Annotated in this window: 48 protein-coding genes; 20 read left to right on the forward strand and 28 right to left on the reverse strand. The window is 64.0% G+C overall.

Annotation, left to right across the window (positions count from 1 at the left end; genetic code table 11):
- Positions 1-402: 402 nt before the first annotated feature.
- Positions 403-819 carry an RNA polymerase-binding protein DksA gene (gene dksA / locus FJ419_RS15915; protein ID WP_095765270.1) on the reverse strand — a complete coding sequence of 139 codons (417 nt, stop codon included), beginning with the start codon at positions 817-819 and terminating at the stop codon, positions 403-405.
- A gap of 246 nt (positions 820-1,065) precedes the next feature.
- Between dksA and FJ419_RS15920 the strand changes: the two genes are divergently transcribed.
- The 4 genes from FJ419_RS15920 (at position 1,066) to FJ419_RS15935 (ending at position 4,838) form a co-directional block, all read left to right on the forward strand.
- Positions 1,066-1,569: a histidine phosphatase family protein gene (locus FJ419_RS15920; RefSeq protein ID WP_140694853.1), complete on the forward strand. Its 504-nt coding sequence runs from the start codon at positions 1,066-1,068 to the stop codon at positions 1,567-1,569.
- 63 nt (positions 1,570-1,632) lie between these two features.
- Complete coding sequence (locus tag FJ419_RS15925; RefSeq protein WP_140694856.1) at positions 1,633-3,105, forward strand: YcjX family protein; 1,473 nt, start codon at positions 1,633-1,635, stop codon at positions 3,103-3,105.
- Entirely contained in the window at positions 3,102-4,184 is a 1,083-nt protein-coding gene (locus FJ419_RS15930; protein ID WP_140694859.1) for a YcjF family protein, read from the forward strand. The genes FJ419_RS15925 and FJ419_RS15930 overlap by 4 nt, the downstream gene beginning before the upstream one ends.
- Positions 4,185-4,283: 99 nt before the next feature.
- On the forward strand, positions 4,284-4,838 hold the full coding sequence (locus FJ419_RS15935) for a hypothetical protein (protein WP_181170718.1): 555 nt from the start codon (positions 4,284-4,286) through the stop codon (positions 4,836-4,838).
- 48 nt (positions 4,839-4,886) lie between these two features.
- Here FJ419_RS15935 and FJ419_RS15940 read toward each other — a convergent pair whose 3' ends face one another.
- Genes FJ419_RS15940 through FJ419_RS15970 form a run of 7 tightly spaced genes read right to left on the reverse strand, consistent with a single transcriptional unit; the run spans position 4,887 to position 13,004 of the window.
- A complete protein-coding gene (locus FJ419_RS15940; protein ID WP_140694865.1) occupies positions 4,887-5,876 on the reverse strand; it encodes a dipeptide ABC transporter ATP-binding protein in 990 nt (329 codons plus the stop codon).
- An 8-nt stretch (positions 5,877-5,884) separates the two neighbouring features.
- On the reverse strand, positions 5,885-6,844 hold the full coding sequence (locus tag FJ419_RS15945; protein WP_140694868.1) for an ABC transporter ATP-binding protein: 960 nt from the start codon (positions 6,842-6,844) through the stop codon (positions 5,885-5,887).
- Entirely contained in the window at positions 6,841-7,812 is a 972-nt protein-coding gene (locus tag FJ419_RS15950) for an ABC transporter permease (protein ID WP_140694871.1), read from the reverse strand. The genes FJ419_RS15945 and FJ419_RS15950 overlap by 4 nt, the downstream gene beginning before the upstream one ends.
- On the reverse strand, positions 7,812-8,828 hold the full coding sequence (locus tag FJ419_RS15955; protein ID WP_140694874.1) for an ABC transporter permease: 1,017 nt from the start codon (positions 8,826-8,828) through the stop codon (positions 7,812-7,814). The genes FJ419_RS15950 and FJ419_RS15955 overlap by 1 nt, the downstream gene beginning before the upstream one ends.
- A gap of 39 nt (positions 8,829-8,867) precedes the next feature.
- Complete coding sequence (locus FJ419_RS15960) at positions 8,868-10,529, reverse strand: ABC transporter substrate-binding protein (RefSeq protein ID WP_140694877.1); 1,662 nt, start codon at positions 10,527-10,529, stop codon at positions 8,868-8,870.
- Positions 10,530-10,533: 4 nt separating this feature from the next.
- Positions 10,534-11,451, reverse strand: coding sequence for a proline iminopeptidase-family hydrolase (locus tag FJ419_RS15965; RefSeq protein ID WP_140694880.1), 918 nt, complete (start codon positions 11,449-11,451; stop codon positions 10,534-10,536).
- A 38-nt stretch (positions 11,452-11,489) separates the two neighbouring features.
- Complete coding sequence (locus FJ419_RS15970) at positions 11,490-13,004, reverse strand: leucyl aminopeptidase (protein WP_140694883.1); 1,515 nt, start codon at positions 13,002-13,004, stop codon at positions 11,490-11,492.
- 258 nt (positions 13,005-13,262) lie between these two features.
- Here FJ419_RS15970 and FJ419_RS15975 point away from each other — a divergent pair, with 258 nt between their 5' ends.
- Positions 13,263-14,159 carry a LysR substrate-binding domain-containing protein gene (locus tag FJ419_RS15975; protein ID WP_140694886.1) on the forward strand — a complete coding sequence of 299 codons (897 nt, stop codon included), beginning with the start codon at positions 13,263-13,265 and terminating at the stop codon, positions 14,157-14,159.
- An 84-nt stretch (positions 14,160-14,243) separates the two neighbouring features.
- Here the strand turns inward: FJ419_RS15975 and FJ419_RS15980 are convergent, their stop codons facing one another.
- Both FJ419_RS15980 and FJ419_RS15985 read right to left on the reverse strand, forming a co-directional pair.
- Positions 14,244-15,455 (reverse strand): MFS transporter, encoded by a 1,212-nt coding sequence (locus FJ419_RS15980; RefSeq protein ID WP_140694889.1) that lies wholly within the window; start codon positions 15,453-15,455, stop codon positions 14,244-14,246.
- A 60-nt stretch (positions 15,456-15,515) separates the two neighbouring features.
- A complete protein-coding gene (locus tag FJ419_RS15985; protein ID WP_140694892.1) occupies positions 15,516-16,499 on the reverse strand; it encodes an AraC family transcriptional regulator in 984 nt (327 codons plus the stop codon).
- Positions 16,500-16,639: 140 nt separating this feature from the next.
- Between FJ419_RS15985 and FJ419_RS15990 the strand changes: the two genes are divergently transcribed.
- Genes FJ419_RS15990 through FJ419_RS16000 form a run of 3 tightly spaced genes read left to right on the forward strand, consistent with a single transcriptional unit; the run spans position 16,640 to position 19,298 of the window.
- Positions 16,640-18,475, forward strand: coding sequence for a monovalent cation:proton antiporter-2 (CPA2) family protein (locus FJ419_RS15990; RefSeq protein ID WP_140694895.1), 1,836 nt, complete (start codon positions 16,640-16,642; stop codon positions 18,473-18,475).
- A 9-nt stretch (positions 18,476-18,484) separates the two neighbouring features.
- Positions 18,485-19,033: a DUF924 family protein gene (locus FJ419_RS15995; RefSeq protein ID WP_140694898.1), complete on the forward strand. Its 549-nt coding sequence runs from the start codon at positions 18,485-18,487 to the stop codon at positions 19,031-19,033.
- Positions 19,034-19,058: 25 nt separating this feature from the next.
- Positions 19,059-19,298: a hypothetical protein gene (locus tag FJ419_RS16000; protein ID WP_140694901.1), complete on the forward strand. Its 240-nt coding sequence runs from the start codon at positions 19,059-19,061 to the stop codon at positions 19,296-19,298.
- A 1-nt stretch (position 19,299) separates the two neighbouring features.
- Here FJ419_RS16000 and folK read toward each other — a convergent pair whose 3' ends face one another.
- The 3 genes from folK to folP are packed head-to-tail and all read right to left on the reverse strand — an operon-like array spanning position 19,300 to position 21,012.
- Positions 19,300-19,812: a 2-amino-4-hydroxy-6-hydroxymethyldihydropteridine diphosphokinase gene (gene folK / locus FJ419_RS16005; RefSeq protein WP_140694904.1), complete on the reverse strand. Its 513-nt coding sequence runs from the start codon at positions 19,810-19,812 to the stop codon at positions 19,300-19,302.
- Positions 19,796-20,155: a dihydroneopterin aldolase gene (gene folB / locus FJ419_RS16010; RefSeq protein ID WP_095765255.1), complete on the reverse strand. Its 360-nt coding sequence runs from the start codon at positions 20,153-20,155 to the stop codon at positions 19,796-19,798. The genes folK and folB overlap by 17 nt, the downstream gene beginning before the upstream one ends.
- Positions 20,156-20,157: 2 nt before the next feature.
- A complete protein-coding gene (folP, locus tag FJ419_RS16015; protein WP_140694907.1) occupies positions 20,158-21,012 on the reverse strand; it encodes a dihydropteroate synthase in 855 nt (284 codons plus the stop codon).
- Between the two features lie 84 nt (positions 21,013-21,096).
- On the opposite strand from folP, the gene FJ419_RS16020 reads away from it, so the two are divergent.
- The gene (locus FJ419_RS16020; protein WP_140694910.1) at positions 21,097-21,717 is read left to right on the forward strand and encodes a DUF922 domain-containing protein; all 621 of its coding nucleotides are present in this window, start codon (positions 21,097-21,099) and stop codon (positions 21,715-21,717) included.
- 210 nt (positions 21,718-21,927) lie between these two features.
- Entirely contained in the window at positions 21,928-23,412 is a 1,485-nt protein-coding gene (locus FJ419_RS16025) for an MDR family MFS transporter (RefSeq protein WP_140694912.1), read from the forward strand.
- Positions 23,413-23,630: 218 nt separating this feature from the next.
- Here the strand turns inward: FJ419_RS16025 and FJ419_RS16030 are convergent, their stop codons facing one another.
- From FJ419_RS16030 to FJ419_RS16040, 3 genes are all read right to left on the reverse strand, one after another.
- On the reverse strand, positions 23,631-24,662 hold the full coding sequence (locus FJ419_RS16030) for an NAD(P)/FAD-dependent oxidoreductase (RefSeq protein ID WP_140542793.1): 1,032 nt from the start codon (positions 24,660-24,662) through the stop codon (positions 23,631-23,633).
- 232 nt (positions 24,663-24,894) lie between these two features.
- Positions 24,895-25,215 carry a 2Fe-2S iron-sulfur cluster-binding protein gene (locus FJ419_RS16035; RefSeq protein WP_095765250.1) on the reverse strand — a complete coding sequence of 107 codons (321 nt, stop codon included), beginning with the start codon at positions 25,213-25,215 and terminating at the stop codon, positions 24,895-24,897.
- A 203-nt stretch (positions 25,216-25,418) separates the two neighbouring features.
- Positions 25,419-25,787 carry an Hpt domain-containing protein gene (locus FJ419_RS16040; RefSeq protein WP_140694915.1) on the reverse strand — a complete coding sequence of 123 codons (369 nt, stop codon included), beginning with the start codon at positions 25,785-25,787 and terminating at the stop codon, positions 25,419-25,421.
- Between the two features lie 301 nt (positions 25,788-26,088).
- Between FJ419_RS16040 and FJ419_RS16045 the strand changes: the two genes are divergently transcribed.
- Positions 26,089-32,202 (forward strand): kinesin, encoded by a 6,114-nt coding sequence (locus FJ419_RS16045; RefSeq protein ID WP_140694917.1) that lies wholly within the window; start codon positions 26,089-26,091, stop codon positions 32,200-32,202.
- Positions 32,203-32,270: 68 nt separating this feature from the next.
- On the opposite strand, the gene FJ419_RS16050 is transcribed toward FJ419_RS16045, so the two are convergent.
- The 5 genes from FJ419_RS16050 to FJ419_RS16070 are packed head-to-tail and all read right to left on the reverse strand — an operon-like array spanning position 32,271 to position 36,670.
- Entirely contained in the window at positions 32,271-32,588 is a 318-nt protein-coding gene (locus FJ419_RS16050; protein WP_140627668.1) for a hypothetical protein, read from the reverse strand.
- A gap of 5 nt (positions 32,589-32,593) precedes the next feature.
- Complete coding sequence (locus FJ419_RS16055) at positions 32,594-33,247, reverse strand: ABC-type transport auxiliary lipoprotein family protein (RefSeq protein ID WP_140694920.1); 654 nt, start codon at positions 33,245-33,247, stop codon at positions 32,594-32,596.
- Between the two features lie 36 nt (positions 33,248-33,283).
- Complete coding sequence (locus FJ419_RS16060; protein ID WP_140694923.1) at positions 33,284-34,657, reverse strand: MlaD family protein; 1,374 nt, start codon at positions 34,655-34,657, stop codon at positions 33,284-33,286.
- Positions 34,658-34,671: 14 nt separating this feature from the next.
- The gene (locus tag FJ419_RS16065; protein WP_140694926.1) at positions 34,672-35,484 is read right to left on the reverse strand and encodes an ABC transporter ATP-binding protein; all 813 of its coding nucleotides are present in this window, start codon (positions 35,482-35,484) and stop codon (positions 34,672-34,674) included.
- Between the two features lies 1 nt (position 35,485).
- Complete coding sequence (locus FJ419_RS16070; RefSeq protein ID WP_140694929.1) at positions 35,486-36,670, reverse strand: ABC transporter permease; 1,185 nt, start codon at positions 36,668-36,670, stop codon at positions 35,486-35,488.
- 77 nt (positions 36,671-36,747) lie between these two features.
- On the opposite strand from FJ419_RS16070, the gene dgcA reads away from it, so the two are divergent.
- Positions 36,748-37,731 (forward strand): N-acetyl-D-Glu racemase DgcA, encoded by a 984-nt coding sequence (gene dgcA, locus FJ419_RS16075; RefSeq protein WP_140694932.1) that lies wholly within the window; start codon positions 36,748-36,750, stop codon positions 37,729-37,731.
- Here the strand turns inward: dgcA and FJ419_RS16080 are convergent.
- Together FJ419_RS16080 and FJ419_RS16085 are read right to left on the reverse strand one after the other, a co-directional pair.
- The gene (locus FJ419_RS16080) at positions 37,702-38,916 is read right to left on the reverse strand and encodes an MFS transporter (protein ID WP_140694935.1); all 1,215 of its coding nucleotides are present in this window, start codon (positions 38,914-38,916) and stop codon (positions 37,702-37,704) included. The two genes, dgcA and FJ419_RS16080, sit on opposite strands and share 30 nt — an antisense overlap.
- A gap of 190 nt (positions 38,917-39,106) precedes the next feature.
- Positions 39,107-39,937, reverse strand: coding sequence for a UDP-2,3-diacylglucosamine diphosphatase (locus tag FJ419_RS16085; protein ID WP_140694938.1), 831 nt, complete (start codon positions 39,935-39,937; stop codon positions 39,107-39,109).
- A gap of 121 nt (positions 39,938-40,058) precedes the next feature.
- Here FJ419_RS16085 and FJ419_RS16090 point away from each other — a divergent pair, with 121 nt between their 5' ends.
- The 4 genes from FJ419_RS16090 to FJ419_RS16105 all read left to right on the forward strand — a co-directional run bounded on the left by FJ419_RS16090 (position 40,059) and on the right by FJ419_RS16105 (position 46,027).
- Positions 40,059-40,838 (forward strand): SDR family oxidoreductase, encoded by a 780-nt coding sequence (locus FJ419_RS16090; protein WP_140694941.1) that lies wholly within the window; start codon positions 40,059-40,061, stop codon positions 40,836-40,838.
- A 161-nt stretch (positions 40,839-40,999) separates the two neighbouring features.
- Complete coding sequence (locus tag FJ419_RS16095) at positions 41,000-43,324, forward strand: NADP-dependent malic enzyme (protein ID WP_140694944.1); 2,325 nt, start codon at positions 41,000-41,002, stop codon at positions 43,322-43,324.
- 291 nt (positions 43,325-43,615) lie between these two features.
- Entirely contained in the window at positions 43,616-44,596 is a 981-nt protein-coding gene (locus tag FJ419_RS16100; protein WP_140694947.1) for an MBL fold metallo-hydrolase, read from the forward strand.
- Positions 44,597-44,821: 225 nt separating this feature from the next.
- A complete protein-coding gene (locus tag FJ419_RS16105; RefSeq protein ID WP_246679229.1) occupies positions 44,822-46,027 on the forward strand; it encodes a DUF2865 domain-containing protein in 1,206 nt (401 codons plus the stop codon).
- On the opposite strand, the gene gltX is transcribed toward FJ419_RS16105, so the two are convergent.
- The gene (gltX, locus tag FJ419_RS16110; RefSeq protein ID WP_140694953.1) at positions 45,945-47,318 is read right to left on the reverse strand and encodes a glutamate--tRNA ligase; all 1,374 of its coding nucleotides are present in this window, start codon (positions 47,316-47,318) and stop codon (positions 45,945-45,947) included. The genes FJ419_RS16105 and gltX overlap by 83 nt on opposite strands.
- A gap of 710 nt (positions 47,319-48,028) precedes the next feature.
- Between gltX and FJ419_RS16115 the strand changes: the two genes are divergently transcribed.
- The 4 genes from FJ419_RS16115 (at position 48,029) to FJ419_RS16130 (ending at position 53,305) form a co-directional block, all read left to right on the forward strand.
- Positions 48,029-51,805, forward strand: a complete 3,777-nt coding sequence (locus tag FJ419_RS16115; protein WP_140694956.1) for a vitamin B12-dependent ribonucleotide reductase — start codon at positions 48,029-48,031, stop codon at positions 51,803-51,805.
- A gap of 28 nt (positions 51,806-51,833) precedes the next feature.
- Complete coding sequence (locus tag FJ419_RS16120) at positions 51,834-52,451, forward strand: hypothetical protein (RefSeq protein ID WP_140694959.1); 618 nt, start codon at positions 51,834-51,836, stop codon at positions 52,449-52,451.
- A gap of 9 nt (positions 52,452-52,460) precedes the next feature.
- Positions 52,461-52,862 (forward strand): hypothetical protein, encoded by a 402-nt coding sequence (locus FJ419_RS16125; protein WP_140694962.1) that lies wholly within the window; start codon positions 52,461-52,463, stop codon positions 52,860-52,862.
- A 71-nt stretch (positions 52,863-52,933) separates the two neighbouring features.
- On the forward strand, positions 52,934-53,305 hold the full coding sequence (locus FJ419_RS16130) for a VOC family protein (protein WP_140694965.1): 372 nt from the start codon (positions 52,934-52,936) through the stop codon (positions 53,303-53,305).
- A 400-nt stretch (positions 53,306-53,705) separates the two neighbouring features.
- Here FJ419_RS16130 and FJ419_RS16135 read toward each other — a convergent pair whose 3' ends face one another.
- From FJ419_RS16135 to FJ419_RS16150, 4 genes are all read right to left on the reverse strand, one after another.
- Positions 53,706-54,188, reverse strand: a complete 483-nt coding sequence (locus tag FJ419_RS16135) for a DUF2314 domain-containing protein (protein WP_140694968.1) — start codon at positions 54,186-54,188, stop codon at positions 53,706-53,708.
- Positions 54,189-54,518: 330 nt separating this feature from the next.
- Positions 54,519-55,658, reverse strand: coding sequence for a GH25 family lysozyme (locus tag FJ419_RS16140; protein WP_140694971.1), 1,140 nt, complete (start codon positions 55,656-55,658; stop codon positions 54,519-54,521).
- Between the two features lie 150 nt (positions 55,659-55,808).
- A complete protein-coding gene (locus FJ419_RS16145) occupies positions 55,809-56,594 on the reverse strand; it encodes a phosphodiester glycosidase family protein (protein WP_140694974.1) in 786 nt (261 codons plus the stop codon).
- Between the two features lie 48 nt (positions 56,595-56,642).
- A complete protein-coding gene (locus FJ419_RS16150; protein WP_140694977.1) occupies positions 56,643-57,515 on the reverse strand; it encodes an undecaprenyl-diphosphate phosphatase in 873 nt (290 codons plus the stop codon).
- Positions 57,516-57,671 lie beyond the last annotated feature (156 nt).

Raw genomic sequence — 57,671 nt, forward strand, 5'->3', positions numbered from 1 at the left:
ACGGAATGGATTCTATGGTCTGCGCGCGTCGCTTCGCTCCTTGCTCCGCCATAGAATGACGAGGTTGGGGCGGCTTCCGCCAATCTCCAGCGTTTGCGCTGGTTTCACGAAATGAACGGAAAATCCTGCACCAAGACAAAACGGCAGCCCTTCAAAATCCCTGTGTCGGGGAACTAGGGAAAGTGTGCGCGGTTAGGCTTGGCGGCTTCGCCGTAGCTTCCGTCTGGAATTGCGTAAAAACAAAGAGATAGAGCGGTTCGCCATTTCCGTGGAATGGTGAAAACCGTGAAGCGCTTTAACGGCAGCTTGCCGGCGGAGGCGAGCCTTCCGCGCCCTGAGCGCTGAAAACAAAAAATGGCCGGAATTCCGGCCATTTTCGATGTTCCTGCCTGTTGGATCGCGTCAGTCGTCGCGATAGACCTTCTCGCGGCGTTCATGGCGCTCTTGCGCCTCGATCGACAACGTCGCGATCGGACGCGCATCGAGCCGCTTCAGCGCGATCGGCTCCCCGGTCTCCTCGCAATAGCCATAGGTGCCTTCGTCGATGCGCTGGAGCGCGGAGTCGATTTTCGAGATGAGCTTGCGTTGGCGATCGCGGGCGCGCAATTCGATGGCACGGTCGGTTTCGGAGGAGGCGCGATCGGCTAGGTCGGGATGATTGGCGTTTTCCTGCTGCAGGATTTCTAGGGTTTCGCGCGCTTCGCGCAGAATGTCGTTCTTCCAGGTGATAAGCTTTTGACGGAAGTACGATTTTTGCCGTTCGTTCATGAACGGCTCGTCTTCGGAGGGTACGTAATTGGCGGTAACGATATCGTTCATTCGACTCACCCAACAACCCCAAAATTTGGCGCCTATATATTCGGGGAAAAGAGCCTGCACAAGCGCTATCGGCGACAGTTTCACGCAATTGTTAGTCTTGCATCGGCAACTCCGGCGGCGACGTTGTTCAACGGCAGAAAACGAATTCGCACATGATTCGTTGCAGTTGCCGGCCGACCATTGTGCATGACATCGTTCTGGTGACTAATCGCGCTTTGCCGGGAAGGTAGCGCCATGGGGGTCCGGTTGAGCAGACTTTATCTGTTGCGGCATGCCAAAGCCGGCTGGGCGCTGCCCGGCATGCGCGATTTCGATCGCCCGCTCGACGAATCGGGCATGGCCGATGCCGAAGCGATCGGAGAGACCATGCGGGCCCGCAACTATGTGCCGGACGTCACCCTTTGCTCCAGCGCCAAGCGGGCCAGGCAGACGCTGGAAGGCCTGGCGGGGCGCACCGACACCGGCCGGGTGCTGTTCTTCGATACGCTCTACAGCGAGGATGCGGCCGGCTATCTGGAGATCATCCGCAAAAATCGGGACGCCGGCCAGCTTCTGGTGATCGGCCACAACCCCATGACCGAAGATCTGGCCATGGCGGTGTCCGGAAATGGCGAGCAGGCGGCGCGCGGCATGATGAATCATGGTTTTCCGACCTCCGGCCTTGCCGTGGTGCGCTTTCCCGGCAACCTTGCCGAAGCGGCGCAGGGCAATGGCTATCTCGAAGCTTTTCTCACGCCGGCCGACCTCTGAGGCCATTTCAAACGCACGGCCCAGGGCCTATATCGGGCGCTGACGCGCAACCAGAGGCCTGATTTGGCATCATCGCTGACCAGTTTTACCGACGAGGCGAGGATTGCGCTCGACACGTTGTCGGGCCGCGCCGCCGGGCTCTTCTCTCCGTCAATGCGCCTTGGCGTCACCGGCCTGTCGCGCGCCGGCAAGACGGTGTTCATCTCAGCCCTCGTCCACAATCTCATCCATGGCGGTCGCTTGCCGCTGTTCGAGGCGCAGAAGTCCGGCCGCATCGGCCGCGCCTTCCTTGAGGAGCAGCCGGACGATGCCGTTCCGCGTTTCCAATATGAAGATCATGTCGCGGCTTTGGTGAACGAGCGCGTCTGGCCGGACTCCACGCGCGCCATCTCCGAACTCAGGCTCACCATCGAATATGAGTCGGCTTCCGGCTGGAATCGTCTGTTTTCCGCTGGAAAACTGTCGGTCGACATCGTCGATTATCCCGGCGAATGGCTGCTCGACCTGCCGCTGCTCGGCAAATCCTTCGCCGATTTTTCGCGCGAGGCGGTCGAGTTGGCCGCCCTGCCCGTCCGCTGCGACCTGTCGCAGGCCTGGCGTGAGTTGGCCTCCACCATCGATCCCGATGCCGACGCCGACGAGATGACCGCCCGGCGATTGGCCGAAAGCTTTGCCGCCTATCTCAAGGCGTGCAAGCTCGACGACCGCGCGCTGTCGACGCTGCCGCCAGGCCGTTTCCTGATGCCGGGCGATCTCGAAGGCTCGCCGGCGCTCACCTTCGCGCCGCTGCTGACGCCGTCGCAAGGCCGGCCGCGCTCCGGATCGCTGCGGGCGATGATGGAGCGCCGCTACGAGGCCTATAAGACGCATGTCGTCAAACCGTTCTTTCGCGAGCACGTCGCCCGCCTCGACCGGCAGATCGTGCTGATCGACGCCATGCAGGCGCTCAATGCCGGCCCGGCCGCCATGGCGGATCTGGAGCGCGCGGTGACCGAGATCCTGTCCTGCTTCCGGCCCGGACGGGGCAATTTCCTGACCGACTTCTTCTCGCGCCGCATCGACCGCATTCTGGTGGCCGCGACCAAGGCAGACCATTTGCACCACGAAAGCCATGACCGGCTGCAGGCGATCGTGCGCCGGCTGACCGACCGCGCCGTCGCGCGGGCGAATTTCAGCGGCGCCGCCGTCGATGTCGTCGCCATGGCCGCCGTTCGCTCGACCCGCGAAGGCACGGTGAAGCAGGGGCGAGAGACGCTCCCCGTCATCATCGGCATGCCGCTGAAAAGCGAGACGATCAACGGCGAGACATTCGACGGAAAGACCGAGACCGCCATCTTCCCAGGCGATTTGCCGGAAAAGGTGGATGCCGTGTTCGACGTTTCCGGATCCCCGGCGGACAGCGCCGAACCGGCGATCCGCTTCGTGCGTTTCCGCCCGCCGAAGCTCGAACGCACCGCCGAAGGCGTCACGCTGTCCTTGCCGCATATCCGGCTAGACCGCGCGCTGCAGTTCCTGATCGGAGATCATCTGGCATGACCGCGCCCCGCAAACCGGCGGCCTTCCGCATCGAGCCCGAGACCGAAGCGCCGCCGCAACCACAGCGAAATAGCGCCGCAGAGGAGCCGCCGGCGCGCAGGCCACGTGCCGCGAGGGGCGATTTAGCGGTCGTGATCCCTTCGGAAGTCGACATCTTCGACGAGCCGGATGTCGAGACCGCGGTCCCGCCGCCGGCGACAGCGCCGAGAAAGCGTTCGCTGCTTTCCCGGCTGTTCTTCGGCGCTCTCGGCGTGCTCGTCTCGCTGGCGGTCGGCCTTTGGGCCGACCAGCTGATCCGCGACCTATTCGCGCGCGCCGAATGGCTCGGCTGGCTGGCGGCCGGCATGGCGGCGATCGCGCTGCTCTCGCTGCTCGTCATCCTCATCCGCGAATTCCTCGCCATCGCCCGCCTTGCCGAAGTCGAAAAGATGCAGAAACGGGCCCTCGATGCCGTGGCGCGCGACGACCCCAAGGCGGCGCGCGCCTTGGTCGACGAGCTCTCGGCTTTCGTCGCCGCAAAACCCGAGACCGCCGCCGGCCGCCGTTCGCTGGCCGAATTGCGCGGCGAGATCATCGACGGCGCCAATCTGGTGCGGCTGGCCGAGACCGAGATCCTGTCGCCTCTCGATGCCCGCGCCAAAGCCATGATTCTGGAGGCGGCGAAGCGCGTGTCCCTCATAACGGCGGTCAGCCCGCGCGCGCTGGTCGACATCGCCTATGTCGTGTTCGAGGCCGGGCGGCTGATCCGGCGCCTCTCCGAACTCTATGGCGGCCGCCCAGGCACGCTCGGCTTCTTCCGGCTGGCGCGCGGCGTGCTCGCGCATCTGGCGGTGACCGGCTCGATCGCGGTGGGCGACAGTTTCGTGCAGCAGATCGTCGGCCATGGGCTTGCCGCAAAACTCTCGGCAAAACTCGGCGAAGGCGTCGTCAACGGCATGATGACAGCGCGCATCGGCATCGCCGCGATGGAAACCGCCCGCCCCCTGCCGTTCATCGCCGTGAAGCGCCCGGGCCTCGGCGATTTCCTCTCGGCGCTGACGTCGTTCGCGGCACGAAAGAACGGCCAGGACGACCGATAAGGTAAACGCGCGACCCACCGCGGGTGACGAAGCATTAACCAATCTTCTGCATGGTCGGTCCGGTTCCAAGAATAGACTCTTTCGTGCCGGGTGTCGTCGATGAGAAGCGTGATCCTGTCCTGCGTCCTACCTGCCGCCATTGCGATTGCCACGCCGCTCGGCCTCGTCGAAAAGGCCGTTGGCGCAGAGCCGGACAAGCAGTTTTTCCGCTCCGTCGAAGGCAGATGGGTCGGTCCCGGCGAGATCATCGCCGGCAAGTACAAAGGCACCAAATTCACCTGCGATTTCAATGGCTCGACGCCCGCCAGCAAGCTCGGCATGACGCTTGACGGCGGCTGCAGGGTCGGCGTGTTCACGCAAAAGATGTCGGCCAGCGTCGAGCGCAAGGGGCGCGATGGCTATCGGGGCAACTTCATGGGCGGCTCGACTGAAAGCGGCATGGACATTGTCGGCGGCAATGTCGTCGACGCCCAGAAGGTCGTCTTCACCATCAACCGCAAGCAGTTGAACGGTGTCATGCAGGCGCGTGTGCCCGACGGCAATTCGATGACCGTGACGGTGGCCGTGCGCGTCGACAATCAGCTGGTGCCGGTGATCGGCATGAGCCTGAAGCGGGTCGATTCGGTCGAAGTCGGCGCCATCGCCAAGAACTGATCCGGCGCGTTCCGGCAGCCCGCGCCCACGCTCGCGAAAATAGATAGATCAAGTCAAAGTCGGGAAGTGGCAGGCCACTTTGCGGCCTGGACGATATTCCTTCAGTTCCGGCCGCTCCGAGCGGCACCGGTCCGCCGCGATCGGACATCGCGGATGGAAGCGGCATCCGGACGGAGGCTTCAGCGGGCTCGGCACGTCGCCGGTGAGGATGATGCGCTTGCGCGCGCCCGCAGGCGTCGTCTCGACGATGGGAACCGCCGAGATCAGCGCCTGGCTGTAAGGATGGGCGGGTGTCGCAAAGACCTCCTCCGCCGGGCCCTCCTCGACGATCGAGCCGAGATACATGACGGCGATGCGCGTCGAGACCTGGCGCACTACGGAGAGATCGTGGGCGATGAAGACATAGGTGAGCTTCAGCTTCTCCTGCAGATCGGCGAGCAGGTTGACGATCTGGGCCTGCACCGACACGTCGAGCGCGGAGACCGGCTCGTCCAGCACGACAAGGTCGGGGTTCAACGCGATCGCCCGCGCGATGCCGACGCGCTGGCGCTGGCCGCCGGAGAATTCGTGCGGATAGCGCATCATATGGTCCGGCAACAGCCCGACCAGCTCGAACAGCTCCGCCACCCGCGCGGCGATCTCTTTGGCCGAAACCTTGCCGTGGATACGCAGCGGCTCGGCGACGAGATCGCCGACGCGCCGGCGCGGATTGAGCGAGGCCGAGGGATCCTGGAAGACCATTTGCAAGCGCCGCCTAAGCGGCCTGAGCTCGGACAGCGACTTCGAGGTGATGTCGTCGCCTTCGAACAAAAGCTTGCCGTCGGTGATGTCGTAGAGCCGCACCAGGCAGCGCGCCAGCGTGGACTTGCCGCATCCGGATTCGCCGACCAGGCCCACCGTCTCGCCGCGCCGCACGGTCAGCGAGACGTTGTCCACCGCGTGGACGGTCCGCCTGCCTTCGGCGGAAAACCGGGTGCCGATCGAAAAGCGTTTTGCCAACGAACGCGTCTCGAGGATCGGGCGATCTGTGTCTATCATCGGCTCGCTCATGCCTGCGCCACCCGAAAGCATGCGACGGCGTGCGCGCTCGCGCCGAGACCCGGCTTGCCGGCCTCGCAAGGCTCGTAGCGGACCGGGCAGCGCGGGCCGAAGGCGCAGCCTTGCGGCAGCCGCAGCAAGGAAGGCGGCGAACCGGGGATGGCCGGCAGGCGGCGCGGTTTCTGGCCAGTCAGCGGCGGGATCGAGCCAAGCAGCGCGCGCGTATAAGGGTGTCGCGGATCGGAAAACAGCTCCGTGCGGGTGCCGCGCTCCACCACACGGCCGGCATACATGACCATGACCCGGTCGGCGAGCTCGGAGACCACACCCATGTCATGCGTGATGAAGACCACCGCCGACTTGTGCTTCGCCCGCAATTTGCGCACGAGGTCGAGAATGCCGGCCTGCACGGTGACGTCGAGCGCGGTGGTCGGTTCGTCGGCCACCAGCAGCGCCGGATCGCAGGACAAGGCCATCGCGATCACCGCCCGCTGCCGCATGCCGCCGGAAAGCTGGTGCGGATAGCGCGACATCGCCTCGTGCGGGTTGGGAAAATTCACCTCCGCCAGCAACTGCTCGACGCGCTCCATCGCCTTGGACTTGCTTAACCCCCGATGCGCCCGAATCTGCTCGGCGATCTGCCAGCCGATCGTGTAGACCGGCGTCAGCGCCGTCATCGGGTCCTGGAAGATCATCGCGATCTCGTTGCCGCGCAGGCGCCTCAGCTCGCGCGGCGGCAGTCCCACCAGTTCGCGGCCCTTGTAGCGGATCGAACCTTCGATGGTGGCGTTCGGGTCGGTAATCAGCCCCATGACGGCGAGCAGCGAGACCGTCTTGCCGGAGCCGGATTCGCCAACGACGCCGAGGATCTCGCTTTCCTCCAGGTCAAAGGAAACGCCGTCGATGGCCCGTACCGGCCCGTCATGCGTGCGGAAGGACACTTTGAGATCGCGCACCGACAATATCATGATGCCCTCAGGCGCGGATCGAGAAGGATGTAGACGAAATCGACGACCGCATTGGCGATCACCACGAACATGGACGCATACATGACCGTCGCCATGATCATCGGCAAATCGAGATTCTGCAGCGCGTCATAGGTGAGCTTGCCGATGCCGTGCAGGCCGAACACGACCTCGGTCAGCAAAGCCGAGCCGCCCACCAGCGCGCCGAAGTCGAGACCGAACAGCGTGACGAAGGCGATCAGCGAGGTGCGCAGCGCATGGCGAAACAGGATGCGGGTCTCCGACAGGCCCTTGGCGCGGGCGGTGCGGATATAATCTTCCTGCATGGACTCGATGATGGCCGCGCGCAGCACGCGCCCGTAAATGCCGATATAGAGGATGGCGAGCGTGATCCATGGGATGACCAACGTCAGGAACCAACCTTTCGGATCGTCGGAAAAATTCTTGTAGCCGAGCGGCGGCACCCAGGAGAACGCCCAGCTGTCGTGATAGCGGCTTTGGGTGATCAGGTTCATCACCTCGCCCAGCCAGTAGACCGGCATTGAGATGCCGAGCAGGCCCAGCGCCATCAGGAGCTTGTCCAGCCAGCTGTCGCGGGTGGCCGCAGCGACGATGCCGATGACGATCGACACCACTACCCACAGGATCGCGGCTCCGAACACCAGCGAAAGCGTCACCGGGATCGAATCCAGCACGGCCGGCACCACCTTCCAGCCGCGATTGACGAAGGAGGTCAGGTCGCCGGTGACGAATATCTTCTCCATCATGCGCGTGTATTGCACGTAGAGCGGCTGGTCGAAGCCGAAGCTGTGGCGAACCGCGGCCAGCACTTCCGGAGAAGCGTTGCGGCCGGCGATGCGCGCGGCGGGATCGGCGCCGGGCGTGGCGAAGAAGATCAGGAAGACGATGACCGAGATGCCGAACATCACGAACAGCATCTGGCCGAAGCGGCGAAGGATGGCATAAAACATCAGTCGCGCCCCAACCGGACCTTGGAGCGCGGGTCGAGCGCATCGCGCAGGCCGTCGCCGAAGACGTTGAGCGCCATGACGGAAACGGCGATCGCCAGCCCAGGCACCAGCGCCACCAGGGGCCGCGTGTAGAGCAGCGCCTGTCCGTCCTGGATGATGGTGCCCCAGCTTGCGGCCGGCGGCTGCACGCCGATCGACAGGAACGACAGCGCCGATTCCGTCAGCATGTTCAGCGCCATCATCAGCGGCACGAAGACGATCAGCGTGGTGGTGATGTTGGGCAGGATGTCGCGCCACAGGATGCGCCAGCCCGGCACGCCGAGATTGATCGCGGCGAACACGAACTCGCTGTGGCGCAGCGCCAGAACCTGGCCGCGTATCGGGCGCGCGACATAGGGTATATAGACGATGCCTATGATGATGATCGGCAGCCATAGGCTGCCCGATTGGATCTCGATCGGTCCGATCGCGATGCCTTGCGCGATGGTGACGATGGAAAGCGAGATCGCCAGCAGATAGATCGGGAACGCCCAGAGCACGTCGAGCAAGCGCGACAGCACCGTGTCGGTGATGCCGCCGAAATAACCCGCGATCAGTCCCGCCATCGTGCCGACGATCAGCGTGAAGATGGTGGCTGCGCCCGAGATCAAAAGCGAGTTCAGCCCGCCATAGAGCAACCTTGCCATGACGTCGCGGCCCTGGCTGTCGGCGCCGAGGAAATAATTGCCGAGCTGCCATGTCGGACCGATCGGCGTGTAGCCAAGCCCCAGTCCCTCGGTCGACTGTTCCATCACCGGAACGTCGGCGCCGTCGATCTGGATGACGGCGTCGAGCGTCGAGGCGAACGGATCCGTGCCCGCCCATTTTGCGTAAAGCGGCGCGCTGAAACAGGCGAGAACGATGATGAGGAACACGGCCAGGGACGCCATGGCGGCCCTGTCCGTTGCCAGCTTCGCAAACGCGACGGCCCAGGGCCCTCGCGTCTTGCGCGGCATGGCGGCGACTTGGCTGGACACGATATGTGTTTCCGCGGTTCGTTACTGGACCCAGGCCCCTTACCGCACCCAGGATTGGGTGATAATCCAGTTGAACTGCGGGTTGAACTTGAAATTGCCGATGCGCTTGCTGACGAAATCAAGCCGCTTCGGCGTGAACAGCCCGACCGCCGGCGCCTTGTCGGTGACCTGCTTGTCGATTGCCGCCCACAATTTGTCGGCTGCCTTCTGGTCGGTCACGCCGAGGTCCAGCGCCTTCTGCATCTGGGCGTCGATATCCTTGTCGCAGAAGCCGGAAATGTTGATCGAGGCGTCCGAGCCTTCGCGATAGGAAGCGCAGCTGAACAGGATGTTCAGGAAGTCCGACGCCGCCGGATAGTCCTTGTACCACTGGGTGACGGACATCTGCACTTTGTTGTTGGTGTTCTGGATGTAGGTGAACTGCAGGTTGGACGAGATCGGCTTGACGTCGGCGACATAGCCGATGCTGGTCAGCACGCTCTGCAGATAGACGCCGATGGAACGCGAGATGGCGGTGTCCTCGACGATGATGGTCACCTTCTGGCCCTTGGTGCCCGATCCCTCGACGAGCTGCTTGGCCTTGTCGACATCCGGAGCCGACCATTTGGCGCCCGGGTTCTTGGTGAAGGGGCAATAGTCCTCGTGTCCTGGGAAGTCCGGGGGCAGGACCTGGCAGACCGGCGAAGCCAGCACCTTGCCGCCGAACAGCTTGACCAGCGTGTTGCGGTCGACCGCATAGGCGACGGCCTGGCGCGCCTTTTCGTTGTCGAATGGCGCCATGCGCGTGTTCAGCGGCGCGTACCACCACGCCGAAAGCGGCGAGATATGCAACTGGTCCATGGATTTGCTGCCGAGCTCGCCGAGGCGGTCGCTGGGCAGCGCGTCGAACATCCAGTCCGCTTCGCCGTTCTGGATCGCCGTCACGGCGGCCTCTTCCGACAGCCCGAAATCATACTGCACGACATCCGGATAGCCGTCCGGCTGGGCTTCCTCGCTCCACTGCTTGAAATTGGGGTTGCGGGAAACCGTCATGCCCTTGTTGGGATCGAAGGCCGAGATCATGTAGGGGCCGGTGCTGGGGATCGGCTTGGAGCCCATGTCCTCGGCCGGCGTGTCGGCCGGCATGATCACGGCATGCGGCAAGGCAAGCTTGTAGAGGATCTCGGCGTCCGGCCTGGTGAGATTGAGGGTGATCGTCCCGGCCGCCTCGTCGGCGACGACCCCGCCTTCCAGCGTGCAGCTCTTGGTGTCGGCCAGGCATTTGTCGGCGCCGACGATGCCGGCATAGAAGGTGCCCGAGGTCGGCCCGGAAATCTTGAAGATGCGCTGGAAGGAGGCGACGACGTCCTTCACGCCGAGGTCCTGGCCGCTGGAGAACTTGATGCCCTTGCGCAGCTTGAAGGTGAAGGTCTTGCCGTCATTGCTGACCTCGGGCAACGCCTCGGCGAGGTCGGGAACGATGGAAAAACCCTCGACGCCCTCGGCCTTGCGGAAGGCGACCAGGCCGTCATAGATCGGCTGGTACATCTGCCAGCCCTGGTCCGTGTAGTTGATGTGCGGATCGAGCGTTCCGGCCGCCGATCGGGCGAGAAGGCGAATGGTGCCGCCGCGGTGTTCCTTGAGATATTCGGCATGCGCCGGAGCGAGCCACGAGCCGGCCAGCAATGCCGCGGCCGACGCCGCCAAAAGCAGTTTCTTCATGTTGTCATTCCCCTTTTCTGTTGTCGTTGTCGTCCAGGAAGTCTCCCACCACACGCATGCAGAGCTCCTGCTCCTCGACATGCGGCATGTGGCTGGAATGCTCGAATATCTGCCAGCGCGATCCCTTGATGCCGTCCTTGAAGGGCTGCACGGTCGCGGGCGTGGCTTCGTCGTAACGGCCCGAGAGGAGGAGTGTCGGAACCTCGATGGCCGGCAGGCGGTCGATGACGCTCCAGCTCTTCAGCGTGCCGATGACGTGGAATTCGTTCGGCCCGTTCATCACATTGTAGACGGTCGGATTGCGTACGATCTGGGCGAAGGTTTCCGTCACCTCGGGCGGGAACGGCACGACCCGGCAGACATGCTGTTCGTAGAACCGCATCGTCGCTTCCTGGTAGGCCGGATCGTCCGTCGTGCCGGCCTGTTCGTGACGGGTCAACGTGTCCTGCACGTCCTGGGGCAGATCGGCGCGCAGCCGGTTGGCTTCCTCGACCCAGAGCTTCATGGACGCCGGCGAATTGGCGATGGTCAGCGACTTCAGGCCCTTCGGCCGGGTCACGCCATATTCGGCGCCCAGCATGCCGCCCCAGCTTTGACCCAGCACATGGAAGCCGCCGCGGATGCCGAGATGGTCGATGAGGTTTTCCAGCTCGTCGATGAAGAGTTGGGGCGTCCAGAAATCGGCGCCCTTTGCCGGCAGCAAGGTGGAATTGCCGCAACCCAACTGGTCGTAGTGGACGACGGCACGGCCGCCCCGGGCAAGAAGCTTATAGGCATCGACGTAATTATGGGCAGCACCCGGCCCGCCATGCAGGATCACGACCGGAGCCTTGCCGGCATCGAGCGCGCCGCTGATCCGGTACCAGGTTTCGTAGGCGCCGAAGCCGGCCCGCCCTTCCTTGCTGACGATCTCGGACGGCATCTCGGCTCCTTGTGTGGTTGAAGGCATCTTGATGTCGCCTAGCTCGCCGCCAGACCGGACTGCACCCACTCTTCCAGCATCTGCACGCCGAAGGCCGTGGCGCCCTCCCGGCCCAGCGGCCGGTCCTTGTCGGCCATTTCCTTGCCGGCTATGTCGAGATGCACCCAGGGGCGGTCTTCGGTGAAGTTGCGCAGGAAGGCCGCGGCATAGGGCGCGTCACCGTCTTCCATGTCCTTGGCGTGATGCCGGATATCGGCGAAGGGCGATTGCAGCCCCTCGTCATAGGCCCGGTCGAGCGGCAGCTGCCAGAACCGCTCGCCGACCTTTTCCCCGGCCGCGATCATGCGCGAGGCGATGGTGTCGTCGGTGCTGAAAAGGCCGGCGAAGACCGAGCCGAGGCCCCGCATCACCGAATAGGTCAGCGTGGCCAGGTCGACGATCACCGAAGGGTTGAAGCGCGAGGCGGCATAATAGAGGCAGTCGGCCAGGATCAGTCGGCCTTCCGCATCCGTGTCGAACACTTCCACGGTCTGGCCCGACGCCGTCGTGATGATGTCGCGCGGCTTGAGCGCGGTGCCGGACGGCATGTTCTCGGCAATGCCGAGCACGCCGACGGCATGCACCGGGCTGCCTTGGCGGGCGAGCGCGATCAGCAGGCCGACCACGGCGGCCGCGCCGCCCATATCGGCCTTCATGTCGAACATCTGCTCGCCGCGCTTTATGCACAGGCCGCCGGAATCGAAGCAGACGCCCTTGCCGACGAAAGCCAGCGGCTGCGCGGGAGCGCCCTTGCCGCGATAACGCAGGACCGCGATGCGCGGCGGTCGCGCCGAGCCGGAGCCGACGGCCAGGATCGCATTCATGCCGAGCTCCTTCAGCCGCGCCGTGTCCAGGATCTCGACATCGATGCCGGCCTCGCGCAGCGGCTCCAGATGGTCATGGAAATTGTCGGGGTGGAGATGGTTCGGCGGCAGGTTGACCAGGGTGCGCGCATATTCGACGCCGTCGGCGATGGCATTGACCCGCGCCAGCGCCGCCTTCAGCTCCGGGCCGGCCGCGCCGATCAATTGCACCCGCAAAGTGCGGTCGGCGCCGGCTCCCTGACGCCGGTTGCGCAGGTCGAAACGATAGCGCCGCAGCCGCATGCCGAGCGCGACTCGCGCCAGTGTTTCCGCTGCGGGCAGGTCGACACCGGCGAGCGGGTCCAGTATCAGGGTGGCCGCGCATTCGCCCTTGCCTTCCAGATGCGCCGCAAGCAAACCGCCGGCCCGCGCCAGGGAAAGCGTGGTTACAGCCTCGGCATTGCCCAAAGCCAGCACCACCACGCGCCGGGCCGACATGGCCTTGGGGGCGATGACATCGACACAGGCGCCGGACTCCTCAAGCGCGCCCGGCTCGGAACACGCGCGGGACAAGATCCCGTCCATTTCAGCGTCGAGTGCCCCTGCCCGCGGCCCAAAACCTGTTTGAGCGGTTTGCAGGATCACGACGACCGAGGCTTGCCCGGAAATCTCGTCAGCCGCTTCAAAGACCGGCACCGGCGACTGAGGCATAAAACTCGTTCTCCCATTTGCGGGGCGGCTCCGGCCAAGTCGGCTGCGTCACACGCAAAGCCTCTCTTGCCACCGGTGGAAACCGGTCAGGCCGGTTCGCGCCGTTGGGGAATGGTATCGGAGTACCCAAATAATTGTTTTATGACGGCGACTTGGTCGCTCTTGCCTTTTGGGTATCCCCGAACCGGCCGGGCGATCAAACGCCAATTTTGCCCAAGTCGATTGACAAAAACTCAACTGACATTTCATGATCGGCCAATGGCCCTGCCCTCACTCAACGGCATGCGCGCTTTCGAAGCCGCCGCGCGCCTCGGCAGCATCAAGGATGCAGCGGAAGAGCTGCATTTGACGCCCTCGGCCGTCAGCCGCCACATCCGCGCGCTCGAGAAGAACCTTGGCCAGGATCTGTTCGAGCGCGGCTTTCGCCAGATCACACCGACCATCAGGGGCTCATATTATGCGCGCGGCCTCTCCGAAGCATTCGAGGCTATCTGGCGCGCCACCGACGATGTCAGCTTCGTCCATGGTCACGGCAGGACGCAGCGGGTCAGGGTGCTCTGCGTGCCGGCGGTTTTGAACCTTTGGCTGGCGGACCGGCTGCCGAATTTCCGCAAGCTGCATCCGTCCGTGGACCTGGAGATCTCGACGTCGGGCAAGCGCGCCAACTTCGATTTGGCCATTGTCGATGAGTTCGTCTACAAGGCCGGCCCGGCCCTGACGCTGCTGATCCCGCTCGTTCTGACGCCGGTCTGCGCGCCGTCGCTGCTTGAGGGACCGGTGCCGCTCAGAACGCCCGCCGATCTGGTCAATCATCACCTGATCCACGAATGCGAGAGCATGCGCTGGCGGCGCTGGCTGGAACAGGAAGGCGTTCTGGACGCCACGCCGAAATCCAGCACGACGCTCGATGACTGCACCTTGATCATGCGCGAGGTGATAAACGGCGCGGGCATCGCTTTGGCCGACACCATGATGGCGCAGGACCTTCTGCAGCAAGGCAAGCTTGTCGCCCCGTTCAGCGCCCGCCACACCTATCCCGCCGGAATCTACCTGCACCAGCGCCGCAGCATCGGGAACAAGCCAGGCACCGGCCTGTTCCAGGATTGGCTGCTCGCCGAGATCGCCGACCATAAGCGCGCGATGGGTATCGCGTAGTGCATCTCCTCCGAAGCGCCGCGCAAGAAAAAGGCGGCGGCCGACTCGCCGGATATAGGCTGCCCAGGTCAGCCGGAGCAAGGTTCAGTCGCCGCGAGGCTGTAGAAGTGCCAGCGCGGCCGTCGCCACGGCAAGGACGGCGGTAAGGGTCAAGGGTCCCGAGGCACCATAGGTGTCCACGACATAGCCGCCGACAACCGCGCCGATGGTGATGGCAACCTGGAAGGAGACGACCATCAGGCTACCCGCCGCTTCCAGCGCATCAGGCGCCGCGCGGGACAGATTGGTCGGCAGCACGACCGGCGCCATGCCGAAGGCCAAGCCCCAAAGCGCGACGAATCCGAAGGCGACGGCGATGTGCACGCCCCAAAGCACCAATGCCAGCGCCGCAAACGCCATCAATGCGGCGTTGCCCGCGAGCGCCATGCGGATATTGGCATCGGCCATGCGGCCGCCGGCAATATTGCCGATCACAGCGGCGATGCCAAATCCGAGCAAGGCCAGGGCAATTGGCGCGGTCGCCAGGAGCGTCACATGTTCGAGGAAGGGGCGTACATAGACCGAGCCGGCAAAATGCCCTGTCATCAGCAAAAGAATGGCCAGCATGCCGAGTTGAATGCCACGCCGCCGTGTCAGCCGAAATACATCCGCAAGACTATTGCTGGCCGTGGCAGGCAGGGTCGGCAGGCTTACCAACTGCAGCAGCATGGCAATCACGGCCAGCCCCGCTGTCAAGGCCATGGCGCTGCGCCATCCCAGCCAGTCGCTGATCAACGCGCCGACCGATGGCGCGGCAATGGTGGCGAGCGAGACGCCGAGGGTGACGATAGCCATGCCCCGACCTGTCGCATTGGCGCCAACCAGCCTAGCCACGACGGCAACCGAGAGTGCCCAGAATGCGCTGAGAGCGATTCCGAGCCCGGCCCTGCCCAGCAGCAACAGCCAGAAATTGGGCGCCAGCGCGGCAAGGAGGTTGGAACCGACCGCCAAGGCGCTGAGGCCAACCAGCACCGTCTTGCGGTTCAATCGGCCGATGAGAACATTGCTCAACATGGCCGTCACCGCGCCGACCGAAGCCGTGGCGGTGACGACCTGTCCGGCGGTTCCTTCGCTGATGCCGAGGTCCCGCGCCATCGGCGTCAGCAGGCCTGCCGGCAGGAATTCGGCTGATACCAGGGCAAAGCTGGTGGCCGCCAATGAAATGACCGCAAACCAGGTGGCTGCGTTCCACGGGGCTGGCGCGGCGTCATCGAGGTCTATCGCCGCGTCTTCAAGCTGTAATGTTGTGTCTGTCACTGAAAGATCTCCAAAGTCTGGAGGTCTTCAATAGACGAGTCTTCTCGGATGATATGTACCTTAAAATCCGAAATTCATGTCCGTTCGTCCGGAAATTGTGCGGCGCACAACGCCTGGCGAGACATTGGTGATGCGTTTGAACGCGCGCGCAAAGGATGCTTCGCTATCATAGCCCAAACGGGTAGCGACCTCGGCAACCGACAGGCCATTTTGCCCCAGCAACTCGCGGGCAAGCTGCATACGCAGACGGGCGAGATAGTGTGCCGCACCCTCTCCTAATACAGCGCTGAAGCGCTCGGCGAAAATCGAGCGCGATTGGCCTGCCAGACCGGCAAGGCTTTCCAGGGTCCAGTTATGGCCGGGGTCTCGGTGCATGGCTGCCAGCGCGCGGCCGATATGAGGGTCGCGGATAGCGGCGAGCCAACCGGTGGTCGAAGCTCCAGTGCAATTGACCCAGCAGCGGATAAGCCGGGCCGTCAGCAAGTCGGCCATACGGGACAGAATCGTGGCGCTGCCCATCTGCGGTTGCGCGGCCTCGGCCGTCATAGCCGCCAGCAAAGGACCGACGACCGGATCGTTGCCGGCCACATCGCACCCTTTGATAATTGCTGGCATCAACGTGATCAGTGGATTGAGCGCACAGGCGCCCAGGGCCATGGAGCCGCAGAAAAGGGTGCTTGTCGCGCCCGTCCCTTCCCGCACCACCTCACAGACATTGCTCCCCAACTTGGTCACATGGCAACTCTCGAGCGAGTCGCCGACAACGTCCGGCCCACTGGCCAGCCGATGGGCGATGCCTTGCGGCAGCAGCACCAGATCGCCGTCGCGCAACTCCTGCCAGCCTTCCGCTTCGGTATAGATCCAGCATGGACCCTGGCCGACAAAGTGAAAGCGAAGCAGCTTCTGTTGCGGAAAGGCGATGCTCCATGGATGCCGGAGTTCGCAGCGGCCATAGTTGACCCCACTCAAGCGAAAGTCCTGTAGGACTTCGCTGAGCGCATCCATCGGGATATGCAGAGGCGGGCGGGACGAATAGTCAGGCATTCTGCTATCGTATATGCCGAACGTCCGGCAGGCAAGCGGAGGCCGCTTCAACGGCACCCTACTCTTCCAGCCAGTCTCCGCGCCCTTGCCTCTCGCTCCCGGGGCATGCAAGGAGTGGGTCGATCAACGGGACGACAGGCATGGCAGTTGAAGCGTCGAGCAGCGATCTGGTGCAGGTTGTGGCGCTGCTCGCCGCGGGCGTCGTCGCCGTGCCGATCTTCAAGCGCATGGGACTGGGCTCGATCCTCGGCTACCTCGCCGCCGGCGTGGTCATCGGTCCGTTCGGCCTGCGCATCTTTTCCGAATCGGAAGCGATCCTCCACGTCGCCGAGCTCGGCGTCGTCATGTTCCTGTTCATCATCGGGCTGGAGATGCAGCCGTCGCGGCTCTGGGGACTGCGCCGCGAGATCTTTGGACTCGGCGCGCTGCAGGTCGGCGTCTGCGCAGTCCTGCTCACTCTCGTCGGACTGGCCGGAGGCTTTCCCATCGCGCAGTCCTTCGTCGCCGGCGCCGGCTTCGTCCTGACATCGACGGCGATCGTCATGCAACTGCTCGAAGAGCGCGGCGAGATCGCCACGCCGAAAGGTCAGCGCATCGTCTCCATCTTGCTGCTCGAAGACCTGATGATCGTGCCGCTGCTCGCGCTGGTGGCGTTCCTTGCGCCCGGCGGCGCCGAGACCAGTTTTTCAGAGCGGCTGACCGAAGTCGGGATCGGCATCGCCGCGATCGTCGGGCTGGTCGTGGCCGGCCGCTACCTGCTCAATCCGCTCTTCCGCATCCTGGCCGACGCCCGCGCCCGCGAAGTCATGACCGCCGCGGCGCTGCTGGTGGTGCTGGGTTCGGCCCTGGCCATGCAGCTCTCCGGCCTGTCGATGGCAATGGGCGCTTTCCTCGCCGGCGTTCTCTTGTCGGAATCGACCTTCCGCCACCAGCTCGAAGCCGATATCGAGCCCTTCCGCGGCATCCTCCTCGGCCTGTTCTTCCTCGCCGTCGGCATGTCGCTCGACCTTGGCGTCGTCGCCCAGAACTGGCGGCTCATCGCCATCTATGTCGTCGCCTACATGGTCATGAAGGCATTCGGCATCTACGTCGTCGCGCGCATTCTGAAGAGCGGCCATCGCGAGGCGCTCGAACGCGCCGTCTTCATGGCGCAGGGCGGCGAGTTCGCCTTCGTGCTCTATTCGTCCGCTGCCGCGGTCGGCATCATCGACGGCCAGGCCAACGCCACGCTGACTGCCATCGTCATCATCTCAATGGTGCTGACGCCGCTCGCGATCGTGGCGCTCCGTTACCTCACCCCGCGCGACGAGCAGTCGCTCGACGGCGTCGACATTGCCGACGGCCTTACCGGCAGCGTGCTGATCATCGGCTTCGGCCGCTTCGGCCAGATCGCCAGCCAGCCGCTTTTGCTGCGCGGGATGGACGTCTCGATTATCGATAACGAGGTGGAGATGATCCAGGCGGCGGCCGATTTCGGCTTCAAGGTCTATTACGGCGACGGCACAAGGCTGGACATCCTGCATGCGGCCGGCGCCGGGCGCGCCCGCGCGGTGCTGATCTGCGTCGACAAGCCGGACGCCGCCGTGCGCATCGCCCAGCTTATCAAGGCCGAATTCCCGCTGGTCACCATCCTGGCGCGCGCCTTCGACCGCGGCACCGCGCTGCAACTCGTGCGCGCCGGCGTCGACTATCAGCTGCGCGAGACCTTCGAATCGGCGCTGGTCTTCGGCGGCTCCGCGCTGGAGGCGCTTGGCGTCGATCCCGAGGAGGTCGCCGAAGTCATGGAGGATGTGCGACGCCGCGACGAAGCGCGCTTCGAGACGCAATTGGCCGAGGGCGTGCGCGCCGGCCAGCGTTTCCTCAAGGGCAATATCGGCACGCCGATCCCGACGCCGCTGACGCAGCCACGCCGCGCCGGCCGCGCGCTGAACCAGGAAACCGCCGTCGTGCTGAACCAGGCAGAGACCAAGAACTGAGGGGCAAATATGGCAGAGCTTGATCCGCGAGCGCTTTCGGTCATCACATTCTGGCGCGACGCCGGCGAGGACGCCTGGTTCGAAAAGAGCGACGCTTTCGACGCCGATTTCCGCAGCCGCTTTCTCGAGCTGCATTACGCCGCGGCGCGGCGCGAATGCGACGATTGGAATGCGCATGCCGAAGGATCGCTGGCGTTGATGATCCTGCTCGATCAGTTCCCGCGCAACTGCTTCCGCGGTACCGGCCACATGTACGCGACCGATCCGCTCGCCAGATACTTCGCCGACAGGGCGATCGCCGCCGGTCAGGACCTCGAGCTGGAAGAACTGCTTCGCGTCTTCCTCTATCTGCCCTTCGAGCATTCCGAAGTGCTGGCGGACCAGGAAAGGTCGGTCGAGCTAACGGTCGCCAGGGCGCCTGACTATCTAAAATACGCCGATGAGCATCTGGAGATCATCCGGCGCTTCGGACGTTTTCCGCACCGAAACCGCATACTTGGCCGCGCAACGACCGCCGAGGAGCAGGCCTTTCTGGACGGCGGCGGGTTTTCGGGCTGATGACGGCCGCGCGGAGCGTTGCGAAATGATTGAGTTTGCAGGCAAAAGTTATGAAGCCACTATCGGCAGCGATCTCCAACGCGATGGGATGTATCTTGAGCTTGCTGACCAGGATCAACGCGTGGTGGGTGAGATTTTCTTCTCAGATGTCGATGGCAAGATGACGGTTACGCTATTTCAGCCCGAAGTGCCTTTGGAAATGATCGAATGGATGATTGCCACAGCCAGGGTTCGTCTTCCACCAGCAGACACAACTCCCGGCTGACCTAAGCGTGCCACCATTCCCGGCCCGAAGGCAGCCGCTCGATGCCGGACGTATCGACGGCTTTGAGCCGTTCCGACACGCTCCTGCTGCCGACCGAAAGCCCTGGCGCGATCTCGGCCAGCGGCGCCAGCACGAAGGCACGTTCCAGCATGCGCGGATGCGGCACTTCGAGCCCGGTCTCGTGGATCACCCGGTCGCCGAACACCAGGATGTCGATATCGATGAGGCGCGGCCCCCAGCGCTCCTCGCGCACGCGCTTCAGCCGCTTCTCGACATCGAGGCAAAGCTCAAGCAGCGCGCGTGGCGAAAGCGCCGTCTCGATCGCGGCGGCGGCATTGAGGAAATCGGGCTGGTCGAGCTTGCCCCACGGCGGTGTGCGGTAGAGCGACGAGACGGCGGTGACGCGCGTCGCGTCGTCGCCATCCAGCATGCGCAATGCCGCGCCCATGGACTTCCCCGGGTCGCCGAGATTGCCGCCGAGACTGAGGTAGACGGCGCTATTCTGGCCAGACAACGGTCACCTCGACATGATCGAGCACGCCCGGCACCGGGGCGTTCGGCTTGCGCACCGTGATCGCGGCTTTCCTGATCTGGGAGAACCGCGCCGTCAGCGCCTTCGCCACCTCCAGCGCCAGCGCCTCGATCAGGAAGCGGCGATGTCCGGTCACGATTTTTTCGATGACCGAGAAGGCGACACCGTAATTGACGGTGTCCTCGATGGAATCCTCGGTCAGCGGCCGGCTCGGCTCGACCGTCAGCTCGGCATCGACGTAGAAACGCTGGCCAAGCGTCTCCTCCTCGTCCAGCACGCCGTGGCGGGCGAAGAAGGCGCAGTTCTTCATGCGGATGAGGTACATGATCAGTGTCCGGGAGGAAGCTCGTTTTCGCGTTGAAGCATAGCATCGGTGACCGCCAGCGCATCCACGTTGATTGCGACATCGTGGACGCGAAACAGGTCGGCTCCCTTCAAGCGTAGGATGACACTGGTGGCCGCCGTGCCGGCAGCCCGTTCCGCGGGATCGCGCCCGGTGGCTGTGCCGATGAAGCGCTTGCGCGAGGTTCCGGCCATCAACGGGTAGCCGAGCGCCTGAAGCTCGGAAAACCGCGCCATCAGGTCGAGGTTTTCCTCCGCCGTTTCCTTGGCGAAGCCGAAGCCGGCATCGAGCACGATCTGGCTGTCGGCGACATTGCCGGCGCGCGCGATCTCCAGCGATTTGCGCAGGAACAGGAACTGGTCCTCGATCACGTCGGGCAGCTTCTGCCGTTCGCGCCCGGTATGCATGATGACGAGCCCGGCGCCTGTCTCGGCGGCGACGCGCGCGATGCCCGGCTCACGCTGCAACCCCCAGACGTCGTTGACGATATGGGCGCCGGCGGCGACGCCAAGCCGCGCGGTGTCCTCGCGATAGGTGTCGACCGAGATCAGCGCCTCGCCGGAAGCGGCGAGCGCCGCGATGACCGGCAGCACGCGCGCCTGCTCTTCTTCGGCTGTGATCGGGGCAAAACCCGGCCGCGTCGACTCCCCGCCGACATCGATGATCGCCGCGCCTTCCTTGACCATGCGGCGCGCCTGCTCCAGCGCCTTCTCGGGCGCGACGAACAGGCCGCCGTCCGAAAAGCTGTCGGGCGTCACGTTGAGGATGCCCGCGACGACCGCCTTCGGGCCGAGGTCGAGATAGCGTCCATGCGCCAGCTGCCATCGCCTTGTCGTCATTGTCCATCAACCATGCGTGATCCGCGCGAAATCAATTCCGTTGCGCTGGCGACGGCCCTAAAGCAAGGTGCGTGAAGAGGCAATATGATGAACCGATCGCTGCTCTGCGCCCTGATGCTCTCGATCACCGCCATGCCGGCAGGCGCGGCCAGTCTGGTCAAGACCTACAGCTATTTCAGCGTCGGCGGCCGCACGCTCGACGATATCCAGAACCAGCTGTCGAAAAACGGCCCCGAGGTGAAGAGCACCGGGTCGCGGCATCCCGGCGCCACCCAAATGGCCTTCGCCACCCGCATCAGCTACGCGCAGAGCGCCGGGTCCTGCCGTGTCGCCGACGCGGCCGTCACCGTGAAGGTCAAGGTGATCCTCCCCGAATGGCGGCGCCCGCGCAAAGCCGATCCCGGCGTCAGGCTGTTCTGGGACACGCTCTCTGCCGACATCAAGCGGCATGAGGAGCGCCATGTAGAGATCGCCAAGAACCACGCGCGCCTGCTGGAGGATGCGCTGAAGGCAATCCCGCCGCAAAAGACCTGCGAGCAGGCGAAGCTCAACGCCGCCGCGGTCCAGGTAGCCGAGCTCGCCATGCACGATCAGGACCAGGTCCGCTTCGACCGCGTCGAGAGCGTCAATTTCGAAAGCCGTATCCTTCGGCTGATGCGCTACCGGATGGAGCGTGTCGAAGCCGGCCAGTTGCCGCCGCCTTGACTTGAGAGCCGAGCCCTGTCCGGGGCCAATTTCATCCAAGCATGGTGCCAGACCGGAAAAACTTTCGAGTGATGGTCGAAATCGGCCTATATCGAACGACATAATGCGGGTTCGAAGCGCCAAAGCCTCGGGTCCACAATGAGAAATGACAGGTGCGACCGGCCAAAGCTGTCTTGGCGCACCAAGTACCAGCCTTTGAAAGAATGACGCATGGACCAGACCGTCGAGAACCGGACGATGGCGCCGAAAGCCGCGCCGATGATGAGCGAGAGCGAGAAGAATGCCATCATCGGCGGCGTGCTGTTGTCTATGCTGCTGGCGGCCCTTGATCAGACCATCGTAGCCCCTGCCCTGCCGACGATCGCCGGCGCGCTCGGCCATGCCGAATATCTGCCGTGGATCGTCACCGGCTATCTTCTGACCGCGACCGCAATGGCGCCGCTCTACGGCAAGATTTCCGATGTCTACGGACGTCGCCCCGTCATCTACGCCGCCATCCTCGTCTTCCTGCTCGGGTCGCTGGTCAGCGCGCTTGCTCCCAACATGCTGGTGCTGGTCATCGGCCGCGCCATCCAGGGCGCCGGCGGCGGCGGTCTCTTCGCGCTGGCCCAGACGGTCATCGGCGATCTCGTGCCGCCGCGCGAGCGCGCCCGCTATGCGGCCTGGATCGCAGGCACTTGGGCGGTCGCCAGCGTCGCCGGCCCGCTGCTCGGCGGCGTGTTTGCCGAGCATCTGCACTGGTCGCTGATCTTCTGGATCAACCTGCCGATCGGCTTCCTGGCCATGGCCATCATCAACAACCCGTTGAAGAAGCTGCCGGTCGCGGCCAAGAACCATCGCATCGACGGCTTGGGCGCCGTGCTGCTGGTTGTCGCCACGACGCTTCTGCTCCTGGCGCTCAGCTGGGGCGGCAGCGCCTATCCCTGGTTTTCCCGCGAAATCCTCGGACTGGTTGCCTGTTCGGTGGTGTTCTGGGCCTTCTTCGCGCTCAGGCTGCTCAAGGCGGCCGAGCCTTTGATCTCGCTGGAAGTCTTGAGCAACCCGATCGTGCTCGCCGGCACGCTATCGATGTTCCTGCTGCAGGCCGCTAATATCGGCGCCTCGGTATACCTGCCGGTCTATCTGCAATCGGTCGTCGGGCTTTCGGTCAGCGAATCCGGCACCGCGATGCTCGGCCTGCTGCTCGGCACGGTCGCCGGCGCGACCTTCAGCGGCCGCACGATCCCGCGCTTTGTCCATTACAAGCGCATCGCCATGATTGGCGTCAGCCTGGCCATCGTCTGCATTGGCGTGCTCAGTGCCATTGCGGAACACGCCTCGCTGCTCGAGGTGGAGATCCTGACCACTCTGATTGGCCTGGGCAGCGGAACGACATTCCCGGTTGCCACCGTCTCGGTCCAGAATGCCGTTGATCGCGCGCATCTCGGTGTCGCGACGGGCGTCCTGACCTTCCTGCGCACGCTGGGCGGCGCGCTCGGCGTGGCCATGCTCGGCGCCGTCGCGCTCGGCTACGGACTGCCATTGTCCTCAGAAGGCTCGCAGACGCATATCCATCCGGCATCGGCGTTGCCGTTCGTGATGATATTCGTCGCCGCCGGAGCAACGCTCGTCCTGGCGCTGATCACGCTGGCCCTGATGCCCGAAAAAGAACTGCGCGGCCACGACGAGCAAACCGCGCCCGCGCTTGCGGAGTAGATCGCTTGAAGGCGTGTTGAGATTCAGGTCAGGCCGAGTCGAGAAGGGCAGTTTCCGAGAACCGGAGCGGGGCGTACTTGAAGTACGTGAGCACCGGCCTACGCCGGCCGTAGCCTTATTTTAGCCGCCCCGCCATTCGTGAGTGCTTCGGCCGGCGAAGGCCGGAAGCGCAGGAAGCTGCCGTTCGCAGTCCGGCATCACCTGAATATCAATACGCCTTAATCATGCACGCCGAGCTTCTTCTGCAGGCTGGTCGACGAGGTCGTGTACTGAAAGACGATGCGCTCGCCCGGGCTGACGATCCGCTTGGCGGCCTGCGCCATCAGCGCCACCTCATGGAAGCCTGACAGGATCAGCTTGAGCTTGCCTGGATACCAGTTGATGTCGCCGACCGCAAAGATGCCCGGGATCGACGTCTGGAACTTCTCGGTATCCACCGGGATCAGGTTCTCATGCAGGTTAAGGCCCCATTCGGCGATCGGCCCGAGCTTCATGGTGAGGCCGAAGAATGGCAGCATGCGGGTGCACGGCACCTCGACGTCGCCATCCGGGCCGCCCTTGATGGTCGCCGACGACAGCTGACCGCCGCCGCCGGCAAGGCCGCTGACCTGGCCGACCAGGAATTCGAGCTGCTTCATCTCATGCATGGCATACATCTTGTTGACGCTGTCGGGCGCGGCCCGGAATTCCGGGCGGCGATGCACCAGCGTCACGCTCTTGGCGATCGGCTGCAGGTTGAGCGTCCAGTCGAGCGCGGAATCGCCGCCGCCGACGATGACGAGATCGTGGCCGCGAAATTCCTCCATGCGCCGGACCGAATAGAACACGCTCTTGCCTTCGTACTCCTCAATGCCCGGAATGGGCGGACGCTTGGGCTGGAACGAGCCGCCGCCTGCGGCGATCACCACCACCTTGGCTTCGAACAATTCACCTTCGTCGGTGGCGACGCGGAAACTGCCGTCCTCCAGCTTTTCAAGGCTCGACACCATGCGGTTGAAGGTGAAGTCCGGCTTGAACGGATGGATCTGCTCCATGAGCTTGTCGACGAGGCCTTGCGCGGAGATCGTCGGCCAGCCTGGAATGTCGTAGATCGGCTTTTCAGGATAGAGCTCGGCGCATTGGCCGCCGGGACGATCGAGAATGTCGATCAGATGGCATTTCATGTCGAGCAGGCCGAGCTCGAACACGGCGAACAGGCCGATCGGCCCTGCCCCGACAATGAGAACGTCCGTTTTGATGGTATCGGTCATGCGCTGCGCCCTGATTGGGAATGCGGCGAGACTGCATGAGCTATCGGCCGCTGCCAAGCTGCCGGCGCGAAAGAATATTGGGAAGCAGCCAAGATGTGTCGAGATTCAGGTCAGGCCGAGTCGAAAATGGCGGGTTCCGAGCACCGGAGCGGAGCGTACTAAAAGTACGTGAGCACCGGAAGCGCAGGAAATCGCCATTTGCAGGCCGGCCTCACCTGAATATCGACGCGTCTTAACCCTGGCGCGCGGGGACCCGAACCACCAGCCCGTCCAGCGCGTCGCGCACCTTGATCTGGCAGGAGAGGCGTGAGTTCGGCTGGACCTCGTAGGCGAAATCCAGCATGTCCTCCTCCATCGCCTCCGGCTCGCCGACCTCCGCTGTCCAGGCTTCGTCGACATAGACATGGCAGGTCGCGCAGGCACAGGCGCCGCCGCATTCGGCTTCGATGCCCGGAACCGCATTGCGGATCGCGTTTTCCATCACCGTCGAGCCGTTTTCGGCTTCCACGTCAAACCGGGTCCCGTCATGGGCGATGTAAGTCAGCTTGGTCATTAAGTCACCTGAGGAGTCGCAGCCGAGATAATCACTCTGCCGGACAAGTCAACTGCGGCGCGAAAGCGCCACGAAATGACGTTTTTCAGAAAGGTGGGATACTCAAGCAATTCCAGGAAAAGTGCGCAGCGGTTTTCCGTCCGGAATTGCGTAAAAATAAAGAGCTGGAGCGAGTCAGCGATTCCATGAAACGCTGAACCGCTCTAGCGGCTGATGCCGGCGATGAAGTCGCGCACTTCCTCGATCAGCGTGCTGAGCCGCTTAAGCGCCCGGACGTTTTCCGGCTGGGTTTCGATGATCGCCGCGCAGTCGGCCACCGCAAAGGCGCCGATGCCGCGCGCCGAGCCCTTCAGGCCATGCGCCAGAAGCACCCTTTGCCTGGCGTCGGCATCCGCGATCTGGTCGCGGACCGACAGCGACTGGTGCACGAACAGCGCCAGCACCTCGCGTTCGAGGTCGCGGTCGCCCATTGTCTGGCGTGCCAGATGGCCGAGATCCACCGGTCGGGCTCCAGCCGTTCCGGAGGCGTCGCCCCCCGGCATGGAAAACGCAATTCCACTTTCGCCACGCATACGCACTGCAACTCCATCAAGCGGGCAGACGGGCCCACGAAAATAGGCGCTCCCGGTCGCCAACGGGTTAACGACTGCAGAGGAAAAATGTTGTCACGGAGGCAGCCGGATCACGTCTCCGTTAACCTTATATTTAAAGTTTTACGTATCGCCCGGAATGCATGTTTTCTTTACCCCTGTGTGTCATTACGATACGAAGGTCCATTTTTCAGCCTCCTGCGCGGGATAGACAAGCCAGAATCGGGCCAGAATCAGGCCAAAATCATAAGTCCCGCGGCAGCTAGTACAGGGTAGCGAAGGCATGGCTAAGAAACCAACGACGACGAAGTCTCTCGAGAATGACGTGGCCGCGGAACTGGAAAAGGCGCTTGACCTTGACCTTAACGGCGACGAAGGCGGCCTCGACATGGCGGCGTCGATGGAGGATCTCGAAGCGCAGATTTCGGCGGCGGCCGACGAGCTAGCGCGCGAAGGGCGCAGCCAGAGGACGGAGCCCGCAAACAATCCCCAGCCTGCCAGCCCCCAGCCTCCCAGGACGCCCGCGGCCAAGCCGGCCGAGTTGCGCCCGGTCGAGTCGCGCAACGGGCAGCCGTCCGGCTTTACGCCTCCCGCCGGCTTCACGCCCGCCAATGACGACCGCCAGAAGGACTACAAGACGCTGCTGCACAGCCTCAATCGCCGTGCGTCCAGCACCGTCTACTGGGTGATCGCCTTTATCTCGCTGGCCTGGATCGCCGGCGCCGGCGGCCTGGCCAACCTGTTGTTCGGCCCCGGCATCTGGAACATCCGTACCTTCGACCAGTTCTTCGCCCGTCCTGAGCTCATCGGCCTGGCGGTTGCCGCGATCGTTCCGGTCATCCTGTTCTGGGCGTTCGCCGCCATGATCCGGCGCGCGCAGGAAATGCGCCTCGCCGCGCAATCTATGACCGAGGTCGCCTTCCGCCTGGCGGAGCCCGAAAACCTCGCCCAGGACCGTGTCATGATGATCGGCCAGGCCGTTCGCCGGGAGGTGGCGGCCATGGGCGAAGGCATCGAGCGCACCCTGGCCCGCGCGGTCGAGCTAGAAACGCTCGTCCACGGCGAAGTAAGCCAGCTCGAACGCTCCTATTCCGAGAACGAGGCCCGCATCCGTTCGCTGGTCGACGGTCTCGGCAGCGAGCGCGAGGCGGTCGTCACCCATGCCGAGCGGGTGCGCGCCTCCATCGCCAGCGCTCACGAGACGCTGCGCGACGAGATCGGCTCGGCCAGCGACATCATCCGCGACTCGATCCTCAACGCGTCGACCAAGCTGTCGATGACGATCAACAATTCCGGCGACACGCTGATCGACCGCATCAATGAAAGCTCGACGTCGATCTTCGATTCCGTGGAATCGCGCCTGGACAACATCACGGACCGTCTTTCGACCTCCGGCGAGGCCTTCGCGAGTCTCCTCGACACCCGTATCGCCAAGCTGACCGACACCACGGATGGCCTTACACGCTCGCTGACCGACCTGCTCGACGACCGCACCAACGGCATGGTCTCGCTGCTCGGCGGCGCGGCGCGCACCTTGAGTTCGGAGTTCGAGACGAGCCTCAGCGGCATCGAACGGACGCTGGCCGAGCGCGGTCAGGCGCTGATCAGCGAATTCCAGACCCGCGCCGAAGCGCTCGACACCGGCACGCAGAAACTCAACGCCGCCCTTGAGGCCCGCGCCCGCCAGATCAACGAGACGCTGGTCGAGCGCGCCCGCGAGATCGCGCACACCTTCGCCGACAGCAAGGACCAGCTGACGTCGATGATCGATCAGGGCAAGACGCAGATCGGCGCCGACATGGCGGACATCATCTCGTCGACCTCTTCCATGCTCGAAGCCCGCGCCACCGACTTCGCCGGGCGCATGGAAGCGGCCCGGCATGTCGTGTCGCGCTCATTCGATTCCGACATCCAGCGGCTGGCCGATGCCCGTGTCGGCATCGAGGAAGCCGTCGAGAACCACAGCCGCGCGCTTTCGGAGAGTCGCGAGCGCATGGCTGCCGCCATGCAGGAGGACCTGGCGAAATTCGCCGAAGGCCGCGTGGCAATCGATGCCGCCGTGACCAACCAGGTGCAGAAGCTGGCCGAAGGCCGCGGCCTGATCTCGCGCGCGCTGGAAGAAGACCTGCGCAAAGTCAACGAGTCGCGCGCCGCCATCGATGCGTCGCTGGGCAGCCATCTGGAGCAGCTCGAAGAAGGCCGCAATCGCCTGTCCCAGGTCTTGAACGAAGACTCCAGCAGGCTCGTCCAAGCCCGTACGATGATTGACGAAATGGTCGCCGGCCATGTCGGGAAGCTGGCCGAGGGCCGCAATATCCTGGCGCGCGCCCTGGAGGCCGATCTCAACAAGCTGCAGGACAGCCGCGCCTCCATCGACGGCCTTGTCGCCGGTCAGGTCGAGAAGATCGCCGAGGGCCGCGCCGTGCTCGCCAAGGCGCTCGAGACCGACATCATCGGCATCCGCGGCCTGATCGAGACCCACTCGACCAAGCTCGCCGAGGACCGCGGCGAGCTCAGCCGCGCCCTTGAAAGCGATCTGAGCGGCATCCGCGGCCTGATCGACAGCCACGCCGGCAAGCTCGCCGACGACCGCAGCCTGCTGTCGCAGACGCTGGAAGCCGACCTTGCCAAGCTCGCCGAAAGCCGAGCCTCGATCGACGGCCTTGTCGCCGGCCAGGTCGAGAAGCTCGCCGAAGGCCGCGACATCCTCAAGCGTGCCCTGGAAGCCGACATCAACGCCATCAAGGGAGCCATAGCGGGACATTCGGACAGGGTGCTGGAAGATCGCTCACAGCTTTCGAAAGCGCTTGAAACCGACCTGCAGGCCGTCAGCGGCGCCATCGCCGACCATCAAAACCGGCTCGTTCAGGACCGTTCCGTGCTGTCGAAATCGCTGGAGGACGATCTCGCCAAGCTGGCGGAGAGCCGCTCCAGCATTGACGGGCTGGTCGCCGGCCAGGTCGAGAAGCTCGCCGAAGGCCGCGACATCCTCAAGCGCGCGCTAGAAGCCGACCTCAACACCATCCAGGGCGCGATCGTCGATCATTCGCAGAAGATCACCGGTCACCGCGCCGAGCTTTCGCGTGCGCTGGAGACCGATATGGCTAATGCCAGCGGCCTCATGCAGACCCATGCCGACCAACTGTCGCAGAACCGTGCGACGCTGTCCAAGGCGCTCGAGGACGATCTTGCCAAGCTCGCCGAGAGCCGCGCCGGCATCGACGGCCTGGTGTCCGGCCAGGTCGAGAAGCTCGCGGAAGGCCGCGACATCCTCAAGCGTGCGTTGGAAGCCGACCTCGCCAAGCTCGCCGAAAGCCGTTCCTCGATCGACGGCCTGGTCGCCGGCCAGGTCGAGAAGCTCGCCGAAGGCCGCGATATCCTTAAGCGCGCCCTCGAAGCGGACCTCCAGAAGCTGACGGAAAGCCGCTCGGAGATCGACGACGTCATCGCCGGCCACGTCGGCAAGCTGTCCGAGGGCCGCAACATTCTGGCCAAGGCCCTCGAGGACGATCTCGTCAAGCTTGCCGATGCGCGCAAGGACGTCGACCGTTCGGTTTCCGGCCATATTGACCAGATCGCTGCCCGAAGCAGCGATATCTCGGCGGCGATTGCCGCCGATGTCGAGAAGATCGAGCAGGCCTTCAGCCGGCAGACCGGTGTCATCGAGGAGCGCGCCGGCACCATGGAGCGTGCGCTGTCGACCGGCGTCGACAATGTCCGCGGCGTGCTGGAAAAGACCGCGGTCTTCGTGGCGGGCGCGCTGCGCGACAAGGTCATGGAAATCACCAGCACCCTGCACGAGCAGGCCGGTGCGGCTTTCAGCGACGCCGACCGCAAGATCGCCGAACGCGCCGAGCAGACTTCCGCCGCGCTGCTTGCCAGGGCCGAGGACATTGCGCAGGCTTTCGAGGCCGCGGACCGCCGCCTGCACGAGCGCGCCCAGGATACGTCCAACATGCTGATGGCGCGCGCCGACGATGCCTCGAACTCGCTCATGGCCCGCGCCGAGGAAACCGCCGACAAGCTGGCCGCACGCGCCGGCGACATCGCCAACACCTTCGACGCGGCCGACCAGAAGCTGGTTGCCCGCGCCGTCGAGACGGCGCAGTCGCTGGCCGCCCGCGCCGGCGACATCCTGCGCAACTTCGAGGGCGCCGACGAGCGGCTTTCGATGCGCATCAGCGAATCGGCCGAAGCGCTGGCCGCCCGAGCCTCGGACCTCGGCCGCATCTTCGACAGCGCCGACCAGCATCTGATCTCGCGTATCGCCGAGGGCTCGGAAGCACTGTCGTCGCGGGCGTCCGAAATTGCCCGTATCTTCGACGACGCCGACAGCCGTCTGGTGTCGCGTATCGCCTCGAGCACCTCGACCATCGGCGAGCATGCCGACACGATCGTCGGCGCCTTCGCGGCGACCGAACAACGCGTCGCCGACCGTGCCCGCCAGACCGGGCAGGAGCTTGCCGTGCATGCCCGCGAGATCGAGCAGGCGCTGGCCGGAGCCGACGAGCGGTTGGCCGCAAGCGCCTCGGCCGCGGCCGCCCGTGTCGAGGACCAGGTGGCAAGCGTGGAAAACCGCTTCGCCTACACCGCCGAGACCATGGGCCAGAAGCTCAACGAGCAGGTCTCCAGCGCCGAGGCCCAGCTCATCTCGCGCGCCAATGTCATCGCCGAGACCTTCACTGCGGTCGGCCAACATATCGGCCAGAGCACCAACGAGGCCGCGCGCACGATCGGCGCCAACACTCGCGAGCTCAACACCATGCTCGCGGCGCGTTCGGCAGAGATGGCGAAAATCCTCGACGAGACGGCCAAGCCGCTGGTCGAGCGCTTCGCGCAGGGCGGCTCCGAGCTGCAGCGCAGCATGGAAGAGGTCACCGAACGGGCGGCCGAGAAGCTGCGCAGCGAGAACACGAACCTCGTCAATGCTCTCGCCAGCCGCACGGCCGAGACGCTGTCGGCCGTCGAAGGCGCCCGCTCGTCGCTTGCCGACAGCGTGGCCGATCTTATCGGCCGCATGACGACCTCCAGCGCGCAGCTCGGTCAGTTGATCGACCAGGCTGCCGTCAATCTCGGCCAGGTCGAGGAGCGGCTCTCCGGCAGCACACAGAGCTTCGCCACGACGACGGAGAAGGCCGCCCAGACTTTCGCCAGTTCGGCGCGTCTGGTCGATTCCAATACGACGCGGCTCACCGACCTGTCCTCGGCCACGCTGCGCGAGGTGGCCTCGATCGCGACCAAGTTCGACGAGCACAGCCGGTTGCTCTCCAGCGCCTCGAATTTGCTCAGCTCCGCGCAAAGCAATCTCGAGCACACGCTGGAGCGTCAGTCCTCGCTGGAAGACCTCGCCGTCGGCCTGGTCAAGAAGTCGGAAGACCTCGAGAAGGTGATGCGCTCCTTCGAAAACCTCGTCGGCCAGACGATGCAGACCGCGGAGGGCCGCACGATGGAATCGGCTGAAAAGATCCGCACCGCCATCGCCGACGTCGTCGATTCGGCGACACGCCGCTTCGCCGATGCGACCGAAGAGATGCGTCGCACCGCAGGCTCGATCAAGAGCGAGCTCGACCTTACCCGCGCCGAGCTGAAGAAGGGCGTGATCGAGATGCCGGAGGAGGCCAAGGAATCGACCTCGGCCATTCGTCGCGCTGTCGCAGAACAGATCAATGCGCTCAAGGAACTGTCGGATATCGTTGCGAAATCCGGCCGCAGCGGCAGCAGCGAACAGGGCGAGCCACGCGGTCTGCGCCCTGCTCCGCAGGCGCCGGCCCGGGCCGCCGAACCGCCGCTGCGCCGTCCCCCGGCGCCGCAGCCACAGCAGCAACCGCAACCGACGGCCCGCGCTCCGCAGGCGCCGCTCGCCGAGACCACGCTGCGCGGCACGCTCGACCTTGAACGCCCCGCCGAGGCGCCGCGCCGCGATCCGAACGGCAAGCCCCAGCAGGGCGGATGGGTACGCGACCTCCTGACCAATGCCTCGCGTGAGGAAGAGCTGCGGCCGGCGGCACCGGTGGAAGCGCCGCGCGCGACGCCTGCCCAGCGCTCGCCGCTGCATGTCATGGAGTCGCTCAACTCGCTCTCCGTCGACATCGCCCGCGCCATCGACCATGACGCCTCGATCGAGCTCTGGAACCGCTACCGGCGGGGCGAGCGCGACGTCTTCACCCGTCGCCTCTACACGCTGAAGGGCCAGCAGACCTTCGACGAGATCCGCCGCAAGTATCAGGCCGAGGCGGAATTCCGCGCCGCGGTCGACCGTTACTGCGAGGATTTCGAGAAGCTGCTCAAGGATGTCTCGCGCAACGACCGCGACAACATCATGGCGCAGACCTACCTGACGTCCGACACCGGCAAGGTCTACACCATGCTGGCCCATGCCAGCGGCCGGCTGCACTGAGCCAGTGCTTGATCAAAAGAAACGAAAAAGGCGGGCCGAAAGCCCGCCTTTTTCTATCTGACTCACGGTCAGAAACCGCCGTCGGGGTCCAAATCACGAATTGAGTTCGCGATAGGCAATCCAAGGCTTCGCTGATCAAGCCATAGTACTTTGCGTCCACTATTTTCGCGTTCTGATAGAAGGTCAGTATGTGCCATTTGCATCGCGAGCAATAGCGCCTGCACTTGGTCGATCCCGTAAGCTTTTCGAGAACGTGAACCTTCGGGCCACGCTATTTCATATCGGCACTGGAAATCTCGCCCCTGCTCGAACTCGGGCAAAAAGAAACGGCAGGTCACCTCCTTACCGTCGACCGAAAGCGTCCTTTGAACAAAACTGACGGCCATTTCCCTCAGATCACCGTATCCGTCCAGCGGACGATATCCTTCGCCGCCTGACCGAAGGCGCCGTCCAGCGCGCTGACGTAAGCCGCATTGCCGCTGCCAGAGACCGGGGCGCTCGCGGTGAAGCTCTTCGAGGCGCGCACCTCGCCGTTGCGGTCGTTCAGGATGCGCACGAACAGATCGACATCGGCATGCTCGCCGCCATTGACGCGCACCTCGAAGGAGCGCACCTCGACTATGATCTGGTAGTCGATCGCCAGCCCCTCGCCTGGCTTTCCGACGCCGGCAAAGCTGCCGGAGCGCTGGAAGGTTTCGGCCAGCCTCGCTTGCACGATCAATGGCAGCCGGTCCGCCCATTGCGCGCCCTTGAGGAACTGGATCGACCGGTCGGAAGGCCTTATGACGATGTTCTGGCTGTCCAGCGCCTTGAGCGCCGACGGCTGGGCGATCAGGATCTGGCGGCGGCTGTGGGCACGCACATCGAGCGACGGCGCGGACAGTTCGAATGTGTCGAGCGGCGCCGGCTTGCCGCCCAGGGCCGCGCAGCCGGCGACCGCAAGCACCAGCAACGCTGCGGCGGACGATCTCAAACTATCCGCAACCACCCCGATCGACTTCACGCGTGATCCCCGCTGTCCCCGGATCTTACGATCAACCCGCATTTGCGGTTCATTTCTTGACGGTCGCGGCGGCCGAAGTCAACGCCGTGCCCTTCCATCGAACTGCCGGACCTCGCCGGCGCCGCCGGACAGAATGCGCTGCGGGTTGCGGCTCAGATCGGTTACCGCTTCCTCGATACGATTGATCGAGCGCCGGCTGTCCTGCACCAGCCCCTCGACGTTCTGCAGGCCCTGGCCGGAGAAGCGCGACAGGTTGTCGACGATTGTGCCGAGGCGGGAGTTCAGCGTGTCGGCTACCTGCTTGAAGGATTTCAATGTCGCCCTGGCATCGGCCATGACACCGTTGGCCTCGCCGGAGCCAAGGAGATTGTCGACCTTTTTGAGGATGCCATCGACGCGCACCGAAGCGTCGTTGAGGCGCTGCGCGAGCTGGCGGGCGTCCTTGATGGTCTCGTTGATGTCGTCGGAACGGTTGGCGATCTTGTCGGTGACCTTGGCGATGTCGGACGCCGCCTTGTCGGCGTTGGCGCTGGCCTTCTGGATGTTGGCCAAAGCGGCCTTGACGTCGGCCGGATCGATGCCGTCGAGCACGCCGTTGACCTTGGCCAATGCACCTTGCGTCTGCTTGGCGAAGTCGTTGATCGAGCCGACCGCCGTGTTGACGTTATCGATGACGGTGTCGAACTGCTTCGAGGTCTCTTTCAGGTTCGTCGTCACCGTATCGACATTGGCCACGATGCTCTTGATCTGGTCCTTGTCGACGGAATTGAGCAGGCCTTCGGCGGCCTTCAGCGTGCTGTCGAGCCGGCCCGAGACATTCTTCAGCTGATCCGAAAGCGAGCTCACCGCCGACAGGAACTTGTCGATGCCGTCGGAATTCTTGGCCAGCGCGTCCGAGAAGGTCTCGACGTTCTTGACCGTCTGCGTCAGCGGACCGCGAACGTCCTTGGTGAAGCCTTCGAGCTCGCCAAGCACCTTGTCGGCGCGGGTGAAGATGTTCTGCGCCGTCTGCAAAAGGTTGGTGACCGCGGACGGATTGGCGACGATTTCGGCGACCTTGCCTTCCTTCTCCGCTTCGTCGAGCAGCCTGGTCTCCTTCGGATCGGCGCCCTTGAGCTCTATATTGGCCTGGCCGCTGAGGCCCGTCAGTCCGATATCGGCCTGCGTCGATTTGGTGATCGGCGTCCAACGGGCAATTTCGGCGTCGGCGATGGCGACGGTCGGATCGTCGCCGTCGATATAGACGTTCTTCACGTCACCCACCCTGACGCCGTTGAACAGCACCAGGCTGCCGCGGCTGAGGCCGGAAGCCGAGCCCGGGATGCGCACGCGCAGCATCGCCGTCTCGCCCCTATTGCCGATGGCGGCCGTCCAATAGACGAAGGCGAAGGCCGCCAGGATCGCGCCCAGCGTGAAGATGCCGACGATTACGTAGTTGGCTCTTGTTTCCATCGCCCCACTTATGGCTATGCGCGCGCCGCAAGATCAAGTTGCCGGGCGCGTTTTCCGCGGAAATAGGATTTCACCCACGGCTCGTCGCTCTTCAGCATGTCGTCGATCGTGCCTTCGACCAGCACCTTCTTCTTGCCGAGCACCGCCACGTGATCGCAAGCGGTAAACAGCGTGTCGAGATCGTGCGTGACCATGTAGACGGTCAGATCCATCGTGTCGCGCAGCTTGACGACAAGCTCGTCGAACTCGGCGGCGCTGATCGGGTCGAGCCCCGAGGTCGGCTCGTCGAGAAAGACGATGTCGGGATCGAGCGCCAGGGCGCGCGCCAGCGCCGCGCGCTTGATCATGCCGCCGGACAGTTCGGACGGGAATTTCAGCGCGGCGTCGGGCGGCAACCCGACCAGCTCGATCTTGAGCAATGCCAGCTCGTCCATCAGCGCCTTGGGCAGGTCGAGATATTCACGCATCGGCACCTGCACGTTTTCCATCACCGTCAGCGCTGAAAACAGCGCGCCATGCTGGAAGAGGACGCCAAGCCGCATGTCGATGCGCAGGCGATCGGCGTCGCTGGCCTTGTCGACGTCGACGCCGAACAGGCTGATCGTCCCCGATTGCTTCGGCATCAGTCCCAATATGGTGCGCAACAGCACCGACTTGCCGGCGCCCGAAGCGCCGACGAAGCCGAGGATTTCCCCGCGCTTGATATCGAGCGAGAGCTTGTCGAGGATCACCTTGTCGCCGATGGCGACGGTGACATCGCGAACCGAAAGCACGATCTCGTCGTCATTCGTGTCCTGCGCGGCCGTGGCGCCGTTGCCGTTCGCCATCTCAGAACCCGATCGCTGCGTAGAACATGGCGAAAAGCCCGTCGAGGATGATGACGACGAAGATCGACTTCACCACCGACGCGGTCACGTGCAGGCCCAGCGATTCGGCGCTGCCGCCGACCTTCATGCCCTCGACCGAAGCGATGATGCCGATGATCAGGGCCATGAACGGCGCCTTGATCAGGCCGGCAAAGATGGTGCTGAGGTCGATGGCGACGCGCAGCCTGTCGATGAACGCGGCCGGCGGGATGTCGGAATAGAGCCAGGCGGCGACGATGCCGCCGCCGAGCGCGGCAAAATTGGCGATGATCGTGAGGCATGGCAGCCCGATCACCAGCGCGACGAGCCGCGGAAAGACCAGCACGCCGATCGGATTGAGGCCGATCACCTTCAGCGCGTCGACCTCCTCGCGCATTTTCATCGAGCCGATCTCGGCGGTGATGGCGCTGCCCGAACGGCCGGCGAGCATGATCGCCGTCATCAGCACGCCGAGCTCGCGCAGGATCAGCACGCCGACGAGGTCGACGACGAAGATGTTGGCGCCGAAATAGCTGAGCTGGTAGGCGCCCTGCTGGGCGACGATGGCGCCGACAATGGCCGACATCAGCACCACCACCGGTATCGCGCCGACGCCCATGCGATCAATCTGGTTGAAGATCGCGGCCGGGTTGACCGCGTGGCCGCGGCCGAGCTTCATCTGCGCGCCGCGGATCGTGGCGCCGAGGATGTTCATCGAGGCGAAGAAATCGTCGCGCATCTCGTAGACCCGCCGGCCAACCAGCTCCAGCGCGCGTAAGATGATGTTGGGCGGCCCGGACGGACCCGATTCGGGCTCCCGGCGAACCGCATCGCCGACCGCGCCGAGCAGGATCGAAGCGATCTCGCTCTGTCCCTGCAAATGGACCTCGACGCCTTTCTTCTCGAAGGCGCTGGCCAACCGGTCGATAAGCCATGCGCCGGCGGTGTCCATCTTTTCAATGTGGGAAAGGTCGAGCATCAGCTGTTTTGCGCCGCTTCTCTGCTCGATCTTGCGCATGTCGGCATCGACCAGCGCCACGGTGCGCGTCGTCCACACGCCGGAAAAGGCGCAGCCCAGCACGCCGCCTTCCTCGCCCACGGCGATGCGAGGCCGGTGCTCGGCGTCCTTGGGCTCGCCGCTTGCGTCGCGTTTGCGGATGGTCAACATGGCGTCCTGTTTAGCGTGACCGGACTGGCGTGTCGATTTGCCGGCAGACCGGTGTCGCACAGCCGGAGAAGAAAATTATGGCGCGTGTCATTTCGGTCGAAATGGAGCGATTCCCGATCGCCGGCACCTTCACCATCTCACGCGGATCCAAAACCGAGGCCGAAGTCATCACCGTAACGATCGCTGACGGGGGACGTTCCGGGCGCGGCGAGTGCGTGCCCTACAGACGCTATGGCGAGACCATGGAGGGGGTGCGCGCGGCCATCGAGGCCATGCGCGATCCGATCGTCGCCGGCATCGACCGGATCGCCTTGCTCGCGGCCATGCCGGCCGGCGCCGCGCGAAACGCCATCGACTGCGCCCTTTGGGACCTGGAGGCCAAGCTGACCGGGACGCCGGTGGCGGCGGCAATTGCGGCCCTTCCGATGACGCCGCTGGAAACCGCCTACACGCTGTCGCTCGCCGAACCGGACGCCATGGCGGCGCAAGCGCGTGCCAATGCCGCGCGGCCCCTGCTCAAGGTCAAGATCGGCGGCGACGGCGACATGGCAAGGATCCGCGCGGTGACGGAAGCCGCTCCCGAAAGCCGCATCATCCTGGATGCCAACGAGGGCTGGACCGACGAAAATGTCGAGGCGAACCTTGGCTTCGCCGCGCGGCACGGCGTCGCGCTTGTCGAACAGCCGCTGCCGGCGGGCAAGGACGACATCCTGCGCCGGATCGCGCATCCGGTGCCGGTCTGCGCCGACGAAAGCGTGCATGCGGCAAGGGACCTCGATGCGCTGGTCGGGCTCTATGACGCCGTCAACATCAAGCTCGACAAATCCGGCGGCCTGACCGAGGCGTTGAACTTGCGCGACCGCGCGCGCGAACTCGGCTTCGGCATCATGGTGGGCTGCATGGTCGGCACCTCGCTCGCCATGGCCCCGGCGGTGCTGCTCGCGCAGGACGCCGACTTCGTCGATCTCGACGGTCCGCTGCTGCTGGCACGAGATCGCGAGCCCGGCCTCGTCTACCGGGGATCGCTGGTTTCACCTCCCGACAGGGTGCTTTGGGGCTGAACGGGAAGCTAGGCCTATCAGCACCATGCCGACGACCGCGATCGGGATCATCGCCCAGAAACCGTCGACGCCCAAACGGTCATAGAGCGGGCCTGAAGCGAGCGTCACCGCCGCCATGAAGAAGCCGTTGAAGAAATAGGCGATGCCTTGCGCGGCGCCCGTGCGCTCTTCGGAGACCGTTTCGCCGATCATCTTCTGCAGGCCGATCAACACCATCGCGACCGATACCGAATGCAGCGTCTGGACGCCGAAGAAGCCGACGACGCCCAGACCGAGCGGCCAGACCAGCGGAAAGGTGATCCAGCGCACGATCGAACCGATGCCGGCGATCACCATCACCCTGGCGACCGAGATGGAAGCAAAAATACGGTTGAAGAACACGAACATGCAGACTTCCGACACTACGCCCCAGGCCCATAGCAGGCCAACGACGGAATCGCCGATTCCGATCGATTTCCAGTAGATCGAGACGAAGCCGTAGAGGAAGGCATGGCTGGCGGTGATGATGCCGACGCCGAGCGTGAAAGAGAGGAAGTAGGCATTGAACAGGCTCGGCGCCTTATGCTGGATCTCGGTCGCCGACAGCGGCGAGGCCTTGCGCGGCCGTCCCATGCGCGGCGACAGCAGCGCCGCGACCAGGGCCGCGCCGAGCGCAATGAAGATGATGACCGGGACCGTCTGCGGCCCGGTGGCCGCCAGGATGAACCCGCCCACGACATTGGCGCACAGATAGGAGATCGAGCCCCATTTGCGCATGGCCGTGTAGTTCGAGCCGAAACGGCGCACGCCCGAAAGCGCCAGCGAATCGGCCATCGGCGAATGCGGCGTCCAGACGATCGTCAAAAGCAGCGACACGGCGAGCACGACGGCATAGGTAGCCGGCAGGAAATAGCCGGCAGAGATGACCATGGAGGCTGCAACCACCGCGATATAGACATCGGCGCGATCCCGGGCCCGGTCGGCAAGCGCGGTCAGCATCGGCGTCGTCAACACGCGCAGGAACATCGGCGCCGCCAGGATGACCGCAATCTGCTCGGCATGAAAACCTTTCGCCTGCAGCCAGAGCGGAAAGTAAGGCAGATGCGTGCCTTGCGAGACGAACAAGGTCGCGAAGATCAGGCTCATGCGCAGTTCGAAATGACTCGGCTTAACAAGCTGTTCGGGCGATAGCGGCGGCAGCGACATGAATCGATCCAATTTCGCTGCATTCGACTCCCATGCAACGTGTCTCGATCCCTAACATGCAGCAAAGCGTGACGGAACCGGCTGGACCAATCGATCGAGGGCTAAGCTGTTGACGGAAGGGCCTGGGGAAGCGAGCGCGGCCAGCTTGAGTGCGAAGACAATAGGCTGAACCGGGAAAAGGCAGCTGCGCTCAAGCCGCCTGAGCCGCCCTGCCTTTGAGGTCGATGATATCGACCGGCACCAGCGCTTCATTGCCGGCTGACGCCTCGGGCAGCACATGCGCCCAGGTCAGGATTTCCATGCGGCCGTCGAAATGCTCGACCACCGCCGTGCAGCTTTCCACCCAGTCGCCGGTGTTGATGTACTGCACATCGCCATAGTTCTCGATTGCGGCGTGATGGATGTGGCCGCAGATCACGCCGTCGACATGCGAGCGCCGCGCCTCTTCCGAAAGCACGGTCTGGAACGAGCCGATGAAGTTCACCGCCTTCTTCACCTTGACCTTCGCCCATGACGAGAACGACCAGTAAGGCAGGCCGAGCAGGTGGCGCAGCTTGGTCACCGCGCGGTTGATCAGCATCGCCGAGTCATAGGCATAGTCGCCGAGATAGGCCAGCCAGCGCTGGTTGTGCACCACCGTGTCGAACTGGTCGCCATGGATGACCAGCAGCCGCCGGCCGTCGGCGGTCTCGTGGATGGCGCGGTCGGCGACGACGATGCCGCCGAAATGCACGCCTTGGAACTGGCGAGCGAATTCGTCGTGATTGCCGGCGATGTAGGTGATCGAGGCGCCCTTGCGCGCCTTGCGCAGCAGCTTCTGCACCACGTCGTTGTGGCTCTGCGGCCAATGCCAGTTGCGCCGCAGCCGCCAGCCGTCGACGATATCGCCGACCAGATAGATGATCTCGGCGTCGTGATGACGCAGGAAGTCGATCAGGAAATCGGCCTTGGCCGCTTTCGAGCCGAGATGCACGTCGGAAATGAACAGGGCGCGGAAAGTGCGGGGCTCTGGGTCGGACATCACGATTTTACCCTTTGCTTTCGCGTGCCTATGCCCCGATTCATGCAACAACCGTATGACGGTTGCGGTTGGTCCAGCCCAGGCGCTAGCTTGCGCGCAACACAATCAGGAGAAAACCGTCATGGATCTCGGCATTCGCGGCAAGAAAGCCATCGTCTGCGCCTCGAGCAAGGGACTGGGGCGAGGCTGCGCCATGGCGCTTGCCGAAGCCGGCGTCGACCTCGTCGTCAACGGCCGCAACGCCGAACTCGTGGCCAAGACCGCCAAGGAGATCCGCGATCTATTCGGCGTCGATGTCATCGAAGTTGCCGGCGACGTGTCGAAGCCCGAGGTGCAGAAAGCGATGCTCGCCGCCTGCCCCGATCCCGACATTCTGGTCAACAACAATGGCGGCCCGCCGCTGCGCGATTTTCGCGAGCTCGACCGCACCAAGATCCTTGAGGGCGTGACGCAGAACATGGTCACGCCGATCGAGCTTATCCAGGCGGTTATCGACGGTATGGCAAAGCGCGGCTTCGGCCGCATCGTCAACATCACCTCGCTGTCGGTCTATGTGCCGATCCCCGGTCTCGACCTGTCGTCCGGCGCGCGCGCCGGCCTGACCTCGTTCCTCGCCGGCGTGGCGCGCACGGTCATGGACCGCAACGTCACCATCAACAGCCTGCTGCCCGGCAAGCTCGACACCGACCGGCTGCGCGGCCCGCACGAGGCCGGCACTCCGGAAGACCCGGCCGCGGCCGCCGCGCGCAAGGCCCGCATCAGCGCCGACGTGCCGGCAAAACGTCTCGGCACGCCGGAGGAATTCGGCCAGATATGCGCCTTCCTGTGCTCGGTCCATGCCGGCTACCTCACCGGCCAGAACATCCCGGTCGACGGCGGCCTCTACGTCAGCGCGTTCTGACCGCCGCCGATCCAAAGGCTTAAGGCTCGCAGCCCAACCATCTGGGATCGATTGATTATTTCCGCTCCGGCATTGTGAAGGCCGCAGTCCGCTATTTGCCGTCGCGAAAACTCTCCGGCACATGCTAAAAGGCTCCAAATCAGGAACAGAGGGAGGACCGGATGGACGGCGAGAACAAGAAAACGGCCCGGTCGGACCTCGACGAGGCCGCCCTCTTCTTCCACAAGCACCCGACACCGGGAAAGCTCGAGATCCAGGCGACGAAGCCGCTCGGCAACCAGCGCGACCTGGCGCTTGCCTATTCGCCGGGCGTGGCGGCGCCCTGCCTCGAGATCCGCGACGATCCCGCCACCGCCGCCGACTACACCGCCCGCGCCAACCTCGTCGGCGTCGTCTCCAACGGCTCCGCCGTGCTTGGGCTCGGCAATATCGGCCCGCTCGCCTCCAAGCCGGTCATGGAAGGCAAGGCGGTGCTGTTCAAGAAGTTCGCCGGCATCGACGTCTTCGACATCGAGATCGACGCGCCGGAGATCGAGCGGATGGTCGAGACGGTGGCAGCGCTCGAGCCGACCTTCGGCGGCATCAACCTCGAGGACATCAAGGCGCCTGAATGTTTCGAGGTCGAGGAGCGGCTGAAAGCCCGCATGGGTATTCCGGTTTTCCACGACGACCAGCATGGCACCGCGATCATCGTCGCAGCCGCGGTGCTCAACGGGCTGGAACTGGCCGGCAAAGCGATTTCCGACATCAAGATCGTCACGTCCGGCGCGGGCGCGGCGGCGCTCGCCTGCCTCAACCTTTTGGTCTCGCTCGGCGCCAAGGTGGAAAACATCTGGGTCACCGACCGTTTCGGCGTCGCCCATAAGGGTCGCGTCGAAGAGATGGATCGCTGGAAAGATCCCTATGTGAAGGATACCGAGGCGCGCACGCTGGCCGACGTCATCTCCGGCGCCGACGTCTTTCTCGGCCTTTCCGCCGCCGGGGTGCTGAAGCCGGAGTTGCTACAGCACATGGCGCCGAAACCGCTGATCCTGGCTCTGGCCAATCCCAATCCCGAGATCATGCCGGAAGTTGCGCGCGCCGCGCGGCCGGACGCCATGATCTGCACCGGGCGCTCGGACTTTCCCAATCAAGTCAACAACGTGCTGTGCTTTCCTTACATCTTCCGCGGCGCGCTGGATTGCGGCGCCAGCGCCATCAACGAGGAGATGAAGATGGCGGCCGTGCGGGCGATCGCCGCCCTTGCCCGCGAGGAGCCTTCGGATGTCGCGGCGCGCGCCTATTCCAGCGAGACGCCGATTTTCGGCCCCGATTTCCTGATCCCCTCGCCCTTCGATCCGCGCCTTATCCTGCGCATCGCGCCGGCGGTGGCGAAGGCTGCCTGCGACACCGGCGTCGCGACGCGGCCGATCGCCGATTTCACCGCCTATATCGACAAGCTCAACCGCTTCGTCTTCCGCTCCGGCCTGGTAATGAAGCCGGTGTTCTCCTCCGCCAAAACCTCGAGCGCCAAGCGCGTCATCTATGCCGACGGCGAGGACGAGCGCGTGCTGCGCGCCGCGCAAGTGGTATTGGAGGAAGGGATCGCCGAACCGACCCTGATCGGCCGCCCGCATGTGGTCGAGGTCAGGCTGAAGCGTTACGGCCTGCGCATCCGTCCGGGCGTCGATTTCGCCCTGATCAATCCGGAGGACGATCCGCGTTACCGCCACTATGTCGACCTCTTGATCGAACTGGCCGGCCGGCGCGGCATAACGACCGAGGCCGCGCGCACCATGGTGCGCACCGACAACACGGTGATTGCGGCCCTGGCGCTGAAGCGTGGCGACGCGGACGCCATGGTCTGCGGCCTCGAAGGTCGCTTCGAACGGCATCTGCGCAATGTCGCGCTGATCATCGGGCCCCGCGCCGGCATCAAGGACCGGGACCTGTCGACGCTATCGATGCTGATCTCCCAGCGCGGCATCATCTTCCTCACCGACACGCATGTCTCGGTCGATCCGACGGCGGAGGAGATCGCCGAGATGACGGTGCTGGCGGCGGAGGAAATCCAGCGCTTCGGCATCGAGCCGAAGGCAGCACTTCTGTCGCATTCGGATTTCGGCTCGCGCGATTCCCCGAGCGCGCTGAAGATGCGCCGCGCGGCGGAAATCCTCGGCCGCATCGCGCCCGGCTTGCAGTGCGACGGCGAGATGCATGCCGATACCGCGCTGTCGGAGCATCTGCGCCAGCGCGTCTATCCGCATTCGCGGCTGAAGGGCGAAGCCAATCTTCTGGTCTTCCCGAACCTCGATTCGGCCAACATCACGCTGACGGCTTTGCGCGCCATGATGGATGCGCTGCATGTCGGGCCGATCCTGCTCGGCACCGACAAGCCCGCGCATATATTGACGCCGTCCGTAACCTCGCGCGGCGTCGTCAACATGACCGCGCTTGCGGTGGTCGAGGCAGCGCACAAGGCGCAGGCGCTCGTCGACTTGAATTGAGGCGGCGCGACAAAGCGCAATTGTGTCGGGGCCGCGCCATCAACCGGCCGCATCCTACCGCTGTGCCACTAATGCTCTGAATTTACTTCCGCTTTCGGCGGCATGGCGGATTTGGCCGGACTTGCTACTGGCGCGACCCGATCGCCAATGACCCGACCCCGACATTGGCAGCTTGTTCTTGAGCCCATTTGGAGCGCCGTTTCCGCTCGCTAATGTGGTAGACTCTATCCTCGGCCTGAGGACGCATAGCTCGGAAGAGAGTCTCATGCGGCCGAACGGGGGAAACCGCCCATGCCCACTTTGCAGCCCGTGGATCGGTTGGAATTTCAGATCCTGATCGACAATCTGACCGATAGCTTGTCCACGGCCCCGCCGTATGTCACGCTTGAGTGGACGGCACTTATGCGGGCGGGCATGCGACAATTGTCCGGCCGCTGCCAATGTTGTGCGAATCACGGCTTGGCAGTCGTCGTCAAAGCGTTTCGCGGCGCGGCGAGCCGCGTTGTTCTGTTCGATGCCGGTCCGGTGGAGTTCGCGGTCGAATACAATGGGGCCCGGCTGGGCATCGACTTCGCCAGCATAGATGCTGTGGTGCTCTCGCACGGGCACTGGGACCACGCCGGCGGGCTGCCGATTGCGTTTGACCTCATCACCAAAGCAAACGGCGGCCGCGCGATTCCCTGCTATTTGCACCCCGGCATGTTCCGCCAGCGCGCCTTGCCGCTCACGGGCGGCGGATTACTTCCCATCCGCGAGATCCCCTCGCCGGACGATCTCGCTGCGAAGGGAGCCGTCCCGGTCGTCACGACCGAGGCGCAAGTCCTGCTCGACGATATGTTTCTAGTAAGTGGCGAGATTCCCCGCATGACGAGCTACGAGAAGGGGTTCCCCGGCCACAAGCGGCTGAGCGAGGACGGCCAATCTTGGGAAGATGATCCGCTCATCATGGACGAGCGCTTTCTGGCCGTTCACGTGGGCGGCAAAGGCATTGTCGTACTCACGGCCTGCTCGCACGCAGGTATTATCAACGTTCTCAAACATGCGCAGTCCAGTTTCCCGGCGATCCCACTCTATGCTGTTGCTGGCGGCTTCCACTTGGCGGGCGGCAACGAGAAGATCATTGCCGAATCCGTGCGCGACATCGGAACGTTCGGTCTTACCTTGATCGCGCCGGGCCATTGCACGGGCTGGCGGGCGGTGAATGCCCTCGCGAACGCCTATGGTGACAGCACCGTGGCACCCTTGGCCGTCGGAAAGATATTCGCAATCTGACGCGCGAGCATTCCAAATGTGAGGCCTCGACTTCAGCTCCTGGCCCCTCGCGTCATTTCAGACTGCGCTGCAGAATTTGGTTGCTATCGGTGCATAGCGGACTCTGCCAAGCCGTCCGCCCGGTAGATTTATGGGTTCACGGCATAGCGAACAGTTAACCACGAACGCGATAGTCTTCCGGCCACGGGCAATCGGGATTCCAGGCGGATGAAGGGGCTGAAGCTGATGCATCTTGCGACGCTGCTTGCAGCGCTTGCAGGTTCAGCTGTCGCCGTCGCTGAAACCCAGGCCGCCTCTCGCATATGCCGGCACCTCGAAGCTGAACTCGCCACCGCCCGCGGTGGCGGCGGAGGCCCCGGCATCGTGCGCAAATATGATGATGCCATCCAGCGCCAGAGTGAGCAGCTTGCCAAGGCCCGCGGCCGGGCAAGCGACGCCGGTTGCGGCTTCACGCTGTTTTCGCGCAATGTCAGCCAATGCGCCGCAATCAACGCCGCGATAGAGCGCATGAATGCCAATCTCGACACCTTGCAGGCCAAGCGCGAGCGGCTGGCCGCCGGCGGCACGCGGCGCGACCGCAGCCGCATCCTGGCGGCGCTCGATGCCAATGGCTGCCGCGACGACGAGATCGCGCCGCGCCGCGCGCCGCTTCGGGAGGCGGCCCGCGACAATGGCGGCGGCAATCTGTTCGAGCAGCTTTTCGGCCGCCAGGACCAGCAGCTCGAAACACCCGACGCCCCCGATATGCCGGGCTCGACGGAGGTGCCGCGCGATGATCCGAGCGTGCGCAACATCCGCCGCGTCATCAACCAGCCGGACGGCATGGACCTGCCCCGGCTGGGCGGCGAGTTCCACACGATATGCGTGCGCAGCTGCGACGGCTATTTCTTCCCGATGTCGAATGCCGCTTCCATCGGCGACTTCGAGCGCGACCAGAAGAATTGCGAATCGAGCTGCCCAGGTACCGAGATGCAGGTCTTCTATTCGCGTGGAATCGACGACGACTCTGGCTCGATGACCTCGTCGGCGACAGGTCAACCCTATAGCGAACTATCGACCGCCTATCTCTACAAACAGGCCAATTACTCGCGCCCGCCTACCTGCGGCTGCAACGCGCAGGCCGGCAACTTCACGATCATCGGCGGCAACCCGCCTGATCCCGAACAATCGCAGCCGAACGGCGAGGCAGCGCCCTTCGTTCCGAAGCCGGCGGTCAAACCCGATCCGGGCGCCGATCCGGAAACACTCGCCAATGCCGAAGGCGGGCTTGACCAGGACGCGATCAGGCGGCTGACCACCAGGGTGCCGGTGTCGCCGGTCTCGGCGCTGCCGCCCGATCAGCGCAAGGTCAGGGTCGTCGGGCCAGCGTTCCTTCCCGACCCATCAGCGGCAATAGATCTGAAAGCTCCGGCCCCGAAGTCCGCCCGGTAAGGGCCAGCCTCAGCGGCATGAACAACGGCTTGCCCTTGCGGCCGGTGGCGTCCTTGATCTTGCCGGTCCAGTCCTTCCACACCGTGCCGTTCCACGGCTCCTCGGGGAGAACGTCGAACGCCTGATTGAGGAAGTCACGGTCCTCGCCGGAAAATTCCGCCGGTTCCTGCGGACCCTCGCTCAGGATACGCCACCACGCGACCGCATCCGACAGGCGGTCGAGATTGCCGCGCACCGCAAGCCAGAACGGCTCGGCCTTGTCGCCGGAAATGCCCAGCACCATCAGCCGGTCGCGCGCTTCCTCGAACGACATGCGATGCATGAGCGTACGGTTGAGCACGAAGAGCTCATCCGGGTCGAATTTGGACGCTGACTTGGACGTCGCCGCCGGGTCGAAATGGCCGGCAAGCTCGTTGAGATCATGCGCGGCGGTGACATTTTCCGACGTGCCGACAAGCACCGCCAGCGACGCGACGGCCATCGGCTCGATGCCGTCCTCGCGCAGGCTTTCGATCGACAGCGCGCCGGTGCGCTTCGACAACCCCTCGCCCGACACGGTCGTGAGCAAATTGTGGTGGCCGAAGACCGGCGGTTCGGCGCCCAGTGCCTTGAAGATGGCGATCTGCACGCCGGTGTTGGTGACATGGTCGTCGCCGCGGATGACATGGCTGACACCCATCTCGATGTCGTCGACCACCGAGGGCAGCGTGTAGAGATAGGTGCCGTCCTCGCGCACCAGGACAGGATCCGACAGCGAGGCGAGGTCGACCGTCTCCTCGCCGCGCACCAGGTCGTTCCAGCGCATCTCGGTGCGCTCGGGCTGCAGCGGGTCGTTGGTGTAGTTGGGCAGCAGGAAACGCCAATGCGGCCGGCGGCCATCCGATTGGTATTCGGCCACCTGCTCAGGCGTCAGCATCAGCGCCTCGCGGCCATAGACCGGCGGCAGGCCGCGCGTGCGGCGCACCTTGCGGCGCAGATCAAGCTCCTCCGGCGTCTCGTAGCAGGCATAAAGCACCCGCGCCGCCTTCAGCCGCTCGACCGCCGCGTCATAAATCTCGAAGCGGCGCGACTGGTATTCGGTGACATCCGGGAAGATGCCCAGCCAATGCAGGTCGTAAAGAATGGAATCGGCATATTCCTGCGTCGAGCGGGCAATGTCGGTGTCGTCGAAGCGCTGGATGAAACGGCCCTTGTTGTTCATGGCGAAAAGCCAGTTGAACAGCGCGGTGCGCGCATTGCCGATATGGATGCGGCCGGTCGGCGATGGGGCAAAACGTACGGTAACTGTCATGAGCGGGGCGTAGCGGATGCTTTTGGTGTTGACAAGGCGCGCCCCCGCGCGAACGCAACAGATAGTGCAAGCAAGCTAAAATGAAAAGCCATCGGCCCGACACGGCTTCCCGCCTGGCCGGTCACCGCGTCAAGCGCCTGCAAAGCCGGGCTTCGCATGTCCCCGTTATCCACATATGTGACACACAAGATGTTGGGGTCATAAAAGCTACGCAAACGAATCCTTGACGGGTCGGAACGAGTCGCTTTTTATAGGCCATGCGCTCCTGTAGCGGGCGCGACCGGAGAGTTCTGAGGCCGGTCTTTTTTCCCGGATTTTGTGCGTTTTGCCCGGATTTCCGCCTGTTCACGAGGCCGGCGGAAGCGTTGGGATCGTTAGGGCTTGGGTGGGCGAAAGGGAGAATTGTCGGCCTGGAAAAAATGATCTGTTAACACTATATTTAGTGTTTGCAGGCAGGCTCGACGCTAGATAGTGTGAACCTCCCTCCACGGAGGGAATCGACAAAAGTTTCAGTTCGAGGGACCCGCGGGTCGGCCGGCAACCTGGGTAAGCGCCTGGAAAGGCGTTTGCTTGTCTGCATGGCGGCGCGCGCGACGAGAGAGTGTCGGCGTCGCCCGCGATGCCGGCAAACGGCGGACTGCGCTTTTCGCCATGTGGGGCAGCAATCCCTTGGGAAAGGCGCTATATATTGACACAAAGGAACGGGACCAATGCGCATCGAGCGTCGCTTCACCAAGCCAGATCAGTCCGCCTATGCGGAGATCGAATTCCGCAAGGCTTTGTCGGAGATCAAGAATCCCGACGGCTCGGTGGTGTTCCGCCTCGACAATATCGATGTGCCGGCGCAGTTCAGCCAGGTTGCGGCCGACATCCTGGCCCAAAAGTATTTCCGCAAGGCCGGCGTGCCGGCGCGCCTGAAGAAGGTCGAGGAGAACGACGTTCCCTCCTTCCTGTGGCGTTCGGTCGCCGACGAGGCCGAGCTCGCCAAGCTGCCCGAGGCCGAGCGCTATGGTTCGGAAACCGACGCCCGCCAGGTTTTCGATCGCCTCGCCGGCACATGGACCTACTGGGGATACAAAGGCGGCTACTTCAAGTCCGAGGAAGACGCGCGCGCCTTCCGCGACGAGCTCGCCTATATGCTCGCCACCCAGCGCGTCGCGCCGAACTCGCCGCAATGGTTCAACACCGGCCTGCACTGGGCCTATGGCATTGACGGCCCGAGCCAGGGCCACTTCTATGTCGACCCCTTTACCGGCAAGCTGACCAAGTCGAAGTCCTCCTACGAGCACCCGCAGCCGCATGCCTGCTTCATCCAGGGCGTGCAGGACGACCTCGTCAACGAGGGCGGCATCATGGACCTGTGGGTGCGCGAGGCGCGCCTGTTCAAATACGGCTCCGGCACCGGCTCGAACTTCTCGATGCTGCGCGGTGAGGGCGAAAAGCTTTCCGGCGGCGGCCGCTCGTCCGGCCTGATGAGCTTCCTCAAGATCGGCGACCGCGCGGCGGGCGCCATCAAGTCGGGCGGCACGACGCGCCGCGCGGCAAAAATGGTCATCGTCGACGCCGACCACCCGGATATCGAGGATTTCATCGACTGGAAGGTCAATGAGGAGCAGAAGGTCGCCTCGCTGGTGACCGGCTCCAAGATCGTCAAGAAGCATCTCGAAGCCATCATGAAGGCCTGCGTCAATTGCGAAGGCCATGACGACGCCTGCTTCGATCCGGCGCTGAATACCGCGCTGAAGCGCGAGATCAAGGCGGCCAAGAAAGATGCCGTTCCGGAGAACTACATCTACCGCGTCATCCAGTTCGCCCGCCAGGGCTACACCTCGATGTCGTTCAAGACCTACGACACCGACTGGGATTCGGACGCCTATCTCACCGTCTCCGGCCAGAATTCCAACAATTCTGTGTCGCTGAAGGACAACTTCCTGCGCGCCGTCGAGGCCGATGGCGACTGGCAACTCACCGCCCGCAAGGACGGCAAGGTGCTGAAGACGCTGAAGGCGCGCGACCTATGGGAAAAGATCGGCTACGCCGCCTGGGCTTCCGCCGATCCGGGCCTGCATTTCAACACGACGATGAACGACTGGCACACCTGCGCCTCCGCCGGTGCGATCCGGGCTTCCAACCCGTGCTCGGAATACATGTTCCTCGACGACACGGCCTGCAACCTCGCCTCGATCAACCTCCTGCCCTACCGCAAGGCAGACGGCACGATCGACATCGCCGCTTACGAGCACACCGTTCGCCTATGGACCGTCGTGCTCGAAATCTCGGTGATGATGGCGCAGTTCCCGTCCAAGGAGATCGCCAAGCTCTCCTACGACTACCGCACGCTCGGCCTCGGCTACGCCAATATCGGCGGCCTGCTGATGACCTCGGGCATTCCCTACGATTCCGACGAGGGCCGCGCCATCTGCGCCGCGCTCACCGCCATCATGACCGGCGTCGCCTACTCGACCTCGGCCGAAATGGCCGCCGAGCTCGGCGCCTTCCCGGACTATGACCGCAACGCCCAGAACATGCTGCGCGTCATGCGCAATCACCGCCGCGCCGCTTACGGCGACAAGGACGGCTACGAGAAGCTCGCCGTCAACCCGGTGCCGCTGGTCGCCTCCGACCTGAAGCAGCAGGCGCTGGCCGAGCATGCCCGCGCCGCCTGGGACCGCGCCATCGAGCTCGGCGAGGAGCATGGCTACCGCAACGCGCAGGCAACCGTGATTGCGCCGACCGGCACGATCGGCCTGGTCATGGATTGCGACACAACCGGCATCGAGCCCGACTTCGCGCTGGTGAAGTTCAAGAAGCTCGCCGGCGGCGGCTATTTCAAGATCATCAACCGTGCCGTGCCGGAAGCGCTGCGCACGCTGGGCTATTCCGAGAGCCAGATCGCCGAGATCGAGGCCTATGCGGTCGGCCACGGCAACCTCAACCAGGCGCCCGGCATCAACCCCTCTTCGCTGAAGGCCAAGGGTTTTAGCGATGAGAAGATCGCGGCGCTGAACGCGGCGCTGAAGTCGGCCTTCGACATCAAGTTCGTGTTCAACCAGTGGACGCTCGGCGCCGACTGGGTGAAGGAGACGCTCGGCTTCACCGACGAGCAGCTCGGCGACATCTCCTTCGAGATGCTGCCGGCTCTCGGCTTCTCGAAGAAGGACATCGACGCCGCCAACATCCATGTCTGCGGTGCGATGACTTTGGAAGGCGCGCCTTTCCTCAAGGCCGAGCACCTGCCGGTGTTCGACTGCGCCAGCCCCTGCGGCAAGATCGGCAAGCGCTCGCTCTCGATCAACAGCCACATCCTGATGATGGCGGCAGCGCAGCCCTTTATCTCGGGCGCCATCTCCAAGACCATCAACATGCCGAACGAGGCGACGGTCGAGGACGCCAAGAACGCCTACATGCTGTCCTGGAAGCTGGCGCTGAAGGCCAACGCGCTTTATCGCGACGGCTCGAAACTGTCGCAGCCGCTCAATGCCTCGCTGCTCGTCGATGACGACGAGGAGGAGGACGAGGCGGTCGAGCAGCTGATCGCCGCCCCCGCCGCGCAGCGCGCCGTGCAGGTGACGGAAAAGATCGTCGAGCGCGTGATCGAGCGGCTTTACCGCGACCGCGAGAAACTGCCGAACCGCCGCAAGGGCTACACCCAGAAGGCCGTCGTCGGCGGCCACAAGGTGTATCTCAGGACGGGCGAATTCGACGACGGCCGCCTGGGCGAGATCTTCATCGACATGCACAAGGAGGGCGCCGCCTTCCGCGCGATGATGAACAACTTCGCCATCGCGATCTCGCTCGGCCTGCAATATGGCGTGCCGCTCGATGAATATGTCGAGGCCTTCACCTTCACCAAATTCGAGCCGGCCGGCATGGTGCAGGGCAACGACGCGATCAAGAACGCGACGTCGATCCTCGACTATGTGTTCCGTGAGCTCGCGGTCTCCTATCTCGGCCGCCACGACCTCGCCCATGTCGACCAGTCGGACTTCGACAAGACCGCGCTCGGCCGCGGCATCACCGAAGGCAAGGCGACGCCCTTCTCCAAGGGCCTCTATCGCGGCGCCTCGCCGGTGAAGCTGGTGTCCGCTGCGGGTTCTGACCCGAAGGGTTTCGGCGGCTCGGGGCCGTCGACCGCCCCAGCCCGCGCGGCGCCCACCGCCTTCTCGGGCTCCAACGTGCTGGCGCTGAAGCCGGCAAGCGACGAGGCCATCGCCTACAAGCGCGACTATGAGGAGCGCGCCAGGGAACTGGCCGAGGATATGGTCGAAGAAGAAGCCGAAGCCGCCGGCGGCGCCGAGGCGCTGTTCACCGACGCCGCCGCCAACGAGGCGGCTGAAGCGAAGAAGCTCGCCGCGACAAGGCGCCAGCAGTCGCTGCTCCAGGGCTACACCGGCAACGAATGCTCCGAGTGCCACAACTTCACCATGGTGCGGAACGGCACCTGCGAGAAATGCGACACGTGTGGAAGCACGAGCGGGTGCAGCTGATCAGAGCTTGGTCGACGGATAGTCGCCGATGGACAAGCTTGCTCATCCATTCCGAGTAATTCATGGGGGCGGGCAGGTGCCCGCCCGATGGCTTGATATTCCTTCGGCCGTCATCGGGCGCTCGCCTTATCGGCGAGACGAGAATGTCGTCTATCGCATTGCTCAGCATGACGCTCGCAAAGCCCTAGAACTGGGTCGTAAGCAGCCACTTCTTGATCTTTGGAGCGTCGTTCTTGGCGAAATACCGCCTGTGAATAACGCGTTGGCAAAATGGGGAAAGGTCGCGGAGGCGCAAAAGCTGTCGTCCTTGTCGAGCGCACACGCCTGTTTTCGTGGTATCAAGCGCCCAGCGGGAGACGATGGCACTGGCTTCGATTTTTACGCATTCGTATCCAAGCCTGCCATATTCTTCGTCTATGATCCGGATATGGGCTGCGTGATCAAGCTGGCGCATGTACCGGATGACCTAGTACATGTAACATACGTGCGGCTTGACTATCCTAGTGGCCGTCCGGCAGGAAAACATTCGAAGGTAGCTAACGGCGCTATCGGTATCGTCACTCATTGGGAATTCGTGGAAACCCACAATGACGCATCAACCTTGCCGATAGATTTCGCGGAGCGCTATCGACGACGAGTGTGGTGAACAGACACGATGGGAAACGTTCGCGGAATTAAGTCTACCGACAGCTATCGGCCCTGCGCGATCTACTATGAGCAATCCGATAGTCTTGAGTATGTACGGCGCGATGTTCCGGCTGTCTATCGGCGCATCGATGACTTTCTGACGCTGATCCTAGCCATGGATGGTCGAGCCCCCATTGGGTTCAAACTCAAGGGCTTTAAGCATTTTTACCTGCGCCATCTGAAGCAGAATTATCATTCTGAAAGACAGGAGTTCTTGGGTCTCGTCCAGATTGTCGAAGAGGCCCTTTGTGCCTTCGGCAATAAAGTTTTTGATGACGAAACACGTGTTGCTTATCAGAGGGCGATTGATATCGCCCAAACCGATAACGTTGAAGTTAGAGATTTTCCTCCAATTGCGGCACATGGCTGAACTGGCTATTGACGACATGTGATTGAAAGCAACTGCGCCCGCGACGGCGACCATCTACTGGCATTGGCGTTATGATCGACCACATCACCATCGAAGTGAGCGATCTCGCCAAGAGCAAGCTCTTCTACGAAACGGCTTTTGCGCCGTTGGGCTATCGCCTCTCCTTCGGCAAGGAAGGCGTGTTCTGGGCGTTCGATGTCGGCAACAGCTGCCTGTTCGAGATCCAGCGGACGGGCGAGAAGCCGCCGCTCACCCATCTGCATGTTGCGTTCCGGGTGAAGAGCAAGGCGGAGGTCGATGCGTTCTATCGCGCGGCGCTCGAAGCGGGCGCCGCCGACAATGGGGCGCCCGGACCGCGTCCGGATTATGCGGAGCATTACTACGCCTGCTTCGTGCTCGACCCCGATGGCTACAACGTCGAGGCGATGATCAACGAGGGGTAGGTGACGGCAAACCCTCCGCTTCGTCATTCCAGGGCGGAGCAAGGAGCGAAGCGACGCGCGCAGACCCTGGAATCCATTCCGTTACATCGACGCGTTGCAACGGTCCAGAATTCTGCTCCGTTTGCACGCTTCACCGTGGTCACGGAATGGATCCTCGGGTCAAGCCCGAGGATGACGACCGCGCGAGGCCGAGGCATGAGCGCCCTCTCCTTCTCCCCTTGTGGGAGAAGGTGGATCGGCGCGACAGCGCCGAGACGGATGAGGGGTGTTCCAGCGGAGTGAGAGGCTGGCGATCTTGCTGCGGCGCCCCCAACCGGCAAGGTTTCCATCAAGCTGGAACACCCCTCATCCGGCCGCTTCGCGGCCGCCTTCTCCCCCAGGGGGAGAAGGAGAAGAGCGCTCAATCCTTGAACGCGATCCCGTATTTCGCCGCCTGTTCCTTCGGCATATCCGCCAGCGCCTGGCGCACCGTGTAGCCGCCATAGACGTCGCCGCCGTTGCGGATCATCCAGTCCTCGACGTCGGCCTCGGCCACCGTCATGCGATCGCCCATCTTGTACTGGTTGCCATTGACCGGCTTGTCGGCCAGCAGGCCGACGAAGCGGCCGTCGCTGAAAGCCACAAGCTGCATCCAGATATGCTCGGTGGCGCCGTTCTGGGTCAGCGGAAATTTCACGGTGTAGGTGCCGGGCGTGCGTGCGGCTATCAGTTCATGGAAGCGCGGCAGCGTCGAATGGCCCTTGGCCTTGGCGCCCTGCATCGCCTCGTCGGTGGTGGAATAGGCGACCACATTGTCCTTAGGCTCGCTGCCCCGCATGTGCGAATTGAAAAATCCGTAGCCGACGGCGGCTACCAAAGCGGCAGTAACAATCAGTTTGCGCATCGAAACCTTCTCCGAAATGCGATCACGGACACGTTACCGCAAGCCCGTTGCCGCACCTCTAAGAGACAGGGTGAGCGCATGGTTAGCGAAATGCCGAAATTGCCATCGACCTCACCGGCCGACGCCCGCGCGTGAGGCGCCGGTGCTTCCCCTCCTCCCCTTATGGGAGAATGCGGGTCGGCGCGCAGCGCCGAGACGGATGAGGGGTGTTCCAGCGGAGTGAGATGCTGGCGATCATCAGTCGTTTGCGAAGGTCTGCGTTCCCTGGAGCACCCCTCATCCGGCCGCTTCGCGGCCACCTTCTCCCACAGGGGGAGAAGGAAAAAGCGCCTAATCCGCGTCGGCCACCATCTGCCCGCCGCCCAGCCAGGCGCGCCATTGGCGCTCGTCGCCATGGAAGACGTTGAGGTCGATGCGGCCGCTGACGCCATGCGACAGGCCGGAGCCGGAATACTGCCAGAACAGCCACCTGCGGTCCGGATAGACCTTTGACGGGTGCGCCGCCACCGCGCGCAGCCAGAATGGGTAGTCCTGGAAGGCGCCGCGCAGATTGTCGCGATAGAAGTCGGGGCTGGTGTAGATGATCGGCCGCTGGCCATAGTGGCGCTCCAGCTTGTCCATGAACACCTGCATTTTCTCCAGCACCTTTTCACGCGAAGGCCGCCGCTTGCAGGAGGACTCGCCGTTCCACTCGACGTCGATGACCGGCGGCAGCGCGCCGTCGACCTTCGGCACGTTGCGGATGAACCAGTCGGCCTGCTCGCCGGCGGTGCGGCACCAGTAGAAGAAATGATAGGCGCCGCGCTTCAGCCCGGCGGCATCGGCGTTGCGCCAGTTCTTCATGAACATCGGGTCGAGATGGTCGCCGCCATCGGTCGCCTTGATATAGGCGAAGTTGGCGCCTTGGGCGCGCAGCTTCTGCCAGTTGATGTTGCCCTGCCAGCGCGAGACGTCGACGCCATGCACGGCCAGGTGGCGCGGCGAGGAGCGGCCGAAATTGATCGGCTTGGCGTCGCGGAACGCATAGCGGGTGACCGGACCGGCGAGCATGGCGGGCGCGGCACGCGACAGCCGCTTCGTCGGAGAGACGAGCGCTGCCTCCTGCACCGGCGGCTCGACGCTGTCCGGGAGGTCCGTCGCCGGGAAGTTCACCGTCTCCTCCTCGGCAAGGCCGAAGGGGCGCGAATTTTCGTCGCCGGGGCGCGAGTTCTCGTCGTCAGGGCTCGCGTTACTTTCGTCAAGCAACGGCGCCGGCGGCTTGATGCGCGCGGCGCCCGACATCGACGCGGTCTCGACGGTTCTTTCGGTGGCGGCTGTCCTCGCGCCCTTCGACACCGGCGCGCTTGGCCGCACGACCGAGCTCGTCGTCTCGTTGGACGGCATCTGCAAGGCATCGACGCCGGACGTAGACGAGCAGCCGGCGAGGCAAAGCGATGCGAGCACGAAACTGACGACGCCAAAAATCCGCATCTTGACCTGTACGCAAAACAAAACAGACCGAAGGCAGGGACAGCGCCGCCGGAAACGCCATTCCTAATGAGAAATTACCAACAAAGTTTGAATCAAAATTTACTTTTGGCGCGAGCGGATGATTCGGGATGGTGCCGAAGCGGTTCTTGGCTAGCGCCTGAACACGCCGATCATCGGCCCCAGATTCCAGAAATCGTCGTTGCGGCCGATCGCGGGTGCATAGAGGCTCGAGATCGAGCCATCGAGGAAGAGCGCGTTCGGGCAGCCGAGCCGGTCGCGGAACAGCCGCGCGAATTCGTGGAAAGTCACGACATCGTTCGAGATCGCGAAGACCGCGACCCCGTCGGCGCGCACGCCGACGCCATCGCGGATCTTGCGCGAGGTGCCGTCGTAACGGAATTTCGGATGCAGCTTGCCGTCGATGACCAGCATCGGCCCGGACTGCGTGGCATAGTCGACGCGCGGCGGGCGCTTCAGATAATCCTTGGTCGCACGAACGCCGGCCCTGCCGGCGCTGAGATAGAAGATGCCGTTGGGCTGCATGGAGAAATTGCCGGTGCCCGATCCCGACTTCGCCGGCGTGAACTGCTCGCCGCGCTCGACATAGAGGCCGACCGGCGCGAGGTTCGGATGATACATGCCGGCATTGATGCCGAAGAGCATGGTGCGCCCCGCAGCCTGCTGCGCGCTACGCAGATTGTGCAGCGATCGGTAGAGATCGCCATCTTTGTTCTTCCAGAACAGCTCGATGGAAAAATGCTTCGGATCGGCCTCGCAGACCAGATAGGTCGCGTTCTCAAAAACCTGGTCGCGGCACGGCGGCAGCGCCGCCAGCCATTGGCTTAGGCCCATGCCGGCGCCAATAGCCGCCGGCGCCGCCGATTTCACCAGCATGGCCAGCAACGGCACGGATTGCAGCAGAGTCACAAGATCCATCAGCGCACCCGGGCGGCGGCGTCGATATAGCGGAGTGGGCCGAGACCTCTAGACAAGCCAACCGGTCGCGACGCCGATCAGCAGCACCACGCCGAGCAGGCCGCGATAGATGACGAACGGCCAGGCGGAGAAGCGCTCGAGCACGCGCATCAGCCCCCATATCGCGAAGAAAGCCGAGATCGAGGCGACGACAAGGCCGACGGCCAGGATCGACCAGCCATGCGCATCGAGATGCACCTTGTGCAGTTCATAGAGCTCCTTGAGGCCGGCCAGCGCGATGGCCGGCAGGCCGAGCAGGAAGGACAGGCGCGCCGCCTCCGGCCGGGCGAAGCCCAGCCCCATCGCCGCCGTCAGCGTCGAGCCCGAGCGCGAGACGCCCGGAATAAGCGCGCCGACCTGGGCGACGCCCACCAGCAGCGCGTCGAGGATCGATGCCTGGCGCAGCACGAGCTTGTGGCTGGCGAAGATCTCGGCGAGCGCCAAAAGGATCGCCATGGCGATACAGGCCCAGCCGATGACGGCGAGCCCCCGCAGCGGCGAATTGCAGGCGTTGAGCACGCCGGAAAGCGCGAGGCCCACAATGACGATCGGGACGGTGGCAAGCACGATGCTGATCGCCAGGCGGAAATAGCGGTCGCCGAAATCGCGGCGCGAGATCGCCGCAACCGAACCGAACAGCACGTCCCTGACATCGCTCCAGAAATAGCTGATCACCGCCGCCAGCGCCGCCAGTTGCATGGCGGCAGAGAACGCCGAGCCGGGGTCCTGCCAGCCGAGCACGGCCGGCACGATGCGCATATGCGCCGTGGACGAGATCGGCAGCAATTCGGTGATGCCTTGCACGATGCCCAGAAACGCCACCTTGGCGTAACCCAGGCCGACAAAGCCGGTGTCCAGTCCTTGAGTGCAGACGTCGGTCATCTCAATCCTTTTCCCAGCGCCCCGGCCCGAGGCAAAAGTGAATCGTCATTCGAAAAGCCTGGCAGACAGGCTTAGCCTCACGATAGCGTGATTCCAACTCACGGATTTGTAAGGTGCCGCTAATCTTGCTTGACAATGGCCGCCTCCACATTATCA

This window comes from Mesorhizobium sp. B2-6-2, assembly GCF_006440615.1.
Classification (GTDB): domain Bacteria; phylum Pseudomonadota; class Alphaproteobacteria; order Rhizobiales; family Rhizobiaceae; genus Mesorhizobium.

Excerpts from the sequence above, each read along its gene's own strand:
- dksA (WP_095765270.1), bottom strand. The coding sequence starts at position 819 with ATGAACGATATCGTTACCGCCAATTACGTACCCTCCGAAGACGAGCCG.
- FJ419_RS15930 (WP_140694859.1), top strand. The coding sequence starts at position 3,102 with ATGACCGCGCCCCGCAAACCGGCGGCCTTCCGCATCGAGCCCGAGACC.
- FJ419_RS15935 (WP_181170718.1), top strand. The coding sequence starts at position 4,284 with ATGAGAAGCGTGATCCTGTCCTGCGTCCTACCTGCCGCCATTGCGATT.
- FJ419_RS15940 (WP_140694865.1), bottom strand. The coding sequence starts at position 5,876 with ATGATAGACACAGATCGCCCGATCCTCGAGACGCGTTCGTTGGCAAAA.
- FJ419_RS15945 (WP_140694868.1), bottom strand. The coding sequence starts at position 6,844 with ATGATATTGTCGGTGCGCGATCTCAAAGTGTCCTTCCGCACGCATGAC.
- FJ419_RS15950 (WP_140694871.1), bottom strand. The coding sequence starts at position 7,812 with ATGTTTTATGCCATCCTTCGCCGCTTCGGCCAGATGCTGTTCGTGATG.
- FJ419_RS15960 (WP_140694877.1), bottom strand. The coding sequence starts at position 10,529 with ATGAAGAAACTGCTTTTGGCGGCGTCGGCCGCGGCATTGCTGGCCGGC.
- FJ419_RS15965 (WP_140694880.1), bottom strand. The coding sequence starts at position 11,451 with ATGCCGTCCGAGATCGTCAGCAAGGAAGGGCGGGCCGGCTTCGGCGCC.
- FJ419_RS15970 (WP_140694883.1), bottom strand. The coding sequence starts at position 13,004 with ATGCCTCAGTCGCCGGTGCCGGTCTTTGAAGCGGCTGACGAGATTTCC.
- FJ419_RS15975 (WP_140694886.1), top strand. The coding sequence starts at position 13,263 with ATGGCCCTGCCCTCACTCAACGGCATGCGCGCTTTCGAAGCCGCCGCG.
- FJ419_RS15985 (WP_140694892.1), bottom strand. The coding sequence starts at position 16,499 with ATGCCTGACTATTCGTCCCGCCCGCCTCTGCATATCCCGATGGATGCG.
- FJ419_RS15990 (WP_140694895.1), top strand. The coding sequence starts at position 16,640 with ATGGCAGTTGAAGCGTCGAGCAGCGATCTGGTGCAGGTTGTGGCGCTG.
- FJ419_RS15995 (WP_140694898.1), top strand. The coding sequence starts at position 18,485 with ATGGCAGAGCTTGATCCGCGAGCGCTTTCGGTCATCACATTCTGGCGC.
- FJ419_RS16000 (WP_140694901.1), top strand. The coding sequence starts at position 19,059 with ATGATTGAGTTTGCAGGCAAAAGTTATGAAGCCACTATCGGCAGCGAT.
- folB (WP_095765255.1), bottom strand. The coding sequence starts at position 20,155 with ATGTACCTCATCCGCATGAAGAACTGCGCCTTCTTCGCCCGCCACGGC.
- folP (WP_140694907.1), bottom strand. The coding sequence starts at position 21,012 with ATGACGACAAGGCGATGGCAGCTGGCGCATGGACGCTATCTCGACCTC.
- FJ419_RS16020 (WP_140694910.1), top strand. The coding sequence starts at position 21,097 with ATGATGAACCGATCGCTGCTCTGCGCCCTGATGCTCTCGATCACCGCC.
- FJ419_RS16025 (WP_140694912.1), top strand. The coding sequence starts at position 21,928 with ATGGACCAGACCGTCGAGAACCGGACGATGGCGCCGAAAGCCGCGCCG.
- FJ419_RS16030 (WP_140542793.1), bottom strand. The coding sequence starts at position 24,662 with ATGACCGATACCATCAAAACGGACGTTCTCATTGTCGGGGCAGGGCCG.
- FJ419_RS16035 (WP_095765250.1), bottom strand. The coding sequence starts at position 25,215 with ATGACCAAGCTGACTTACATCGCCCATGACGGGACCCGGTTTGACGTG.
- FJ419_RS16040 (WP_140694915.1), bottom strand. The coding sequence starts at position 25,787 with ATGCGTGGCGAAAGTGGAATTGCGTTTTCCATGCCGGGGGGCGACGCC.
- FJ419_RS16045 (WP_140694917.1), top strand. The coding sequence starts at position 26,089 with ATGGCTAAGAAACCAACGACGACGAAGTCTCTCGAGAATGACGTGGCC.
- FJ419_RS16050 (WP_140627668.1), bottom strand. The coding sequence starts at position 32,588 with ATGGCCGTCAGTTTTGTTCAAAGGACGCTTTCGGTCGACGGTAAGGAG.
- FJ419_RS16055 (WP_140694920.1), bottom strand. The coding sequence starts at position 33,247 with ATGCGGGTTGATCGTAAGATCCGGGGACAGCGGGGATCACGCGTGAAG.
- FJ419_RS16060 (WP_140694923.1), bottom strand. The coding sequence starts at position 34,657 with ATGGAAACAAGAGCCAACTACGTAATCGTCGGCATCTTCACGCTGGGC.
- FJ419_RS16065 (WP_140694926.1), bottom strand. The coding sequence starts at position 35,484 with ATGGCGAACGGCAACGGCGCCACGGCCGCGCAGGACACGAATGACGAC.
- FJ419_RS16070 (WP_140694929.1), bottom strand. The coding sequence starts at position 36,670 with ATGTTGACCATCCGCAAACGCGACGCAAGCGGCGAGCCCAAGGACGCC.
- dgcA (WP_140694932.1), top strand. The coding sequence starts at position 36,748 with ATGGCGCGTGTCATTTCGGTCGAAATGGAGCGATTCCCGATCGCCGGC.
- FJ419_RS16080 (WP_140694935.1), bottom strand. The coding sequence starts at position 38,916 with ATGTCGCTGCCGCCGCTATCGCCCGAACAGCTTGTTAAGCCGAGTCAT.
- FJ419_RS16085 (WP_140694938.1), bottom strand. The coding sequence starts at position 39,937 with ATGTCCGACCCAGAGCCCCGCACTTTCCGCGCCCTGTTCATTTCCGAC.
- FJ419_RS16090 (WP_140694941.1), top strand. The coding sequence starts at position 40,059 with ATGGATCTCGGCATTCGCGGCAAGAAAGCCATCGTCTGCGCCTCGAGC.
- FJ419_RS16095 (WP_140694944.1), top strand. The coding sequence starts at position 41,000 with ATGGACGGCGAGAACAAGAAAACGGCCCGGTCGGACCTCGACGAGGCC.
- FJ419_RS16100 (WP_140694947.1), top strand. The coding sequence starts at position 43,616 with ATGCCCACTTTGCAGCCCGTGGATCGGTTGGAATTTCAGATCCTGATC.
- FJ419_RS16105 (WP_246679229.1), top strand. The coding sequence starts at position 44,822 with ATGCATCTTGCGACGCTGCTTGCAGCGCTTGCAGGTTCAGCTGTCGCC.
- gltX (WP_140694953.1), bottom strand. The coding sequence starts at position 47,318 with ATGACAGTTACCGTACGTTTTGCCCCATCGCCGACCGGCCGCATCCAT.
- FJ419_RS16115 (WP_140694956.1), top strand. The coding sequence starts at position 48,029 with ATGCGCATCGAGCGTCGCTTCACCAAGCCAGATCAGTCCGCCTATGCG.
- FJ419_RS16120 (WP_140694959.1), top strand. The coding sequence starts at position 51,834 with ATGGACAAGCTTGCTCATCCATTCCGAGTAATTCATGGGGGCGGGCAG.
- FJ419_RS16125 (WP_140694962.1), top strand. The coding sequence starts at position 52,461 with ATGGGAAACGTTCGCGGAATTAAGTCTACCGACAGCTATCGGCCCTGC.
- FJ419_RS16130 (WP_140694965.1), top strand. The coding sequence starts at position 52,934 with ATGATCGACCACATCACCATCGAAGTGAGCGATCTCGCCAAGAGCAAG.
- FJ419_RS16135 (WP_140694968.1), bottom strand. The coding sequence starts at position 54,188 with ATGCGCAAACTGATTGTTACTGCCGCTTTGGTAGCCGCCGTCGGCTAC.
- FJ419_RS16140 (WP_140694971.1), bottom strand. The coding sequence starts at position 55,658 with ATGCGGATTTTTGGCGTCGTCAGTTTCGTGCTCGCATCGCTTTGCCTC.
- FJ419_RS16145 (WP_140694974.1), bottom strand. The coding sequence starts at position 56,594 with ATGGATCTTGTGACTCTGCTGCAATCCGTGCCGTTGCTGGCCATGCTG.
- FJ419_RS16150 (WP_140694977.1), bottom strand. The coding sequence starts at position 57,515 with ATGACCGACGTCTGCACTCAAGGACTGGACACCGGCTTTGTCGGCCTG.